The sequence below is a fragment of the Acidovorax sp. CCYZU-2555 genome, from assembly GCF_018413525.1.
Taxonomy (GTDB): Bacteria; Pseudomonadota; Gammaproteobacteria; order Burkholderiales; family Burkholderiaceae_C; genus Comamonas.
The window spans coordinates 1-56,008 of record NZ_JAHCDD010000017.1 but is presented as its reverse complement, the minus strand read 5'-3'; the positions used below and the strand labels follow the sequence as shown (position 1 = coordinate 56,008).

Annotated in this window: 48 protein-coding genes, 1 pseudogene and 2 riboswitches (1 of these 51 cut by a window edge); of the genes and pseudogenes, 24 read left to right on the top strand and 25 right to left on the bottom strand. The window is 66.8% G+C overall.

Features of this window, described 5'->3' with window-relative positions; all coding sequences use genetic code 11:
* A protein-coding gene (locus KHY18_RS08370) for a LysR family transcriptional regulator (RefSeq protein ID WP_213297902.1) crosses the window boundary here: on the top strand, positions 1–672 show its 3' portion. The gene continues 228 nt to the left of window position 1, outside the view; only the last 672 of its 900 coding nucleotides appear in the window; the start codon falls outside the window, past its left edge; the stop codon is at positions 670–672.
* A 7-nt stretch (positions 673–679) separates the two neighbouring features.
* On the opposite strand, the gene KHY18_RS08365 is transcribed toward KHY18_RS08370, so the two are convergent.
* The 5 genes from KHY18_RS08365 to KHY18_RS08345 all read right to left on the bottom strand — a co-directional run bounded on the left by KHY18_RS08365 (position 680) and on the right by KHY18_RS08345 (position 6,570).
* Positions 680–3,106: a TonB-dependent siderophore receptor gene (locus tag KHY18_RS08365; protein WP_213297899.1), complete on the bottom strand. Its 2,427-nt coding sequence runs from the start codon at positions 3,104–3,106 to the stop codon at positions 680–682.
* A 124-nt stretch (positions 3,107–3,230) separates the two neighbouring features.
* Positions 3,231–4,244 carry a FecR family protein gene (locus KHY18_RS08360; RefSeq protein WP_213297896.1) on the bottom strand — a complete coding sequence of 338 codons (1,014 nt, stop codon included), beginning with the start codon at positions 4,242–4,244 and terminating at the stop codon, positions 3,231–3,233.
* Positions 4,244–4,759 (bottom strand): sigma-70 family RNA polymerase sigma factor, encoded by a 516-nt coding sequence (locus KHY18_RS08355; RefSeq protein WP_349630262.1) that lies wholly within the window; start codon positions 4,757–4,759, stop codon positions 4,244–4,246. Before KHY18_RS08355 ends, KHY18_RS08360 begins: the two co-directional genes overlap by 1 nt.
* Positions 4,760–4,837: 78 nt before the next feature.
* Positions 4,838–5,575, bottom strand: a complete 738-nt coding sequence (locus KHY18_RS08350; RefSeq protein ID WP_213297893.1) for a dienelactone hydrolase family protein — start codon at positions 5,573–5,575, stop codon at positions 4,838–4,840.
* 59 nt (positions 5,576–5,634) lie between these two features.
* Positions 5,635–6,570, bottom strand: coding sequence for a LysR family transcriptional regulator (locus tag KHY18_RS08345; RefSeq protein WP_213297890.1), 936 nt, complete (start codon positions 6,568–6,570; stop codon positions 5,635–5,637).
* Between the two features lie 114 nt (positions 6,571–6,684).
* Here KHY18_RS08345 and KHY18_RS08340 point away from each other — a divergent pair, with 114 nt between their 5' ends.
* From KHY18_RS08340 to KHY18_RS08330, 3 genes are read left to right on the top strand one after another with little or no spacing between them, the layout of a single operon-like run.
* Positions 6,685–7,656 carry a Bug family tripartite tricarboxylate transporter substrate binding protein gene (locus KHY18_RS08340; RefSeq protein WP_213297888.1) on the top strand — a complete coding sequence of 324 codons (972 nt, stop codon included), beginning with the start codon at positions 6,685–6,687 and terminating at the stop codon, positions 7,654–7,656.
* Positions 7,657–7,677: 21 nt separating this feature from the next.
* A complete protein-coding gene (locus KHY18_RS08335; RefSeq protein ID WP_213297886.1) occupies positions 7,678–8,481 on the top strand; it encodes an alpha/beta fold hydrolase in 804 nt (267 codons plus the stop codon).
* A 24-nt stretch (positions 8,482–8,505) separates the two neighbouring features.
* Positions 8,506–9,321, top strand: a complete 816-nt coding sequence (locus tag KHY18_RS08330) for a GNAT family N-acetyltransferase (protein ID WP_213297884.1) — start codon at positions 8,506–8,508, stop codon at positions 9,319–9,321.
* 1 nt (position 9,322) lies between these two features.
* On the opposite strand, the gene KHY18_RS08325 is transcribed toward KHY18_RS08330, so the two are convergent.
* Positions 9,323–9,802, bottom strand: a complete 480-nt coding sequence (locus KHY18_RS08325) for a VOC family protein (RefSeq protein ID WP_213297882.1) — start codon at positions 9,800–9,802, stop codon at positions 9,323–9,325.
* 187 nt (positions 9,803–9,989) lie between these two features.
* Here KHY18_RS08325 and ada point away from each other — a divergent pair, with 187 nt between their 5' ends.
* The gene (ada, locus tag KHY18_RS08320) at positions 9,990–11,105 is read left to right on the top strand and encodes a bifunctional DNA-binding transcriptional regulator/O6-methylguanine-DNA methyltransferase Ada (protein ID WP_213297880.1); all 1,116 of its coding nucleotides are present in this window, start codon (positions 9,990–9,992) and stop codon (positions 11,103–11,105) included.
* A 13-nt stretch (positions 11,106–11,118) separates the two neighbouring features.
* Here ada and KHY18_RS08315 read toward each other — a convergent pair whose 3' ends face one another.
* The 6 genes from KHY18_RS08315 to KHY18_RS08290 all read right to left on the bottom strand — a co-directional run bounded on the left by KHY18_RS08315 (position 11,119) and on the right by KHY18_RS08290 (position 16,194).
* On the bottom strand, positions 11,119–11,406 hold the full coding sequence (locus tag KHY18_RS08315) for a type II toxin-antitoxin system RelB/DinJ family antitoxin (RefSeq protein WP_213297878.1): 288 nt from the start codon (positions 11,404–11,406) through the stop codon (positions 11,119–11,121).
* 121 nt (positions 11,407–11,527) lie between these two features.
* Complete coding sequence (locus KHY18_RS08310) at positions 11,528–12,859, bottom strand: OprD family outer membrane porin (protein WP_213297875.1); 1,332 nt, start codon at positions 12,857–12,859, stop codon at positions 11,528–11,530.
* Positions 12,860–12,864: 5 nt separating this feature from the next.
* Complete coding sequence (locus KHY18_RS08305) at positions 12,865–13,308, bottom strand: pseudoazurin (protein WP_213297873.1); 444 nt, start codon at positions 13,306–13,308, stop codon at positions 12,865–12,867.
* Positions 13,305–14,093: an ABC transporter ATP-binding protein gene (locus KHY18_RS08300; protein WP_213297870.1), complete on the bottom strand. Its 789-nt coding sequence runs from the start codon at positions 14,091–14,093 to the stop codon at positions 13,305–13,307. Before KHY18_RS08300 ends, KHY18_RS08305 begins: the two co-directional genes overlap by 4 nt.
* On the bottom strand, positions 14,090–15,127 hold the full coding sequence (locus tag KHY18_RS08295; protein ID WP_502768535.1) for a FecCD family ABC transporter permease: 1,038 nt from the start codon (positions 15,125–15,127) through the stop codon (positions 14,090–14,092). Before KHY18_RS08295 ends, KHY18_RS08300 begins: the two co-directional genes overlap by 4 nt.
* A gap of 32 nt (positions 15,128–15,159) precedes the next feature.
* Complete coding sequence (locus KHY18_RS08290; RefSeq protein WP_213297864.1) at positions 15,160–16,194, bottom strand: ABC transporter substrate-binding protein; 1,035 nt, start codon at positions 16,192–16,194, stop codon at positions 15,160–15,162.
* Between the two features lie 142 nt (positions 16,195–16,336).
* A riboswitch (cobalamin riboswitch) is annotated at positions 16,337–16,565 on the bottom strand.
* Positions 16,566–16,989: 424 nt separating this feature from the next.
* On the opposite strand from KHY18_RS08290, the gene KHY18_RS08285 reads away from it, so the two are divergent.
* From KHY18_RS08285 to KHY18_RS08245, 9 genes are all read left to right on the top strand, one after another.
* On the top strand, positions 16,990–17,490 hold the full coding sequence (locus KHY18_RS08285) for a GNAT family N-acetyltransferase (RefSeq protein WP_213297861.1): 501 nt from the start codon (positions 16,990–16,992) through the stop codon (positions 17,488–17,490).
* Positions 17,491–17,526: 36 nt separating this feature from the next.
* Positions 17,527–17,742, top strand: a riboswitch (cobalamin riboswitch).
* A gap of 78 nt (positions 17,743–17,820) precedes the next feature.
* Entirely contained in the window at positions 17,821–18,471 is a 651-nt protein-coding gene (gene cobO / locus KHY18_RS08280; protein ID WP_349630261.1) for a cob(I)yrinic acid a,c-diamide adenosyltransferase, read from the top strand.
* The gene (locus KHY18_RS08275) at positions 18,471–19,316 is read left to right on the top strand and encodes an ABC transporter substrate-binding protein (protein WP_213297858.1); all 846 of its coding nucleotides are present in this window, start codon (positions 18,471–18,473) and stop codon (positions 19,314–19,316) included. Before cobO ends, KHY18_RS08275 begins: the two co-directional genes overlap by 1 nt.
* The gene (locus tag KHY18_RS08270; protein ID WP_213297853.1) at positions 19,313–20,320 is read left to right on the top strand and encodes a FecCD family ABC transporter permease; all 1,008 of its coding nucleotides are present in this window, start codon (positions 19,313–19,315) and stop codon (positions 20,318–20,320) included. Before KHY18_RS08275 ends, KHY18_RS08270 begins: the two co-directional genes overlap by 4 nt.
* Positions 20,320–21,093, top strand: coding sequence for an ABC transporter ATP-binding protein (locus tag KHY18_RS08265; protein ID WP_213297850.1), 774 nt, complete (start codon positions 20,320–20,322; stop codon positions 21,091–21,093). The genes KHY18_RS08270 and KHY18_RS08265 overlap by 1 nt, the downstream gene beginning before the upstream one ends.
* 31 nt (positions 21,094–21,124) lie before the next feature.
* Entirely contained in the window at positions 21,125–22,201 is a 1,077-nt protein-coding gene (gene cobW / locus KHY18_RS08260; RefSeq protein WP_213297847.1) for a cobalamin biosynthesis protein CobW, read from the top strand.
* A complete protein-coding gene (gene cobN / locus KHY18_RS08255; protein WP_213297825.1) occupies positions 22,201–26,022 on the top strand; it encodes a cobaltochelatase subunit CobN in 3,822 nt (1,273 codons plus the stop codon). Before cobW ends, cobN begins: the two co-directional genes overlap by 1 nt.
* Positions 26,019–27,077: a magnesium chelatase ATPase subunit I gene (locus KHY18_RS08250; RefSeq protein WP_213297823.1), complete on the top strand. Its 1,059-nt coding sequence runs from the start codon at positions 26,019–26,021 to the stop codon at positions 27,075–27,077. The genes cobN and KHY18_RS08250 overlap by 4 nt, the downstream gene beginning before the upstream one ends.
* Positions 27,078–27,280: 203 nt before the next feature.
* Positions 27,281–27,736 carry a vWA domain-containing protein gene (locus KHY18_RS08245; RefSeq protein WP_213297821.1) on the top strand — a complete coding sequence of 152 codons (456 nt, stop codon included), beginning with the start codon at positions 27,281–27,283 and terminating at the stop codon, positions 27,734–27,736.
* Here the strand turns inward: KHY18_RS08245 and KHY18_RS08240 are convergent.
* Positions 27,723–28,736, bottom strand: a complete 1,014-nt coding sequence (locus KHY18_RS08240) for a Bug family tripartite tricarboxylate transporter substrate binding protein (protein ID WP_213297819.1) — start codon at positions 28,734–28,736, stop codon at positions 27,723–27,725. The two genes, KHY18_RS08245 and KHY18_RS08240, sit on opposite strands and share 14 nt — an antisense overlap.
* A 140-nt stretch (positions 28,737–28,876) precedes the next feature.
* Between KHY18_RS08240 and KHY18_RS08235 the strand changes: the two genes are divergently transcribed.
* Positions 28,877–29,854 (top strand): tripartite tricarboxylate transporter substrate binding protein, encoded by a 978-nt coding sequence (locus KHY18_RS08235; RefSeq protein WP_213297806.1) that lies wholly within the window; start codon positions 28,877–28,879, stop codon positions 29,852–29,854.
* Here the strand turns inward: KHY18_RS08235 and KHY18_RS08230 are convergent.
* Positions 29,823–31,256, bottom strand: coding sequence for a sensor histidine kinase (locus KHY18_RS08230; RefSeq protein WP_213297803.1), 1,434 nt, complete (start codon positions 31,254–31,256; stop codon positions 29,823–29,825). The two genes, KHY18_RS08235 and KHY18_RS08230, sit on opposite strands and share 32 nt — an antisense overlap.
* Positions 31,253–31,921, bottom strand: coding sequence for a response regulator (locus tag KHY18_RS08225; protein ID WP_213297798.1), 669 nt, complete (start codon positions 31,919–31,921; stop codon positions 31,253–31,255). Before KHY18_RS08225 ends, KHY18_RS08230 begins: the two co-directional genes overlap by 4 nt.
* Positions 31,922–32,323: 402 nt before the next feature.
* Here KHY18_RS08225 and KHY18_RS08220 point away from each other — a divergent pair, with 402 nt between their 5' ends.
* Entirely contained in the window at positions 32,324–34,495 is a 2,172-nt protein-coding gene (locus KHY18_RS08220; protein WP_213297795.1) for a TonB-dependent receptor, read from the top strand.
* Positions 34,496–34,550: 55 nt separating this feature from the next.
* On the opposite strand, the gene KHY18_RS08215 is transcribed toward KHY18_RS08220, so the two are convergent.
* The 3 genes and pseudogenes from KHY18_RS08215 to KHY18_RS08205 all read right to left on the bottom strand — a co-directional run.
* The gene (locus KHY18_RS08215) at positions 34,551–35,528 is read right to left on the bottom strand and encodes a Bug family tripartite tricarboxylate transporter substrate binding protein (protein WP_213297791.1); all 978 of its coding nucleotides are present in this window, start codon (positions 35,526–35,528) and stop codon (positions 34,551–34,553) included.
* A 168-nt stretch (positions 35,529–35,696) separates the two neighbouring features.
* Positions 35,697–36,851 carry a calcium:cation antiporter gene (locus tag KHY18_RS08210; RefSeq protein WP_213297788.1) on the bottom strand — a complete coding sequence of 385 codons (1,155 nt, stop codon included), beginning with the start codon at positions 36,849–36,851 and terminating at the stop codon, positions 35,697–35,699.
* Between the two features lie 290 nt (positions 36,852–37,141).
* Positions 37,142–37,371 (bottom strand): annotated as a pseudogene (locus tag KHY18_RS08205) (ABC transporter substrate-binding protein); the annotation flags it as partial.
* A gap of 249 nt (positions 37,372–37,620) precedes the next feature.
* On the opposite strand from KHY18_RS08205, the gene KHY18_RS08200 reads away from it, so the two are divergent.
* A complete protein-coding gene (locus KHY18_RS08200) occupies positions 37,621–39,012 on the top strand; it encodes an ankyrin repeat domain-containing protein (RefSeq protein ID WP_213297785.1) in 1,392 nt (463 codons plus the stop codon).
* 114 nt (positions 39,013–39,126) lie between these two features.
* Here the strand turns inward: KHY18_RS08200 and KHY18_RS08195 are convergent, their stop codons facing one another.
* The 3 genes from KHY18_RS08195 to acnA are packed head-to-tail and all read right to left on the bottom strand — an operon-like array spanning position 39,127 to position 43,437.
* Positions 39,127–39,864, bottom strand: coding sequence for an ABC transporter substrate-binding protein (locus tag KHY18_RS08195; RefSeq protein WP_213297782.1), 738 nt, complete (start codon positions 39,862–39,864; stop codon positions 39,127–39,129).
* Positions 39,861–40,775 (bottom strand): GntR family transcriptional regulator, encoded by a 915-nt coding sequence (locus KHY18_RS08190; protein ID WP_213297780.1) that lies wholly within the window; start codon positions 40,773–40,775, stop codon positions 39,861–39,863. Before KHY18_RS08190 ends, KHY18_RS08195 begins: the two co-directional genes overlap by 4 nt.
* Before the next feature lie 28 nt (positions 40,776–40,803).
* Entirely contained in the window at positions 40,804–43,437 is a 2,634-nt protein-coding gene (gene acnA, locus KHY18_RS08185; RefSeq protein WP_213297777.1) for an aconitate hydratase AcnA, read from the bottom strand.
* 84 nt (positions 43,438–43,521) lie between these two features.
* Here acnA and KHY18_RS08180 point away from each other — a divergent pair, with 84 nt between their 5' ends.
* From KHY18_RS08180 to KHY18_RS08160, 5 genes are read left to right on the top strand one after another with little or no spacing between them, the layout of a single operon-like run.
* Positions 43,522–44,574: a lactonase family protein gene (locus tag KHY18_RS08180; protein ID WP_213297774.1), complete on the top strand. Its 1,053-nt coding sequence runs from the start codon at positions 43,522–43,524 to the stop codon at positions 44,572–44,574.
* A gap of 37 nt (positions 44,575–44,611) precedes the next feature.
* Entirely contained in the window at positions 44,612–45,595 is a 984-nt protein-coding gene (locus KHY18_RS08175) for a Bug family tripartite tricarboxylate transporter substrate binding protein (RefSeq protein ID WP_213297771.1), read from the top strand.
* 23 nt (positions 45,596–45,618) lie between these two features.
* Positions 45,619–46,605 (top strand): Bug family tripartite tricarboxylate transporter substrate binding protein, encoded by a 987-nt coding sequence (locus KHY18_RS08170; protein ID WP_213297768.1) that lies wholly within the window; start codon positions 45,619–45,621, stop codon positions 46,603–46,605.
* On the top strand, positions 46,602–47,096 hold the full coding sequence (locus tag KHY18_RS08165; protein WP_213297765.1) for a tripartite tricarboxylate transporter TctB family protein: 495 nt from the start codon (positions 46,602–46,604) through the stop codon (positions 47,094–47,096). Before KHY18_RS08170 ends, KHY18_RS08165 begins: the two co-directional genes overlap by 4 nt.
* A 9-nt stretch (positions 47,097–47,105) precedes the next feature.
* The gene (locus KHY18_RS08160; RefSeq protein WP_213297762.1) at positions 47,106–48,605 is read left to right on the top strand and encodes a tripartite tricarboxylate transporter permease; all 1,500 of its coding nucleotides are present in this window, start codon (positions 47,106–47,108) and stop codon (positions 48,603–48,605) included.
* Between the two features lie 9 nt (positions 48,606–48,614).
* On the opposite strand, the gene KHY18_RS08155 is transcribed toward KHY18_RS08160, so the two are convergent.
* Positions 48,615–49,526, bottom strand: a complete 912-nt coding sequence (locus KHY18_RS08155; protein ID WP_213297759.1) for a LysR family transcriptional regulator — start codon at positions 49,524–49,526, stop codon at positions 48,615–48,617.
* A gap of 168 nt (positions 49,527–49,694) precedes the next feature.
* Between KHY18_RS08155 and KHY18_RS08150 the strand changes: the two genes are divergently transcribed.
* Together KHY18_RS08150 and KHY18_RS08145 are read left to right on the top strand one after the other, a co-directional pair.
* Entirely contained in the window at positions 49,695–50,714 is a 1,020-nt protein-coding gene (locus KHY18_RS08150; protein WP_213297756.1) for a zinc-binding alcohol dehydrogenase family protein, read from the top strand.
* A 66-nt stretch (positions 50,715–50,780) separates the two neighbouring features.
* Positions 50,781–51,854, top strand: a complete 1,074-nt coding sequence (locus tag KHY18_RS08145; RefSeq protein ID WP_213297753.1) for an NAD(P)H-dependent flavin oxidoreductase — start codon at positions 50,781–50,783, stop codon at positions 51,852–51,854.
* A 16-nt stretch (positions 51,855–51,870) separates the two neighbouring features.
* Here the strand turns inward: KHY18_RS08145 and KHY18_RS08140 are convergent, their stop codons facing one another.
* The 3 genes from KHY18_RS08140 to KHY18_RS08130 all read right to left on the bottom strand — a co-directional run.
* The gene (locus KHY18_RS08140; RefSeq protein WP_349630260.1) at positions 51,871–53,508 is read right to left on the bottom strand and encodes a methyl-accepting chemotaxis protein; all 1,638 of its coding nucleotides are present in this window, start codon (positions 53,506–53,508) and stop codon (positions 51,871–51,873) included.
* 563 nt (positions 53,509–54,071) lie between these two features.
* Positions 54,072–55,052, bottom strand: a complete 981-nt coding sequence (locus tag KHY18_RS08135; protein WP_213297747.1) for a Bug family tripartite tricarboxylate transporter substrate binding protein — start codon at positions 55,050–55,052, stop codon at positions 54,072–54,074.
* Between the two features lie 102 nt (positions 55,053–55,154).
* Positions 55,155–56,008 (bottom strand): electron transfer flavoprotein subunit alpha/FixB family protein (locus KHY18_RS08130; protein WP_213297744.1); only part of this gene is annotated, 854 nt, incomplete at its 5' end.

Sequence of the window (56,008 nt, the reverse complement as noted above, 5' to 3'; positions counted from 1 at the left end):
GAGATAGAAACCGAACTCGATGCGCTCACGGCGCTGCGCGACAAGCCCGCGGGCATGGTGCGCATCACCTGCGGCGAACAGGTGCTGCGCAGCATCCTGCTGCCCAAGCTGACGCCGCTGCTGCACGCCTACCCCGACATCCAGGTCGAGTTCGATGTCGACTACGGCCTGCGCAACATCGTTGCCGATCGCTTCGATGCGGGCGTGCGGCTGGGCAGCACCATAGACAAGGACATGATCGCGGTGGCGATCAGCCCGCCGTTTCGCATGGCCGTGGCCGGCGCGCCCGACTATTTCGAGAAACACCCGGTGCCCAAAACGCCGCGCGATCTGGTGGGCCACAACTGCATCAACCAGCGCATGCAGACCGCGGGCGGGCTGTTCGCCTGGGACTTCGCGCGCCGCGGCAAGCCGCTGAACGTGCGCGTTCAAGGGCAGATGATCTTCAACACGTCGCTGAGCATCGTCGACGCCGCCGTCGCGGGCCTGGGCCTGGCGCATCTGCCCGAGCAGGAATTCACGCCCCACCTGGAGCAGGGGCGCCTGCAGCGCGTGCTCGAAGACTGGTGCCCCGCCCTGCCCGGCTTCTATCTCTACTACCCCAGTCGCCGCCAGCCCTCGCCCGCGTTCTCGCTGGTGGTCGAGGCCTTGCGCGTGCGCCAGGGCGACTGAGCCGCCATCAATAGCGGTGTACCAGCGTCAGCAAAAGATTGCGCGGCGTGCCGTACGACTTGGTCTGGTAGAAGTTCAGCTGCGTCAGATAGCTCCTGTCGAACGCATTGTTCAGGTTGACCTGCAGCGAAGTCTGCGGCGTGAACTCATAGCGCGCCATCAGGTTCACCAGCGTGTAGCTGGCCTGCGCGCTGCGCCGCTGCACTACGCTGCCCGTGCTGTCCGCGCCCCAGGCCAGGCCCCAGATATCGCCCTGGTAGCGCAGGCCGCCGCCGACGACCAGCTTGCCGCCCGTGGCCGCGACGCGGTAGGTGGTGAACAGATCGAAGATGCTGCGCGGCAGCGTGGTGCTCAGGTCCTTGCCCTCCTGATCGCGGATGTTGTAGTGGGTATAGCCCATCTTGGCGTTCCAGCCGGGCAGCAGTTCGCCCGAGACTTCGAACTCGAAGCCCTTGCTGTTCGCGCCCTTGGCGCCGTAGTAGGCCTGCGTGAGGCCGTCGGGCGTCATCGCCTCGGTATCGGCCTGGGCCAGATTGTTCTGCAGGATGTTGAACACCGAGAACGACGCGTTGAGGCGGTTGTCGGCCGACGCGGCCTTCACGCCGACTTCGCGGCTCTTGCCGATGACGGGATCGAGGTAGCGGCCGTTGCGGTCCAGCGCGTCCTGCGGCTGGAAGATGTCGGTGTAGCTCGCATAGGCCGACAGGCCGTTGCCGAAGTCGTAGACCGCGCCCGCATAGGGTGACACATGGGTGAACTTGTCGAGTTCCTTGCGCTCCCAGCGGCTGTAGCGCGCGCCGACGATCAGCTTGAGCGGGTCGGCGAGCGACAGCCGCAGCGCGCCATACAGGCCGTTCTGGCGCGTCGCCATGTCGGACTCGACATAGGTTTCGCCCCAGGCCGGCATGGGCAGAGATCCGTTCCAGTCGAGCAGGCTGCCCGTGTAGCGCTGGATCTGCACCGAAGGCGCGCCGATGATCAACTGCTCTTGCCGCGACACACTGCCGCCGAACACCGCTTCGTGCTGGCGGCCGAACAGCTCGAACCCGCCTTCGGCCTTGGCGTCTATCGCATCCTGCTCGCGCTGGCCGCGATACCAGAAGCTGTAGGGCTGGCCATCGACGTTGTAGCTGCCGGGCGCCACCTTGCCCAGCGCCATCGCCAGCTGGGCGTCATAGCTTTGCTTGCTGTAGGTATAGCCGACATGGGTCTTCCAGCCGTTGTCCAGCGCATGCTCCAGCGAGACAAAGCCGGTCTTGGTGGTGGTGCTCCAGTGGTTCCAGCTCGGCGCCAGATTGGTCGAACGGTCCCAGTGGATCACTTCGCCATTGGTGAACCAGATGGGCACGCCGCCCCAGGACGAGCCCTTGGGCCGGTTGGCCTGGTAGTCGGCGCCCACGCGCAGCAAGGTGGCGGGCGTCAGATCGGCTTCCACGGTCCCGAACAGCAGGCTCTTGTTCTTCTCCTGGCGGTCCTGGAAGGTGTGGGCGCGCTGGCCCGCGGCGACCAGACGGCCGCGCACGCTGCCTTCGGCGTTGAGCGGCGCAGAGACATCGACATCGCTGCGGTAGTTGTCCCAGGAGCCGGCCGAGACCGACACTTCGCCGGTGAGCTGCTTGCTGGTCGCGCGCTTGCGCACCAGGTTGACCGAGCCGCCGGGATTGCCCGCACCGGTGAGCAGGCCGGTCGCGCCGCGGATGATTTCTATGCGGTCATAGATGGCGGCATCGAGTTCGTTCTCGCCGGCCGCATAGGGCGAACTGAACGTGGTCGCCACGCCGTCATAGAGGTAGTTGTCGACATTGAAGCCGCGGTAGGAGAACGACGAGCGCTCGCTGTCGTAGCTCGACTCGGCCACGCCCGTGGTGGTGCGCAGCACTTCCGACAGGCTGCGCACGGCCTGGTCTTCGATGCGCTGGCGCGTGACGACTTCGATCGACTGCGGCGTCTCGCGCGGCGCCAGCAGCAGGCCCGTGGCCGCGGAAGTCGCACGCGCGGTATAGCGGCCCGTGCCTTCGGTCGTGGCGCGCTCGCTTTCGGGCGCGGCCTTCACGGTGACCGTGGCCAGCGTCAGGCCGGCAGCGGTCGCCGCGCCGCCCGCGGCGTCGGCCGCGGGCGGCTGCGCCTTGCGCACCGTCAGAATGCCGCTGCCCGTGCGGTGCAGATCGAGCCCCGTGCCGGCCAGCGCCTGGCGCAGCGCGGCCTCGGGCGTGAGCTGGCCGCGCACCGCGGGCGCGGGCAGTCCGCGCACCAGATCGGCGTCCAGCGAAAGGGGCGTTGCGCCTTCGTCGGCGATGCGCAGCAGGCTGGCGCTCAGCGGCTGGGCGGGCACGTCATAGGATTGCGGCACGCCGCTCGCGGCCTGGGCGACTAGGGATGCGAGCAGGCAGGCGCTGGCCAGTAAGTGAAGCCGGAAAGAGGACTTGGAAGGCATGGTTGGGCGGTGCAAGAGAGGCTGTGGAACCAGAAAAATCTGGGCTTTCCTCTGTATGAGGGACGGGCGCGCAAAAGCGGCCATCCTTTTTCCAGATTTCGCCCACAATTTCTGGCGTTCGCTCTCAGGCCCGGCGTTCCACGCGCACCAGCCAGCCGCCCGAGTGGCGATGGATATCGATGGGCAGGGTCTCGGCCAGCGCCTGCAGCGCCGCGTCGCTGTCATCGAGCCCGAAGATGCCGGTCACGCGCAGGCGCGCGGCTTCGGGCGACACGCGGATATAGCCCAGGCGATAGGGCTTGAGCGCGGCCAGCACTTCATCGAGGCGCTGGTCTTCGGCATGCAGCAGGCCATGGGTCCAGGCGCTGGCCGCCGTGGTCAGGCCCGTGCCGGCCAGGCGCGTGATCTGCGCTCCGTCTATCCAGGCGCCCTGGCCCTGGGCCAGAATGTCGCTCTGCGCGGGCGTGGCCAGGCGCGTGCTGACTTCGAGGCCGTCGCGCAGCGCCACGGCCTGACTGCGTACCTCTTCCTGGCGCACCATGAACTGCGCCCCCAGCGCGCGGATATCGGCGTGTTCGGTGCGCACGACAAACGGCGCGGCGTCGGCGAAGACTTCGGCGCGCAACTGGCCCTGGCGCAGCTGCACCAGGCGAAGGCCGTCGCTGAAACGCACATCGACCGACGAGCGCGCATCGAGCTGCAGACGGCTGCCGTCGGCCAGCGTGAAAGTCTTGCGCTCGCCCGTGGCGGTATGCAGATCGGCGCGCCAGTCGGCCAGCAGGCCGCTGCTGCGCGCAATCCAGCTGCTGCCCAGGCCCAGGCCGGCGACGCCCAGCGCCGCGCGCAACACGCGGCGCCGGCGCGCGCTCAGCACCGAGGCCTGCTGTATCGCGTTGGCCACGGCATCGGTTCTGGCACCGCTGGCCAGGCCCTGGCCCGCGCTGGCCTGGCCGAAGGTCGCGTCCAGCGCACCGCCCAGGCTTTGCCAGGCGTGCAGATGGCGCGCATCGGCCGCGAGCCAGGCCGCAAACGCCGCGCGCTGGGCCTCGTCCACGGCGCCCGAACGCAGCTCGACCATCCAGTCGATGGCCTGCTCGGTGAGCGCATCGAGCGCTTCGACGGCGTGAGTGCGCGCCATCAGGATTGCAGCGCGCGCATGCAGCAGCGCAGGCCGTCGGCCATGTAGCGGCGCACCATGCGCTCAGACATATCGATGCGCTGCGCGATCTCGGCGTAGGTCAGGCCGTCGAGCTGGCTCAGCAGAAAAGCGGTGCGCGCCTTGGCGGGCAGGCTTTCCAGCGCGTTGGCGATGGCTTCTAGCGACTCGCGCAAGACCGCACGCTCTTCGGGCGAAGGCGCGAATTCTTCGGGCAGGGCCGCGAGCGCTTCCATCCAGGCGCGTTCCAGATCGCGCCGGCGCCAGGTCTCGGTGAGGATGTTCTTGGCGATGGTCGTGAGATAGGCGCGCGGCTCGTGCATGGCGTGCAGGCGCTTGTAGCCGATCACGCGCAGAAAAGTTTCGGAGCTCACGTCCTCGGCTTCGGCCGCGTCGCGCAGTCGCTTGCGCAGGCGGTCGAGCAGCCAGGGCTGGTGGGCGGTGAACAGGGCGGCGGCGGCAGCGGCATCCGCCGCCGGCATGGGAGTGCTGGACACGAAATGTATTGAATGAGAATGTTTCTCAATTATACAAGATCAGTTCAAAAAACAACGCCCTACCCGGGCGCGCCGGCCTCAGGCACCCAGCGTGCGCGCGAACAGCGCCCGCATGGCGTCCCAGCCGCGCTGGGCCTGCAGCGCGTCGTGCACCGGGAAGTCGGGCACCATCCAGCCGTGGGGCGCGGGATATTCCTCGCTTTGATAACGCACGCCGGCTTCGGTCAACGCGGCCTCGAAACGCCGGGCCATCGCGGGCGGATAGCTGTCGTCGTTCTCGGCGCTGGCGATATAGATTTCGGCCTGCAGCGTGGCCACCAACCAGTGCGGGCTCTGCGGCGCATCGGTCGCCAGGCGCCCGCCGTGGAAGCTCGCGACCGCGGCAAAACGCGTGGGATAAGTCGCGGCCGCGGCCACGGCGATGCCGCCGCCCATGCAAAAGCCCACGGCGCCTATGCGCGTGCCCGCGACATCGCCGCGCGTGTCCAGATACGAAAGCAACGCCCCGGTGTCGCGCGCGGCCTTGTCCGTGCCCGTGGTCGCGATCAGCGGGCCGAGAATCGCTGCCGGATTGCCGGCAAACACTTCGGCCGGCACCAGCGGCGCATAGGGACCGTAGCGATAGTAGAGATCGGGCAACAGCACCAGATGGCCCGCATCGGCCAGCCGCGCCGCCATGTCGCGCATCGCGGGCCGCATTCCGCCCGCGTCGCCATAGAAAATCACCGCCGGCCAGGGGCCTGGGCCCGCGGGCGTGAATACATCGGTGGGGCAAAGGCCGTCTTCGGTCTGGATCACTGCGTGTTCGGCGGGCATGGAACTCCTGGGGCGAGGCAAATGGCTATCCTAATGCCGCTTGGCGGCGGCGCTGCGCGTCAAGCGCTGAAATGCGCGCGCATGAAACCGCTGAGTTGCTGCGCCGCGGGTGCCAGCCGCTGCGCGGGCTGAAGAAGGCCCAGCGGCTCCATGGGCGCGGTGCCCGCGACGTCGAGCTCGACAATCTGGCCGGTGCGTATCAAGGGCATCAGCATGGTCAGCGGCAGCACCGTGAGCAGGTCATGGTTGAGCAGCAGCCACCACAGCATGGTCGAGGTGCGCGTCACCAGCGGGTGCATCTTCAAGGGCGCACGGCAGCGCGCCGAAATGCTGTCGAGCCGCTCACGCGCCGCCGAGCCCGAAGGCAAGGCCATCCAGACCGCGCTTTCGAGTTCGTCGCGATCGGCCGTGGCGCGCGCGGCCAAGGGGTGCTGGGCGCGGCAGACGATGGCAAAGCGATCGGCCAGCAGCGGATGGAACTCCCAGCCTTCGGGGTTGACGGGCGGGCGCCGGCAGGCGACGAGATCGACTTCGCCGCGCGCGATGGCCTGCAGCTGCTCGTCGTTCTCGGCTTCGCGCAGCTGTATCTGTATGCCGGGCCAGCGCGCATGGAAGGCCGACATGGTCTCTATCAGCAGCCCGTTGGTCGCGGAAATCGATGCCGCGAGCCGCACCTGGCCTTCGCCCTGGCGCTGGCGCGCTTCGACGGCCTGGGCGGTGTCGCGTATGCCCATCAGCATCTGGCGCGCCAGCGGCAGCAGGTCGAGACAGGCATCGGTGGGATGCACGCCCTTGGCGTGGCGCTGGAACAGCGGCGTCTCCAGCAGCGCTTCAAGGTAAGCCAGCGTCTGCGTGACCGACGACTGCGTGACGCCTATTGCGTCGGCCGTGCGCTGCACGCTGCCCAGCTCGGCGAGCTTGAGCAGGATCTGGATATGGCGGAACTTGCCGCGCGCCAGCAGGCGGTTGAGCAGCGTGGTAACGGTCAAGGGCATGGTATTAGTCAGTCTAATGCATGGAGCGCAAAAGTAATTTGGCGCGGCCGGCCGCGGCGCCGATGATGGCTTCATAGAAATGCACGACCACGTGCAACCAACAGGAGACAAACCATGAACCCCATCCGCCGTGCGTGCCTGGCCCTTGCCGGCCTGGCTCTGGCCGTGCCCAGCTTCGCCCAAGCCGACACCTGGCCCAGCCGCCCCATACGCGTGATCGTGCCGACCCCGCCCGGCGGCGCCTATGACGCGACCATGCGCCCGCTGGCCCAGGAGTTGTCGCAGCTGCTCAAGCAGCCCGTGGTGGTGGAGAACCGCCCCGGCGCGGGCAATATCATTGGCGCGCAGGTGGGCGCCGCGGCGCCAGCGGACGGCTATACGCTGACCATGACGGGCATGGTCAACACGATTGCAGCGGGCGTCTACGACAACCTGCCCTTCGATATCGCCAAGGATTTCAGCCATATCGGCGCCATCGGCGCGGCCGCGCAATGGCTGGTGGTGCGCAACGACGCGGGCTTTGGCTCCATGCGCGAGCTGATCGCCAAGGCCAAGGCCGAGCCCGGCAAGATCAACTACGCGAGTTCGGGCGCGGGCAGCACCGGCCATCTGCTGGTCGAGCTGCTGCAGCGCAGCGCCGATATCCAGCTGATGCATGTGCCCTACAAGGGCGGCGCGCCCGCGCTGCAGGACGTGCTGGGCGGCGTGGTCTCGGTGATCGTCGTGCCGCCGAACACCGCCATCCCGCATATCAAGGCCGGCAAGCTCAAGCTGCTCGCGGTGTCCACGGCCCAGCGCAACCCGGCCTACCCCGATGTGCCCACGTTCGAGGAACTGGGTTTTTCGCAGATGACCGTCAGTTCCTGGGTGGGCCTGTCGGCGCCCAAGGGCACGCCGCCGGCCATCGTGCAGAAGATCAACGCGGCCATGGAGGCCAGCCTGGCCAGGCCCGCGCTGCGCACCCGCCTGGAGAACGACGGCATGACGCCGATGACGATGAGCGCCGCGCAGTTCAGCGATCTGGTGCGCAGCGACGCCCAGCGCTGGATACAGCTCACCAAGAGCCTGAACATCAAAGCCAACTGATTCCAACCACCACTGACCGCCATGCCTTTTGTTGTTTCCCACGGCCGCAAGATCTATTACGAACGCCACGGCCAGGGCCCGGCCCTGCTGTTTTGCCATGGCGCGGGCTCGAACGCCGCGACCTGGTGGCAACAGCTGCCGCAGTTCGCGCGCGATTTCAGCTGCATCACCATGGACTTGCGCTGCTTCGGCCGCTCCGTCGCGCCGCTCGATGAGTTCGAATTTGCGCTGTTTGTCGCCGACGCAATCGCCGTGCTCGATGCCGAGACGGTCGAACGCGTGGCCGTGATCGGCCAGTCGCTGGGCGGCATGGTGGGCCTGCGCCTGGCGCTGCAGCATGCCGACCGGCTCTGGGCGTTTGCCGCCTGCGACACTTCGCTGACCATCAACCATCCCGCATTGCTCGACGCCATGGCCAAACGCGTGACCCGGGTGCAGGCGCTCACGGTGGAGCAGCGCTCGCTGGGCCGTTGGTTCATAGAGCAGCACCCCGACCGCGCCGCGCTTTATGCGCAGATCAACCATTTCAATCCCAGCGCCCATGCGTTCGACAGCGACGCCTGGGGCGCGGCGGTCACGGGACTGATGGCGCCGCGCAATCTGCTGCCCCTCGAAGCGCTGGCCGGCATTGCCTGCCCCACGCTGTTTGTCGTCGGCAGCGAAGACCCGCTGGTGCCGGTCGAAGTGATGCAGGCGTTTGCGCAGCAGGTGCCGGGCAGCGCACTGCATGTGGTGGAGCACGCCGGCCACTCGGCCTATTTCGAGAAGCCCGAGGAATTCAACGAGAATGTCCTGGCATTTTTGAAACGCCATTGCCCGGCCTGATCGCCGTGGCGCGGCCCCCTGCCCATGGACCACGCCTTCTCGCCCTACGCCCTTCCTGAAACCCGGCTGCCCTTGTGCAGCTCCCTGCCCCACGCGGGCGCGGCCAGCGTGCAGCAGCTCGAACAACGCAGCTTCAACGCCTGGCCCGCGCCGCGCAATGCCGTGGTCGGCGACTGGCTGCTGCGTAGCGCGGGCGGCTATACCAAGCGCGCCAACTCCGCGAATGCGCTGCAGCCCGGCGCCGCGCTCACGCCGCAATTGCTGGAACACGTCGAAGCCCACTATGCGCGCCAGCAGCTGCCCAGCATCTTTCGACTGAGCCCTCTGGCCGATGGCGGCGTCGATGCGCTGCTGCAGGCGCGCGGCTATCGCCTCGTCGACCCCTCGCAATTGATGCAGCGTGCGACGCAGGACTATGATCAGCCCGCCGCAAACGGCCATCTGCAGTTCGACTCACAGCTGGAGGCCGTCTGGCTCGAAAGCTATTGCGCGGCCAGCGTGCACCCGCCCGAACAGCAGCTGCCGCACCGAAGGATTCTGGAGTCCATAGGCATGCGCTGCGCGTATGCATCGCTGCAGCGCGACGGCCGGGCACTGGCCTGGGGCCTGGCGGTGCTCGAGCGCGACGCGGTGGGCCTGTATGAAGTGCTGGTCCACCCCGACCACCGCGGCCAGGGCCTGGGGCGGCAAATGGTGCAAGGCCTGCTGCAATGGGCCGCCCGACAGGGCGCGACGCATACCGACCTGCAGGTGGCCGCGGCCAATGCGCGCGCGCGCCAGCTGTATGAAAGCCTGGGCTTTGCGACGGTCTACGGCTACCACTACCGCGTGAAAGCCTAGGCTAGCCGCGGCGCGCGGCTTCTATCGCCGCGACATCGATCTTGCGCATGGTCATCATGGCCGCGAACGCGCGCTGGGCCACGGCCGGGTCGGGGTCGGCAATCGCCTCGGTCAGCACGCGCGGCGTGATCTGCCAGGACACGCCCCAGCGGTCCTTGCACCAGCCGCATTCGCTTTCCTGGCCGCCATTGCCGACGATGGCATTCCACAGCCTGTCGGTTTCCTCCTGGTCATCGGTCGCGATCTGGAACGAGAACGCTTCGCTGTGCTTGAATGCCGGGCCGCCATTGAGGCCCATGCAGGGAATGCCGGCGACGGTGAAATCCACCGTGAGCACATCGCCTTGCTTGCCCGACGGGTAGTCGCTGGGCGCGCGGTACACGCGCTGCACCGCGCTGTCGGGGAAGGTAGCGGCATAGAACTGCGCGGCTTCTTCGGCCGTACCGTCGTACCAGAGACAGATGGTGGTCTTGGGAATCATGGCGAGGCTCCTCATCAGTGGCATCGGAGCCTGCATTTTCAAGCGCTACCGTCCCCCATGTCACGCCGGGCCGTGGCCCCAGCAGGGAGATTGCCGCGACGCACAGAATTCCACCGCAAGATTCGGAGTGCTTGCGGTGGAATTCAGCGCTATCGTGCAGCCAGTCCCCGTTCTTCAAGGAATCCGTATGCATCCCACCCACCCCGACACCGCGCGCTATGCGAGCGAAGCCCAGCGCTGGCAGGCGGTGCAGGCACGCGATGCGCGGGCCGATGCGCATTTTGTCTATGCGGTGCAGACCACGGGCGTCTACTGCCGGCCCAGCGCCGCGACCCGGCTGCCGCGGCGCGAGAATGTGCGCTTCTTCGACAGCGCGCAGCAGGCCGAAGCCGCGGGGTTTCGTGCCAGCCGCCGCGCCCAGGGCGACCAGACGCTGGCCGCCGCGGCGCGCGCCGAGCTGGTGGCCGCGGCCTGCGCGTCCATGGACGCCGCCGATACCGCACCCACGCTGGAGCAATTGGCTGCCCAGGCGGGACTCAGCGCCTTCCATTTCCACCGCCTGTTCAAGGCCGAGACCGGGCTCACGCCCAAGGCCTATGCGCTGGCCGCGCGTGCGCGCCGGCTGCGCGCCCAGCTCGCCGCGCCCCAGGCCTCCGTGACCGACGCGATCTACGGCGCGGGCTTTCAGTCGAGCAGCCGCTTCTATGCGACGGCGGACCAGCGGCTGGGCATGGCGGCGCGCTCCTTTCGCGATGGCGGCGCGGGCGCCGAAATCCACTTTGCGCTGGGCCAATGTTCGCTGGGCGCCATCCTGGTCGCGCAAAGCGCGCGCGGCATCTGCGCCATCCTGCTGGGCGACGACCCCGAAGCGCTGCTGCACGATCTACAGGACCGTTTCCCCAAGGCCATTCTGATAGGTGCCGACGCGGGCTTCGAGCAGCAGGTGGCCCAGGTCGTGGGCTTGATCGAGGAACCGTCGCTGGGCCTGCAACTGCCGCTCGATGTGCGCGGCACGGCCTTTCAGGAGCGCGTGTGGCAGGCGCTGCGCGAGATTCCGCCGGGCAGCACCGTGAGCTATGCCGAACTCGCGGCGCGCATAGGCTCGCCCAAGGCGGTGCGCGCCGTGGGCAGCGCCTGCGGCGCCAACCCGCTCGCGGTGGCGATTCCCTGCCACCGCGTGCTGCGCAGCGACGGCAATCTGTCAGGCTACCGCTGGGGCCTGGAGCGCAAGCGCGCGCTGCTGCTGCGCGAGGCCCAGGGACCGTACGACTTCATGCTTGCCGCACCGAAACGCCCCGTCTAGTCAAAAAAATCAATCAAGCCGTTTGCTGGCGGCTGGCTTTTTCAAGTGCATCGTTCAATGTATCCGCGTTTTCGAAGCGCGCGCGACGGCTTCCGATGATCTCGCCGGCCTCTTGCATCGCAGCCTGAGTGGCGGCGTTAGGCACCTTGAGAGCAAAAGGCAGTTCCTGTTCTGCCACCACACGTGTCAGAAACAGGCGAACCGCATCGGAGACAGTAAGTCCCATGGCCGCCAGCGTCTCCGTCGCTTGTGCCCTAAGTGCTTCGTCCACGCGAAAGTGGACCATGCTGGTAGACGCCATACTGCCTCCTTGATATCTGCTGAAATACATGGTATCTCAGCCACCGATTGGAGTGCGGCGAGGCCCTCACGAGGGTAGATGCATTCTCGATCTTTCCCTGTGCTCAACAGAGCGCCTTCGATCAGAACAGCTGAACCGGCATTTCCGCCAGCAAACGGATCTGGTCGATATTGGCCTCGCCCTGAGCCTGGTTCACGCGGTGCACGCCATAGCGCAGTTGCAGCGCCAGGCCCTTGGCGGCGCCCTGTTGCACGGTGTAGCGCAGCAGCATGTCGCGCTCCCAATGCTTGCCCTGGGAGCCTGAATAGCCCAGGTAGTTGCGATAGACGCTGGTCAGGCGGCTGTAATCGACGCCCGAGCCGCGCGTATAGGCCACGCCCGCGCTCAGGCCCGGGGTCACCAGCGTCGCCAGATCGATGTCGTACTTCACTTGCCAAGAAGCTTCGTTCGCGCCGTTGAAGTCCGACAGCTGCATTGCATTCTCGAGCCAGATCGAGCCGCGGTTCACATAGTCGAACGGCGTGTCGCCATTGACTTTCTGGTAGCCCAGGCCGAACTTGTGCACGCCCGTCGCATAGGACGTCATCAGGCTGAACGTGGTGTTGTTGACCTGGCCGGCGCGCGCCGCGCCGGTGTCGCGGTTGCGGTACAGATTGAAGTTGAACGCCAGCGATTGCCGGGGCGCAAGCTCATGCTTGTAGAAGCTGCCCAGATACCAGGTGTTCCAGTGGTCTTCGTACTGGCCCATGTAGCTGCTCAGGCTCCAGTTCTTCACGGGCGTGGTCCAGGCCCCGCCCGCGAAGCTGAAGGCATCGGCGTTCGCGCCCGAGTAGTTCGCCAGCAGATCGCCGCCGTTCTTGCGGCTGTTGCGGTCGGCCCAGGCCGTGAAGCGCCCGGCCTGCAGCGCCAGCGTGGGGATGTCGGCGCTGGTGATCTGCCAGCCGCGATTGGTTTCGGGCAGCAGACGGGTGTCGGACGAATGGAAGATGGGATTGCGCGTGCGCATTTCGCCGATCTTCAACTCGGTCGATGACACGCGCAGCTTGAGCGCCGCGCCCGCGCGGCCAAAGCTGCTGGCAAGGTCCTGCCCGTCCTTGGCGACATAGCGCGGCGTGGCGCGTGCGGCATCGGCCTCGGTGCCCAGATTGATGCCGCCATAGGCATGGGCGTCGAGGCCCAGGCCGATCAGGCCTTGCGTGTAGCCCGACTGGTAGTTGAGCATCAAGCCATAGCCCGATTCGCGCACCTGGGTTTTGCCGCGCTCGCCATTGGTGGCGCGAAAGCTGCTGCCGTGGCGGTAATCGAGCTGCTCGAAGACATAGCGGTTTTGCAACTGCAGATGCGCGCCCGCGACAAAGCCCGTGGCCGTGTCCTGCGCGCCGGCCAGCGCCGGGCCGACAAAGCACAGCAGTGCGGCGCTGCTGGCGCCCAAAGACAATTTATTCAGTGTCATGGTGGTCAGCGCGCGGCGCGCGCGGCAATTTCCTGGAAACGTTTTTGCGCGCGCTCGGGCGCTTCGGCCGGAACCTTCAGCACGGACAGTGGCGCATCGCCGACCTGCACCAGCATCACCATGCCCATCGCGTAATGCGGCAGGCATTTGATGCCGTAGATGCCGGCTTCGGTGAATGTCACTTCGATCTCTTCGTTGATCTTGCCCTTGAAGGGCTTGGCCCCCGCAGGCGCCATGCCATCGATGGAGACCGCATCGTGGCCGCTGCTGCTGGCCAGGAACTTGAGTTTGTCGCCGGGTTGGAGCTGGATGAATTCGGGCTCGTAGACCATGGGGCCCGAGGCGCCGCGGTTGAGCATCTTGACTTCAAAGGTTTCGGCCCAGGCCGCGCCGGCGGCCGACAGGCTCAGGCAAACAGCGCCCAGACGGGCAAGCGTGAAAAGTTTCATGGGAAAGCGGAGTCCAGAGGTTTGAAACGCAGCACACGCGCGCCGTCCTGGGGATCGACCAGTTCGGAGACCTGTACCTTGAAAATGTCCTGCAGCAGCGCGGGCGTGAGAATCTCGCGCGGCGTGCCCTGGGCCACGAGCCGGCCGGCGCACATCACGGCCAGCCGGTCGCAGGCCAGCGCCTGATTGAGATCGTGCAGCGCCACCACCTTGGTGATGGGCAGGCCGCGCACCAGCTGCATCAGCGACAGCTGCTGGTGGATGTCGAGATGGTTGGTGGGCTCGTCGAGCAGCAGTACGCCGGGCTGCTGGGCCAGTGCACGCGCGATATGCACGCGCTGGCGTTCGCCGCCCGACAGCGTGCTCCAGGCGCTGCGCTGCTTGTGCTCCAGCCCCACGGCGGCCAGCGCCGCGCGCACGATGCGGCCGTCTTCGGCCGACAGCGGCTGCAGCGCCGACAACCAGGGCGTGCGCCCCAGTTCCACCGCATCCCAGACATCGATCGCATCTTGCGTATCGGCCATCTGCGAGACAAACGCCAGCTGGCGCGCCAGCGCCCGGCGCGGCAGGGCGCGCAGCGACTGGCCGTCGAGCAGCACTTCGCCGATGGTGGGCGCGAGAATGCCCGACAGCAATCGCAGAACCGTGGATTTGCCCGAACCGTTGGGCCCGATCAGCCCCAGCATCTCGCCGGGCTGCACTTCGAGGCTCACACGTTCGACAATTCGCGTGCCGCGTGTGCCCCAGCCGATGTCGCGCGCCTGCAATGCGGCCGGCGCGTTCATGCCCGCCCTCCACGGCCCTTGAGCAAAATGCCGGCAAACACCGGCGCCCCGACCAGCGCGGTGATCACGCCAATCGGCAGCACCTGGCCCGGGATCAGCGTGCGCGAGATCACATCGGCGGCGATCAAAAACACCGCGCCGATCAGCGCGCTCGCCGGAATCAGCCGGCGATGCCGCACCCCGACCATGAAGCGCGCCGCATGCGGAATCACCAGGCCGACAAAGCCGATCGCGCCCACGATGGAGACCATTACCGCCGTGATCAGCGCCGCCACCAGCAGCAGCACCAGTTGCACGCGGCGCACCGCCACCCCCAGCGCGGCCGCCGATTCGCTGCCGAACGTGAACGCATCGAGCGCGCGCGCATGCCACAGGCACACCGCAATGCCGGCAACGGCGATGCATGTGGTCAGCAGCGTGTCGCTCCAGCGCACGCCGCTCAGATTGCCCAGCATCCAGAACATGATGCCGCGCGCCTGCTCGGCGCTGCCCGACTTGGTGATGATCAGCGAGGTCAAGGCATTGAACAGCTGCGAGCCCGCAATGCCGGCCAGCACGATCTGCGCGCTGTTGCGCAGGCCGCCGCTGCCCGCGGCATGCGCGAGCAAGGCGACCAGCGCGAACGCGCAGACCGCGCCGAAGAACGCGCCCGTGGTCATGGAGATCGCGCCCGCGCCCAGGCCCGCGACCGACACCAGCACCGCGCCCGTCGAGGCGCCCGCCGAAATGCCCAGCAGATACGGCTCGGCCAGCGCATTGCGCAGCAGCGATTGCAGGATCACGCCCGAAATCGCCAGGCCCGCGCCGCAGCTCGCGGCCACGAGCGCGCGCGCCAGCCGGTAGTTCCAGACAATGCCCTGGTCTATGGGGTCGACCGGATACTGCGCACCCGCGAGCTGGTTGGCCAGCACCTGGTAGACGACGCTGGGCGACAGGCTGGTCTCGCCAATCGCCACCCCAAGCAGGATGGCGACGGCCAGAACGGCCAGCGCCGCGGTGGTCAGCAGGAACGGGCGCAGCAGGGAAACAGACACGGGCATGGAGAAAAAACGCGGCGCCAGTCGTATCAGCGCACCGCGCCTTGCAGTTTGAGCGCGGCCTGGGCGATCTGTTCGATGCCGTCGACCATGCGGATCGAGCCTTGCAGCGCGTCGGCGTCGACAATCACGATGCGGTTGTTCTTCACCGCGTCCATATGCTGGGTCACCGGGTCCTTCTTCAGAAACTCGAGCTTCTTCTGATAGTCATCGGCGGGGAAACGGCGGCGGTCCATGCGCGCGATGATCAGGATAGACGGATTGGCCTTGGCAATGGTTTCCCAGCCCACGGTGGGCCACTCTTCGGCCGAGGTCACGATATTGCGCAGGCCCAGCGTCTGCATCATGTAGCCGGCCACGCCCTTCTGGCCCGCCATGTAGGGATCGATGGCCAGATCGGCGCTGGAAAACCACAGCGCGGCCGAGACGTTCTGCAGCTTCGACGACTTGAGTTCGGCCACGGCCTTGGCCTGGCGCTGCGTCAAGTCATTGACCAGGGCCTTGCCGCGCGCTTCGACATCGAAAATCTGCGCCAGTTGCTGCACGCTCTTGTACAGCGCATTGACGTCATAGGCCGCGGTGCGCGTGCCGTCGGAGCCGCTGAGGTTGTTCTTGCCTTCGCAGTCCGAAGGCATGGCGTAGGTGGCGATGCGCAGGTCATGGAACTGCTCGCGCGTGCCGACCACGCCTTCCTTGCCGACCATCCATTCGAACTGCGACACGACCAGCGCCGGACGCTTGCCTATCACCGACTCGAAGCTCGGGTCGTTGTCGGCCAGGCGCGTCACCTTGTCGTTGACGGCCTTGAACTGCGGCAGCACGGCGTTGAACCACAGCGAGGTGCCCGCGACCTTGTCGCCCAGGCCCAGCGCGTAGAGCATTTCGGTGCCGGCCTGGCCTATGGTCACGGCCGATGCGGGCGCCTTGTCGAACTTGAGCGTATGGCCGCAGTTCTGCACCTGCAGCGGATATTCGCTGGCGCTGGCGCTGACGCTGAAGGACAGGGCGGCGCCGGCGAGCATGGCGGCACACAGCGTGGAGAAGGCAAGGCGGCGGATAGGCATAGAAACAGGTCTTTCCAGAATAGGCAGGCGATATTCTGGAAGAGAGCAAAACCGCGAAGCCAGGCTTACGCCGCGCAGGCAAAGGCGCGGCCCATCCGGATTTCCGAGAAATTGTTCACTTCCCGGACACCCCGCCGGCAATGATTGAAGTCGCTCTTCGGCAGGTTTCCTGACTGGCAAGTCATCGCGCGCGCGCCGCCTTCCCAAACTTGCGTTCAGTGGCGTATGGCACGCTCGCTCGTTGCCTACAGTTGCGGGGGCAGTTCCATTTCATCGGCGCGCGGGCCATACCGCCTGCGCGCCATTGGATTCCCTCATGCGCCGGCTGGCCGGGCGCATGTCCTTGCGGAACCGAAGGTGAGGTAATGTAGCCGATTTGGGTGGGGCACAAAGGCTGGCTGGGGCGCAGAACGCGCTTGTGTCTTTCTGTGATCGCTTGTGCTCGGCACGAATCACTGATGGCCGTTCGCCCTGAGCGGAGTAAGCGAGCCGAGGTCTCGCAAGACGTTCAAAAGAAACATCGGGCATTAAAAACCCGTTCGTCCTGAGCCTGTCGAAGGATGAACGGCCTGCGCTCAAAGCTGAGGACGGGGCGTTCATGGTGCGACGCGCCCGGCCAGGGAAGCTCACCACGAACGGTTCACAGTTTTGTCGCTGTTTGCCAAAATTGACTACCTTCTAAGTCATTGCTTTATTAAACAAAAAATTGCTGCTTCTAAGAGCCTGCCGAAGGGCTAACGGACTAGGAAGCCATTCGCCCCGCGATCCAATCCCCCAATGCTCCAGATTCTTGCCATGCCCCTCCCCGCCAAGCTGCGCATCGCCCCTGTGCTCTCCCTCCCTCCAGTCCTCGACTTCCTCCAGCAAGCCCGTGCCCAGATGTTCTCTGGCCGTGTCGACACCGCGGCGCTTGCGCCCGATCTGCTGAACTTCGAACAGGTCTATTGCCAAGACGGCCGCATGCTCGCAGCGCATGACCATGTCCATGGACTGGTGGGCACCATTGCCTGGCGCGCCTATGACGATCGCTTTGCCCAGCTCGATTTCACGGGCCGGCGCGTGGTCGAAGTGGTGCGGCTGTTTGTCGCGCCCGCATGCCGCAGACAAGGCATTGCCGACGCGCTGTTCGCGGCGCTCAAAGCGCAGGCCGTGGACCAGGACATAGACGTGCTTTATCTGCACACCCACCCGTTCCTGCCGGGCGCGGAACTGTTCTGGCAGCGCCATGGTTTTCAAGTGCTGTGCCGGGACGCCGACCCTGAATGGCAGACCATCCACATGGAATGTGGGCTCTGAGGCCGGGCGCGCCGGAGGATGGCCACGCGCTCCTATAATCGCCGCACCCGTACAGGAGTCCCGGGCCGCAGCCGCGGCCGGGGTGAAACGGGAAGACCGGTGACTTCGGGCCCCTTGCCCGCGCATTCCGGCGCAGCCCCCGCTGCTGTAAGCCTGACAGACACACTTCAATGCCACTGGGCCCCGGCCCGGGAAGGTGGTGTGCGCTGGACGACGGCGAGCCAGAATACCGACCTGTACGATTTCAGTCATAGCCACGGGGTGTGGGCCGTTTGCTGACCGTCCCGGGGCCACGCTGTCGCCTTGGGCGTTCGCACGCAGTCTTATCCCGTGGTCCCCTTGATCGCGGAGCGCATGGACGACCAGTTCCAACAGGCGCATGCCCAGCGCATGCAGCAGAAAAAAGCCCAGGTGGATGCCGCCGTCGAGCGTTCGCGCGCGCTGCAAGGCGTGGTCGTGCTGCTGACCGGCCATGGCAAGGGCAAGACCACCTCGGCGTTCGGCACGCTGTACCGCGCCCTGGGCCATGGCCAGCGCGCGGGCCTGGTGCAGTTCATCACCGGCACGCAATCGAATGGCGAAGTCACCTTCCTGCTGCAGCAAGGGCTGCTGGGCCAGGGCGCGTTCGCGCGCGTCGCCTACCATGCGATGGCCACGGGCTGCACCTGGAACAGCCAGGGCTGGGCCGCCGACAAGGCCGCGGCCGATATCGCCTGGCAGGCCGCCCAGCACATGCTGGCCGACGCCTCGCTGGGCCTGGTGCTGCTCGACGAGCTGACGTTCATGCTCGAATACGGCTATCTGGACGCGTCCGATGTGGCCGCGGCGATTCGCGCGCGCCCGCCCGCGCAGAACGTGGTGATCACCGGACGCAACGCGCCGCCGGTGCTGCTGGCACTGGCCGACACCGTGAGCGAGATTGCCGACACCCGCCACGCGTTTCGCGCGGGCATCAAGGCCCAGGCCGGCCTGGATTTCTAATGCGCCTTGCCCTCTGCGCCTGCACGTTGGCCTTGGCAGCCGCCCTGCCCCTGCTGACGACGGCCGCGCCGCTGCCGCGACTGATGTCCACGAACATCTGCGCCGATGTGCTCGCGCTGGGCCTTGCCGACCCCGCGCAAATCGTCTCGCTGTCGCGCCAGAGCCAGGACGCGCAGCGCTTCTCGCTGGCCGCCAGGGCGCGCCAGTTCCCGGCCAATGAGGCCACGGCCGAAGATGTGCTGCACCTCAAGCCCGATCTGGTGCTGGCCTCGCGGCGCTGGAATGCGCGCCACCAGCAGGCGCTGCTCAAGCGCCATGGCGTGCGCATCGTCACCGTGCCGTTTCCCACCGATTGGGAAGGCATAGACAGCAGCACCTTGCAGATGGGCCGCGCCATGGGCCGCGAAGCCGCGGCGCAGCAACTGCTGGCCGCGACCCAGGCCAGGCGCGCCCGGTTGCAGGCCACGCCGCGGCCGTTCAATGCGCTTTATCTGCGGCCCAACGGCGGCAGCGCGGGAACCAAGACCCATGTCGATGCCGTGCTCCAGGCCGCGGGCCTGCGCAACCATGCGACGGCGCTGGGGCTCGCGGGCTGGGGCCGCGTCGATCTGGAACGCATTCTGAACAATCCGCCCGACGTGTTCATCACGCCGGGCCTGGTCAATGACCTGGCCTATGCGCGCTCGGGGCTGTCGCGCCATCCACAGATGAAAGCCTTGCTGGAGCGCATTCCCGTGGTCGCGCTGCAGCAGAACGACTGGGGCTGCAGCAACTGGCAGCTGATAGAAGCCGCCGAAGCCGTGGCGCTGCAGATCGATGCGCTGCATCTGGAGCCGCGTCCATGAAGGCGCCACGCCTGTGGCTGCTCAATGCGGGCCTGCTGGCCGCGCTGCTGCTGCTGTGCGCGCTGTCGCTGGGCATTGGCTCGGTGCCGATTGGCGTTGCCGACTGGTGGCAGGCGCTGGGTGCACCTGACAGCGATCTCGCGCTGCGCCAGCGCGCCATCATCGAAGAGATTCGCCTGCCGCGCGTGGTGCTGGGCGTGCTGGTGGGCATGTCGCTGGGCGTGTGCGGCGCGGCGCTGCAGGGGCTGCTGCGCAATCCGCTGGCCGAGCCCGGCATTCTGGGCGTGAGTTCCAGCGCGGGTCTGGGCGCTGTGGTCTGCATCTATTTCGGGCTGTGGCACTGGAACCCCTGGCTGCTGCCCACGGTGGCCATGGCCAGCGCGGCCCTGGCGACTTTCGTTCTCTACCGCATCGCGCGCCGCGGCGCGAGCAATCTGACCTTGATCCTGGCGGGCGTCGCGATGTCGGCGCTCACGGGCGCGCTGACGTCGCTGGCGATCAATCTCGCGCCCACGCCCACCGACATGCAGGACATCGTGCTGTGGCTCATGGGCTCGCTGGCCGACCGCAGCTTTGACGAAGTGCGCCTGAGCGCGCCGTTCATCGCGCTGGGCCTGCTGATCCTGGCCGTCAGCGGCCGCCATCTCGACGCGCTGACGCTGGGCGAAGACGAAGCCGCGAGCATGGGCGTGAGCCTGCCGCGGCTGCGCGCGCAGATCATCGCCGGCACGGCGCTGTGCGTGGGCGCCAGCGTCGCCGTCACGGGCACGATAGGCTTTATCGGCCTGGTCGTGCCGCATCTGTTTCGCCGTGCCGTGGGCTACCGGCCTTCGGCACTGATACTGCCCAGCGCGCTGGGCGGCGCGGTGCTGCTGCTGGCCGCCGATATCGCCTTGCGCCTGCTCAGCGGCCGCGTGGAACTGATGCTGGGCGTGGTCACGGCGCTGATAGGCGCGCCCTTCTTCTTTTATCTCGTGCTGCGCGAGCGCTGGAGGAGCCGCTGATGCTGTCCATTGCCGCGCTGCAAGTCCCGTCCCGCGTCCATGCGCTGTCATTCGACGTGCGCGCCGGCGAGCTGTTTGCGCTGATAGGGCCCAACGGCGCGGGCAAGAGCTCGGCGCTCAAGGCCCTGGCCCAGCTGCTGCCGCACCAGGGCCAGGTCTTGCTGCAGGGCGAAGAGCTGGCCGCGATGGCGTCGCCGCAGCGCGCGCGCCGCCTGGCCTATCTGGCCCAGGGCGATACGGTCGCCTGGCCGTTGTCGGTGCGCGATTTCGTTGCGCTGGGCCGCATTCCACATCAGCGCCGCTGGGGGCCGCGCGTGCTCAGCGGCGCCGACAATGCCGCCATCGATTCGGCGCTGGCCGCCATGCACCTCACGGCAATGCAGCAGCGTTCGCTCGACCAGCTCTCGGGCGGCGAGCGTGCCCGCGCGCGGCTGGCGCGTGCGCTGGCCGTCGAGGCGCCGCTGCTGCTCGCCGATGAACCGGTGTCGGCGCTCGATCCCTTCCATCAGCTCAGCGTGATGGAGCTGCTGCGCGCGCAGTGCAATGCGGGCCGCGCCGTGGTCGTGGTGCTGCACGACCTCACGCTCGCCAGCCGCTTTTGCGACCGCGTGCTGCTGCTCAACCAGGGCCGGGCCGTGGCCTGCGGCGCGCCGCGCCAGGTGCTCACGCCCGCCCATCTGCAAAACGTCTACCAGGTGCAGGCCATGCATGGCGAGCATGAAAGTCAGGGCTATGTCGTGCCCTGGCGCTGCCAGCCGCCGGCATCCGTTTGAAATTTCGTTCCGTATCCCACAGGAGATTCCCATGAACACCACCGCCAAGATTCCCGCCACCATCGTCACAGGCTTTCTGGGCAGCGGCAAGACCACGCTGCTGCGCCATATCCTGGAGAACGCGAACGGCCGCCGCATCGCGGTGATCGTCAACGAGTTCGGCGAACTGGGCATCGATGGCGACATCCTGCGCAGCTGCGGCATTGGCTGCGACGAGAACGGCAATGAACAGGGCGCAGGGCAGGAGGGCCAGCTCTATGAACTCGCCAACGGCTGCATGTGCTGCACCGTGCAGGAAGAGTTCTACCCCGTGATGCGCGAGCTGATCGCGCGCCGCGCCGACATCGACCATATCCTGATCGAGACCAGCGGCCTGGCCCTGCCCAAGCCTCTGGTCCAGGCCTTCAACTGGCCCGAGATCAAGAACGCCTGCACGGTGGACGCCGTGATCACCGTGGTCGATGTGCCCGCCACGGCCGCCGGCCAGTTCGCGGCCAACCCCGCGGCTGTGGACGCCCAGCGCCGCCAGGACCCGAACCTGGACCACGAATCGCCGCTGCACGAGCTGTTCGAAGACCAGCTGATGTCGGCCGACCTGGTGGTGTTGACCAAGCTCGATCTGGCCAGCAGCGCAGACCGCGCCAAGGTCGAAGCCATCGTGCGCGAGGAAGTGCCGGCGCAGGTGAAGATCGTTGCCGCCGACCAGGGCAGGATCGACCTGGGCGTGGTGCTGGGCCTGTCCAGCGCCTCGGAAGAGACCATTGACCAGCGCCAGGGCCACCACGGCCATGGCGACGACCACGACGAACACGACCACGACGAGTTCGATTCCATCGTCGTCAAGCTGCCCGCGGTCGACCGCGATGCGCTGCTCGCGGCGCTGGCGCGCATCGTCTCCGAACACACGGTCTACCGCGTCAAGGGCTTTGTCGCCGTGCCGGCCAAACCCATGCGCCTGGTGGTGCATGGCGTGGGCACGCGCTTCGACAGCTACTTCGATCGCCGCTGGGCCGCGGGCGAAACGCCGCAGACCCATCTGGTGCTGATCGGACATGAGCTCGACGAAGCCGCGATCACGGCCGAACTCGACCAGCTGGGAGCGCGCTGATGCATTTGCTCGCTGTCCAGCCCGGTGGCTTTGTCGATGACGAGGCTTTCGTCGCCAGCATGGGCCAGACCCCGGCGCAGGTGGTATTTCTCAGCGCGGCCGACACCACGCTGGCCTTGCTCGCCGAAGTCTATGCCCAGCTGCGCGGCGGCCCGGACGGCGAGCAGTTGCCCACGGTGCGCCTGGCCAATCTGATGCACCTGCGCCAGCCGGCGTCGGTCGATCTCTATGTGGACGAAGTGCTGCAGCACGCGCGCGTGATCGTCATCGATCACCTGGGCGGCGAAAGCTACTGGCCCTATGGCACGGAACGCATTCGCGACATCTGCCGCATCAAGGGCATAGAGCTGGTGATGTTCTCGGGCGACACCAGCGAAGACCTGAACCTGCTGCAGAAAAGCACGGCGACGATGGAGCAGTGCCGCAGCATCTGGCGCTATCTGCGCGAAGGCGGCGCGGCCAACGCGCGCGAAATGTTCCGCTATCTGTGGCACGGCTTTCTGGGCGGCGAACAGCCGGCCTTGCCGCCGCGGCCCCTGCCGTCGGTCGCGGTCTACCACCCCACCAACGACGCCAGTGACGCCGCCGACATCGCCGCCTGGCAGCAGCCCGGGCCGCTGCAGTGGATAGACGGCGCACCCGTGGTGATGATCGTGTTCTACCGCGCGCATCTGCAGTCGGGCAACACGCAGGTGTTCAAGGCGCTGAGCGAGCAACTGCTGGCGCAGGGCATGAACCCGCTGCCGCTGGCCCTGCTGTCGCTCAAAGACGCGGCCTGCATGGCCATGCTGCACCAGCTGTGCGCCGACCACCAGGTGGCGCTGATTCTCAACACCACCTCGTTCTCGCAATCGTCGCTGGAAACCCCGGGCGACCATGCGCTGGCGGGCGACATTCCCGTGCTGCAGGTCATCATGTCGGGCGCCAACGAGCAAAGCTGGCTCGACGACGCCCATGGCCTGCAGCCGCGCGACATCGCCATGCATGTGGCCATGCCCGAAGTCGACGGCCGCATCATCACGCGCGCCATCAGCTTCAAGGGCCGCTCCCACCGCAGCGAGCTCACGCAGTCGGATGTGGTGCAGTACCAGCCGCATGCCGAACGCCTGGCCTTCGTGGTGGAACTCGCCCAGCGCTGGTGCCGGCTGCGCGGCAAAGCCAACGCCGACAAGCGCCTGGCGCTGATCATGGCCAACTACCCGACCAAGGAAGGCCGGCTGGGCAATGGCGTGGGGCTGGACACGCCGGCCTCGGTGATGCATATCCTGCGCGCGCTGGGCGAACAGGGCTACGGTCTGGAAGACCTGCCGCAGGGCAGCGATGCCTTGATGGTGCAGTTGCAGCAAGGCATCACCAACGACCCCGATTCCTGGGCGTTGCGCCCTGCGCAGCAAAGCCTGGAACTCGCGAGCTACCAGGCGTTCTTCGCCGGCCTGCCCGAAAGCAATCAGCAGGCCATCCTGGAACGCTGGGGCCCGCCCGAAGCCGACCCCATGCTGCGCGAAGGCCGCTTCATGATCGCCGGCCTGCGCTGCGGCCGCCTGTTCGTGGGCATTCAGCCCGCGCGCGGCTACCAGCTCGATCCCGCGGCCAGCTACCACGACCCCGATCTGGTGCCTCCGCACTACTACCTCGCGTTCTACCACTGGCTGCGCAGCGCCTGGAATGCCGATGCCATGGTGCACGTGGGCAAGCACGGCAACCTCGAATGGCTGCCGGGCAAGAGCGTGGCCCTGGCCAACACCTGCTGGCCCGATCTGGTGTTCGGGCCCATGCCCCACCTGTACCCGTTCATCGTCAACGACCCGGGCGAAGGCACGCAGGCCAAGCGCCGCGCCCAGGCGGTGATCGTCGACCACTTGATGCCGCCGCTCACGCGCGCCGAAAGCTATGGCGCGACGCGCGACCTCGAACGCATGGTCGACGAGTACTACGACGCGATCACCATGGACCGCCGGCGCGCCGAGCTATTGCGCAAGCAGATCCTCGACCATATCCTGGCCCACGATCTGCACCAGGATCTGGGCGTGGCCAAGCCGCGCAGCGCAGAAGAAGAGCAGTTGCTGCTCAACAAGACCGACGCCTATCTGTGCGAACTCAAGGAAAGCCAGATCCGCGACGGACTGCATATCTTCGGCCAGTCGCCCCAGGGGCGCCTGGCGCGCGACACGCTGCTGGCGCTGGCGCGCCACCCCGTGGGCAATGGCCAGGGCGCGAACAACAGCCTGATACGCGCGTTCGCGCTCGACTTCGAATTGGGCGCCGACTTCGACCCGCTGGACGCGGCCTGGGAAGCGCCCTGGACCGGCCCGCGCCCCGAACTGCTGGCCCAGATCGACCCCCAGCCCTGGCGCCACACCGGCGATACACGCGAACGCCTCGAATTGCTCGCGCTGGACTGGCTGGAGCGCCCCTTGGAGGAAGTCAGCGCCAGCGCGCCCGCCATGGCGCAGACGCTGGCCGTGCTGGCGCGCGTGCAGCAGGACCTGCGCGCGCGTCTCGAAGCCTGCGGCCCGCAGGAAATTCTGCAGCTCAGCCGCGGCCTCGAAGGCCGCTTCGTGCCCGCGGGCCCCAGCGGCGCGCCCACGCGCGGCCGGCCCGACGTGCTGCCCACGGGCCGCAACTTCTTTTCCATCGACACGCGCGCCGTGCCCACGCCCACCAGCTGGACCCTGGGCCTGCAATCGGCCAATCTGCTGATAGAGAAATACACGCAGGAGCATGGCGACTACCCGCGCACGCTGGGCCTGTCGGTCTGGGGCACCGCCACCATGCGCACCGGCGGCGACGACATCGCCCAGGCCTTCGCGCTGCTGGGCGTGCGCCCCAAGTGGGCCGACGGCAGCTGGCGCGTGGTCGATTTCGAAGTGCTGCCCATGTCGGTGCTGGGCCGGCCGCGCGTCGATGTGACGCTGCGCGTCTCGGGCTTTTTCCGCGATGCGTTCACCAATGTGATACGCCTGTTCGACGCCGCGGTGCAGAAGGTGGCAGATCTCGAAGACGAAGATGCGGACACCAATCCGATACGCGCACGCGTGCTGCAGGAAGCCGCCCAGCTGCAGGAACAAGGCATGGACGCCAAGGACGCGCGCCACCAGGCGGGCCTGCGCGTGTTCGGCGCCAAGCCCGGCAGCTATGGCGCGGGCCTGCAAGGCCTGATGGACGGCCAGAACTGGCAGACCGACGCCGATCTGGCGACGGCCTACCGCAACTGGGGCGCCTATGCCTACGGCCAGAACGACAACGGCACGCCGCTGCCCGAGACCTTTGTGCAGCGCCTGAGCGCCATGCAGCTGGTGGTGCACAACCAGGACAACCGCGAGCATGACCTGCTCGACTCCGACGACTACTACCAGTTCCAGGGCGGAATGGCCGCGGCCGTGCGCCATTACAGCGGGCAGCAGCCCGATCTCTACTTCGGCGACCACAGCAACCCGCAGGCCCCGCGCATGCGCACGCTGCAAGAAGAAATCAGCCGCGTCGTGCGTTCGCGCGTGACCAACCCCAAGTGGATAGACGGCATCAAGCGCCATGGCTACAAGGGCGCGGCCGAAGTCGCGGCCACCGTGGACTATCTGTTCGCCTTCGACGCCACGGCGCGCGTGGTGCGCGACGACCAATACGCGCGCGTGACCGACGCCTTTGTCGCCGATGCCGCGACGCGCGACTTCCTGCAGCAGCACAATCCCGCGGCCTTCCATGGCATCTGCGAGCGCCTGCTCGAAGCCATACAGCGCGGACTGTGGCAGGACAGCGGCGACTACCAGCCGCTGCTGGAACAACAACTGCTTGCAGCCGAACAGCTGCTGGAGAACCGATGACTTATCCCTTCACCGCCCTGCAAGGCCAGCAGCCGTTGCAGACCGCGCTGCTGCTGGTGGCTGTCGACCCGCTGCTGGGCGGCGTGCTGGTCGAAGGCCCGCGCGGCACGGCCAAATCGACCAGCGCGCGCGCGCTCGCGGCGCTGCTGCCCGCGGGCCGCTTCGTCAATCTGCCGCTGGGCGCGACCGAAGAGCAGCTTGTCGGCTCGCTCGATCTCGAAGCCGCGCTGCAGGACAGCCGCGTGCAGTTCCGCCCCGGCCTGCTGGCCCAGGCCCACCAGGGCATTCTCTATGTCGATGAAGTGAATCTGCTGGCCGACGGCCTGGTCGATCTGCTGCTCGACGTCAGCGCCAGCGGCGTCAACCGCGTGGAGCGCGACGGCGTCTCGCACCAGCACCCGGCGCGCATTGCGCTGATAGGCACGATGAACCCCGAGGAAGGCCAACTGCGCCCGCAGCTGCTCGACCGCTTCGGCCTGTTCGTGCAGCTGGCGAATGTGCCCGATGTCGCCACGCGCAAGGCGATTGTCAAGACGCGCATGGCCTATGACGCCGACCACGAGGCGTTTGCCGCGCGCTACGCCGACGCGCAGCAGGCGCTGGCCGCGCGCGTGGCGGCGGCGCGCGACAGCGTCACGGATCTCGAGTGGTCCGATGCCGTGCACGACCATGTGGCCGGACTGTGCCAGAGCGCAGGCGTCGAAGGCGTGCGCGCCGATCTGGTGATGCTGCGCGCCGCGCGCGCCCATGCAGCGCTTGCCGGCCGCGGCGAGGTGAGCCTGGCCGATGTCGATGCCGTGGCAGAACTGGCGCTGGCGCACCGGCGCAGCCATGACGCGGGCGCGGGCACGCCCCCGCCACCGGCGCCGTCACCGCCGCCCGACGCATCGAACGCGCCCCCCCCCGCCCCTTCACCCACACCGCAGGCCGGCGATGGCGCGCCCGGCGAAAGCCAGTCCGAGAGCTGGGGCGCCCTGCCCCCGCCCCAGGCCACGGGCCTGCAGGCGGTCAAGCCGCTCAAGGCCTTGGAGGGGTTCAAGCCAAAAAAAGCCTGACGCGCCCTGCGCTGGCCGGTCAGGCCAAGGCAGGGCGCGGGGCAAACACCGCAGGCAAGGGGCGGCTTGCCGGCGCGGCCAGCGCACGCCTTGACTGGGTTAAAACGCTGGGACGCAAAGGCAGTGGGACGCTGCAGCTGCGCGATCTGCGCTATCGGCCCCAGCCCCTGGGCAGCAACACGCTGCACTGCGTGCTGCTCGACATGTCGGCCTCTATGCTGCGCGGGGAGAAGCTCGCGCTGGCCAAGGGCTGTCTGCTGGCACTGACCGAGCGCTTTTATCGCCGGCGCGAACATTTGGCGGTGATAGGCTTTGGCGGCAACGAGGCGCGGCTGCTGCAGGCGCCGGGCAAGGTGGCCACCTTCAACGCCGTGTGGATCGCACCGCTGCGCGGCGGCGGCGCCACGCCCGTGGAGTCGGCCCTGCAGCTGGCGCAAACGCTGATGCAGCGCAGCCGCAAGGCATCCACGGTCCAGAACCTGTCGCTGTGGCTGCTGACCGACGGCCGTTTTGCGGCCCTGCCCGCTCGGCCGGCGCTGGCCGACAGCTGCCATATTGTCGACTTCGAGAACGAGGCCGTGGCGCTGCGCCGCTGCCAGCGGCTGGCGCGCGACTGGGATGCGCAGTGGATTGCCGCTGCCCAGCTCAATCGGGTTTGATCTTCGCGCGCGCAATCACCTTCTTCCAGCGTTCCTGCTCGGTGGCAATGAACTGGGCAAACTGCGCGGGCGTGTCGCCAATGACTTCGGCCGCATCGCCATGCAGGCGTTTGAGCGCATCGGGTGCCTTGACGGCCTTCATGGTTTCGGCCGACAGCTTGTCGACATGGGCCTGCGGCATGCTGGCCGGTGCCAGCATGCCGTACCACTGGGTCATCTCGAAGCCGGGAAAGCCCTGCTCGGCCACGGTGGGCACGTCGGGCAGCTGCGCCAGGCGCTGGGACGAGCCGGTTGCAATGCAGCGCACCTTGCCCGACTTGATGAAGGGCAGGATGGCCGCGGCGCCGATCGCCGAGGCATCGACCCGACCCGACAGCAGGTCGGTCAGCATCGGTCCCGTGCCGCGATACGGCACATGCAGCATGTACACATCGGCCGTCATCTTCAGGTATTCAAAGGCCAGCTGTCCGGCGCTGCCGTTGCCGGCCGAGCCATAGCTCAGGCGGCCGGGCTTGCTCTTGGCGTAGGCAATGAACTCACGCAGGTTCTTTGCCGGCACATCGGGGTGCACCACATACAGGCTGGGCACCTTGGCCAGCAGGCTGATGGGCTTGAAATCCTTGGGCGACCAGGGCAGCTTGTCGAAGATATAGGGGTTGACGGCCAGCGTGCCGATATGGCCCAGGATCAGCGTGTGCTGGTCATCGGCGCGCGCCACCTCAGACATGGCGATGTTGCCCGCCGCTCCCGGCTTGTTGTCGACAAACACGCTTTGGCCCAGCGTCTTGGACAGCTCGGCGGATGTGGAGCGGGCGACGATTTCCGAGCTGCCGCCGGGTGCGAACGGCACGACGAAGCGCACCGACTTCGACGGCCAGGCGCCTTGCGCCAGCGCCGCGCCGGGCAGCAGGCCCGTCAATGCCAGCGCACCGCCGGCGCTCAGCAGTTGGCGGCGCGTGGGGGCCGCGGAAAGATCCGATGCGTGGGCAAGGCGTGGCATGTTCTGTCTCCGAAATACTTGTGAAGCTGCCATGCTGCCTGCGGCCAGCTTTCAACAGGCTTTCAGCCGCAAGGTGTTTACCCTAGCTTCGCGCACCGGCCCGCGCGCCGCACCCCATGACCTGTATATGCTCTGCCCCCATGTCCCATCGATTCACCTTTGCCCTGCTGGCCTGCGCCCTGGCCCTGCCGGCCGCCGCCGCTGCGCTGGATCAGACCGAATGCATTGCACCCGCCAAACCGGGCGGCGGCTTTGATCTGAGCTGCAAGCTGGTGCAAAAGGGCCTGCTCGACGGCCGCTTCATCGCCACACCCATGCACCTGCGCTACCTGCCCGGTGGAATTGGCGCGGTGGCGTACAGCAGCGTCATAGCCCAGAGCCCGGCCCAGGCCAGCGCCATTGTCGCGTTCTCGGGCGGCTCGCTGCTCAATCTGGCCCAGGGCAAGTTCGGGCGCTATACCGAAAGCGATGTGCGCTGGCTGGCCGCCATCGGCACCGACTACGGCGCGGTGGTCGTCGCCCAGGACTCGCCCTACCAGACGCTGGCCGATGTCATGCGCGCGATGAAGGCCGAGCCGGCCAAGGTGGTGCTGGGCGCCGGCGGAACAATTGGCAGCCAGGACTGGATGAAGGCCGCGCTGCTGGCGCGCGCCGCGGGCGCCAATCCCAAGCTGATGCGCTTTGTCGCCTTTGAAGGCGGCGGTGAAGCGATTCGCGCGCTCGAAGGCGGGCACATTCATGTATTCACCGGCGATGCCGCCGAGACCGGCCAGCAGATACAGGCTGGCGCGCGGCTGCGCATCCTGGCCGTGATGTCAGACCAGCGCCTGCCCGGCGCGCTGTCCCAGGTGCCCACGGCGCGCGAAGCCGGCGCGGCGATTTCCTGGCCCATCGTGCGCGGCTTCTATCTGGGTCCGCGTGTCTCGGACGCCGACTACGCGCTCTGGAGCGAGACCTTCGCAAAGATGCTTGCCACACCCGGCTTTCAGCAGCTGCGCGCCGAACGCGGACTGTTTCCCATGGCCCTGGTGGGCAAGGACCTTGAGCGCTACGTTCACCAGCAGGTCGCGCACTACCGCGCGCTGGTCAAGGAGCTGGGTCTTCCGGCGGCAAAGTAGACTCCGGCGCCGCGCGCGGCAGCTGCATCTGCGCCCACAGGCCGCCTTCATTGGGCGCCTGGCGCAGCGCGAGGCTGCCCTGGTGGCGCCTGGCGATCGAGGCAACGATGGCCAGCCCCAGGCCCGAGCCCGCTCCCTGCGAATTGCTGGCACGAAAAAAGCGCTGCATTGCCTGCGGCAGGTCGTGGGGGGGAATGCCCGGGCCGCTGTCGCTGACGCTGAGGCAGGCGCAGCCCGGCTCCAACGCCACTTTGACCGTGATGCGCCCCTGCGCCGGCGTATAGCGCAAGGCGTTGTCCAGCAGATTGGCCAGCGCTTCTTCCAGCAGTTCACGCTGCACCCGCACCCATACCGCTTGCTCCGGCGTCTCCAGTCCCAGGTCGATGTGCTGGGCGCGCGCCTGCGGCCACCAGCGCCGGGTGACTTCGCGCGCGAGTTCGGCCAGATCGACCGACTCGCTTGCCAGGTCGCAGGTGTCGGCGCGCGCCAGCGCCAGCATCTGGTTGGTCTGGCGAATGGTGTGGCGCAGCTGTTCGCGCAGCGCCGCCAGCGCGGCCTGGACGCTGGGCAGGTCGGTGGCGCGCTGGGCAAACGACACCTGGGTCAGCAGCGTGCTCAACGGCGTGCGCAGCTGGTGCGAGGCGTCATCGACAAACCGGCGCTGGCTGTCCAGCAGTTCGCGCTGGCGAAAGATATGCTGGTTCATGGCTTCGACCAGCGGCAGCACGTCCTGGGGCACGCGGCTGGTGTCCATGGGCGACAGATCGTCGGGAGCGCGCGCCGCGACTTCCTGGCGCAGTTGCCGCAGCGGCCGCAATGCCCAGGCCACTGCCGCCGCCGCCACTGCCGCGGCCAGCGCGGCCAGCAGCGCGTCGCGCGCCACCGCCCCCAGAATGAAACGCCGGCTGAACTGGTCGCGCGAGGCAAACGGCTCGGCCACCTGGATCACCAGGCGGGTGTCGGTACTCGAACCCATAGGCTGCGCCAGCAGACGCTGGTAGCTTGCAATGCGCATCTGCTGGCCCGCGTACTCCACGGTCTCGAAATGCGGCTGGCGCTCGCGCAGCGGCTGCGCCGGCACAGGCAGATCGGGGCTGCCTATCTCCACCAGGCCATCCTGCGTCGCGACCCGGTAATACACCGGCCCATTGGCCGTGAGCTCGAAGAATTCAAACAGCACATAAGGCAGTTCCACCGCCAGCCCGCCGCTTTCGGTGGAGACATTGGCATCTATGGCCTTCACCGCGCCAAACAGCGAGCGGTCGAAGGCCGCATTCACCGCCGAGCGCGCCGTATGCCAGGTCAGCCAGACCTGAACCAGGCTGCCGATCATCACGCCTGCGAGCAGCAGCGCGATCAGCATGCGCCGCAGGCTCACGCGGTGCAAGGCGGACAGCTTCACGCCGCCGCTTCCAGCACATAGCCCAGGCCGCGCAGCGTGGCAATCTGCGTGCCCGTGCCCGCCAGGCGCTTGCGCAGCCGGTGTATCAGCACTTCCACGGCTTCGGGCGAGACTTCGCTGTCGCCGGCAAACACCCGGTCAAGCAGTTCGCGCCGGCCCAGCGGCGCGCCGGCCGCCTGGATCAGCGTTCGCAGCAGCGCATGTTCGCGCGCGGTCAAGCTGAACGGCTCGTGGCCCAGCGTGAAGCGCCGCGTGAGCGCGTCATAACTGAGCTGGCCGCAGCCAAAGCGCGTGACTTCGCGGCCCTTGGATCGGCGTATCAGCGCCTGCAGGCGCGCTTCGAGCTCCTCGACTTCAAACGGCTTGGCGAGGAAGTCGTCGGCGCCGGCCTTGAGCGTCGCCACGCGCTGGGCCAGCGTATCGCGCGCCGTGAGAATCAGGATGGGCAGTGGATTGTCTTCCTCGCGCAGGCTCAGCAGCACTTCCTCGCCCGCCAGCCCCGGCAGACCCAGGTCGAGAATCAAGGCGTCGTAGTGTGCAGCGCGCAGCGCGCGGCGCACCAGCCGGCCGTCGGCCACCCAGTCCACCACAAAGCCGCTTTGCTCGAGCGCGCGCACCAGCCAGTCGGCCAGCGCCGATTCGTCTTCCGCCAATAAGAGTCGCATGGTGTAGCCAAAGGTCCAGATCAATGCCGCCATTGTCGTGAGGCCAGGCCTGCGCTCGCAAGCCATGTCACCTGGGAATACCCGCGAGCGGGCTGCCCTCGCGCCGTTTTAGCCGCTAAAAATCAGCCCCAGCATGCTGTGGACGCAGGTCGCAGCAACTACCAGCCCGGCCAATGGCCAAGGGACGATGCCATTGCAAAATTGGAAACGCTCCTGCATGAAACTGCCCCTGCCGCAGCGTGCGGCGCGGCGCAGCGCGGCCTGCACCCTGTGCAGCGTGGCATCAATACATCGTTTGTGCTGAATTTTGAATGATAATACATCTCATTATTGTTACAATTACACGCTTTCAGACATGAGCCCTTTACCTGAGCGGCTCGACACCTTGGGGCGGATAGATTGATGACAAACAAGAATGAGGAAACGCGGGCAGTGCGTCCCATGCGCCTGCCTGCCATGGCGGCGTTGGCCGCGCTGGCGGGACTGGCCTGTGCGGCCGCAGGCGCGCAGCAGCAGCAGCAGCAGCAGGAGCCAGGCGCTGCGCAGTCCCTGCCTACCGTTGAGGTCAACTCCAGCCAGTACGATCCGGATGACGTGCGCCCCGAAGGCGTGACCACGGCCACCAAGACCTACATGGCGCCCAGGGACATTCCGCAGACCATTGATACGCTCGAAGTCAACAAGTACAAGAGCTACGGCATCAATGATCTCGCCACCATGCTGGACGGCGTGCCCGGCGTGAACACCAGCTACGACATGCGCGGCGAGGGCGTGATGATCCGCGGCTTCCAGGCCGATGCCGGCGACATCTACCGCGATGGCGTGCGCGAAAGCGGCCAGGTGCGCCGCAGCACCGCCAACGTCGAGCGCATCGAGATTCTCAAGGGCCCGGCCTCGGTGCTCTACGGGCGCAGCGCCGGCGGCGGCGTCGTCAACCTGGTGAGCAAGCAGGCGCGTTTCGACGCAAAAAGCAGCGTCACGCTGCGCGGCGGCTCCTGGGACAACGTCGGCGGCACCATCGACATCAACCGGGTGATCAACCCCTATGTCGCCGTGCGCCTGACAGCCGACCGCGAACAGGCGCACAGCTTTCGCAGCGGCATACGCAACCGCAACGAGATGATCTCGCCCAGCATCATGGTCGACAACCGCAAGGGCCTGCGCTGGACTGGCCAGTACACCTACGACAACGTCTGGCGCGTGCCCGATCGCAGCCCCGCATATGACCAGTTGCCGGCCGGGGTATCGATACGCCAGGGCTTTGCCCAGCCCGGCGACTATGTGGAAGACCGCCTGCGCGTGCTGCGCTCCGATCTGAGCTATGACTTCAACCCCGCCTGGAGCCTGCGCTGGGTGGCGAGCCGGCGCGAGGCCGCGCAGGACTTCGATCACTACTATCTGGGCACCTACTGCAACGCCCAGGGGCGCACCTCGGCCGGCGCGGCCTGCACCCACCGCGGCCAGGTGCGCCAGAGCTATGCCTGGCAGGAGACCGCCAACAAGACCACCTCCAACACCGTGGATCTGACGGGCCGCTTCGAGCTGGCCGGCATGCGCCACGACCTGCTGCTAGGCGCCGAGTACAGCCAGGAAGAGCGCGCGCCGCGCCTGTTCTCCACCACCGCCAGCAACGGCTTCGTCGACCCGTTCAACCCGGTGTTCAATGCCCAGCGTCCCGCGCAGGGCGCGCCCTCGCAGCACAACCTGCATGTGGGCAAGGGCCATGCGATCTACGTGCAGGACATGGTCCATCTCGCGCCGCAGTGGAAAGTGCTGCTGGGCGCGCGCTACGACAGCTATACGTTCGAGAGCACCAACCGCATCAATGGCTTTCAGCGCGACACCGGCGGCAACTCGGTCAGCCCGCGCGTGGGCGTGATCTGGCAGCCGCTGCCTGAGCACAGCATCTACAGCTCGTGGAACAAGAGCTTCTCGCCTTATGGCGGCCGCGGCACCCTGAGCGTGGATACCGCCGCCACCGCGGTGCTTGACGAGGAACCCCAGCATTCGCGCCAGTTCGAAGTCGGGGTCAAGAGCGACTGGCTCGACGGCAAGCTGTCGACCCAGCTCGCGGCCTATGAACTGGAGCACTACAACATCCGCTACCGGCCCGAGCCCGACATCGACCCCTACCGCTTTGCAGTGCGCGGCAAGGAGCGCTCGCGCGGCATCGAGTTCAGCGCCTCCGGCCGTATCGCTCCCGCATGGTATGTGCGCGGCGGCGTGGGCGTGATGAGCGCCAAGGTCGCGAGCGACCAGAGCGTGCCAGCGAACATGGGCAAGTACCTGCCCAATACCGCCAAGCGCAACGGCAGCCTGTTTCTGCGCTACGCCCCTGCAGGCGCATGGTATGGCGAGCTGGGTGTGACGCACACCAGCGAACGCTACACCAACGCCGCCAACACCGCGGCCGTTCCCGGCTACACGCGCTGGGACGGCCTGATCGGCTGGCGTGCCGCGCCGTGGACCGTGACCCTGGCGGTGTCGAATCTGCTGGACAAGGAATACTGGCGCTCCAATGCCATGCCCGGTGCGCCGCGCAGCTTCCTGGTCAGCGCGAACTACCAGTTCTAAGCGCGGGCCGCGGGCCATGCGCCGCGCGGCCCCGGGCCGCGCGCATGTTCTGCAACTACTCGACGATCTTGGCGTAGGCCGCCAGATCGGCGTACTTGTCCATGTCGGTGCGGATCAGCTGCGCCAGGTTCTCATCACCCTTGGCCGGAATCGCGCCCGAAGCCTCGAGGCGCTGGCGAATCACCGGGTCGGCCAGACCTGCGCGCAGCGCGGCCTGGAGCTTGGCAAGGATCTCGGGCGGCAGGTCCTTGGGCGCGGCAAACGCAAACCAGCCGGCCAGCGAATAGCCCTTGAGCGCGGGGTGCTCGCCCAGCGCGGGCACGTCCTTGAAGCCGGGCAGGCGCGTGGCCGTGGTCACGCCCAGCGCCTTCATGCGGCCGTTTTGCAGGAAAGGTCCGGCGGCGAGCGGCGAGATGATGGCGAAATCGACATTGCCGCCACCCAGGTCGGTGGTCATCGTCGCCGAGCCGCGGTAAGGCACATGGGTGATGTACAGGCCGGCAAGCTTCTTGATCAGTTCGGCCGAGAAATGCGGCGTCGAGCCGATTCCCGGGCTGCCGTAGCTGTACTTGCCGGGATTCTTCTTGACCAGGGCGACAAACTCGTCGAGGTTCTTCACCGGCACATGTGCGCCCGCAACCCACATGTTGGGCGCCAGTGCGGCCAGGCCGATGGGCGTCAGGTCCTTGGAGGGATCGTATTTCTGCGCGGTATTGACGGCCTTGGTGCCCGCCAGTTCATTGCTGGAGCCGGCCAGCAGCGTGTAGCCGTCGGGCTTGCTGCTGACCACGCGCTGGGCCGCGACCACGCCGGCGGCGCCGGCCTGGTTTTCCACCACCACCGTCGCATCGAGGTGCTTGGTGAGGATGTCGGCAATCACGCGCCCGACCATGTCGACCGAGCCGCCGGGCGCATAGCCAATCACCAGACGAATCGGCTTGGCGGGGTAAGAGGACTGGGCCCACAGCGGAGTGACGGCCACCGCGGCGGCCGCCGCCACAAGAGCGCGCCGGGAAAAAGAAGATGCAAGCATGGTGATCAGTAAGAAGTGATGGCAATGCCGATTGCAAGAACCGGGCCAAGGGGCTCGATGTTAGTGGCAATCCAGGCCGTCATGCACTGCAATTCATAGGTACTTGTACTAGGATCAGGCAATCATTGTTGAACAATGACTGCCATGCAGTGGTGCCGCGGGGCGGGTTCAAGGCTGGAAAAGCAGCATCGCGAATACGCCGAAAAGCATCAGATGCATCCAGCCTTGCACCGGCGAGGTCCGCTGGCCGTTGAAGCTCAGCAGCGCCAGCACCAGCGTCACCGCAAACAGCAGCGTTTGCGCTCCCGAAATGCCCATCACCACCGGCTTGCCCGTGAGCAGGCCTATGGCCAGCACCGCCGGCACGGTCAGGCCCACCGTGGACACAAAGGCGCCCAGGCACAGATTGATCGCGCGCTGCATTTCGTTGTTCATCGCGGCGCGCACGGCGGTGATCGATTCCGGCGTGAAGACGATGATGGCAATCAGCACTCCGCCGATCGCCGCAGGGGCGCCGGCCGCCGCGATGCCGTAATCGGTGACGATGGCCAGATAATGCGCCAGCAGCACGATGGGCAGCACCATGGCCAGCAACAATGCCGAGCGCACCAGCAGCGCCTTGCGATCCGGGGGCGCGCCCGCGGCAAGCGCTGGCAGGGGCGCAGGCGCGGCCGCTCGAGCTGCCATTTCACCTGCGGGTGGCTGTATGAAAAAGCGCTTGCAGCTGCGCATCTGCAGCCACAGAAAGGCGCCATAAAGCAAGGCCGTCAGGGCCGCCATGCCCATGGCCTGCAAGCGCGTGAACTCTCCTGCGCCACTGGTGTAGTTGGGCAGCACCAGCGCCGTGCCGGTCAGCAGCGCAATCATGGAAAGATAGGCGCCTGCGCCCTGGGCGTTGTATTCCTGGTCGCCATGCCTGGCCCAACCGGTGATCAGGCACAAACCCATGACCAGGTTGATGATGATCATCATTACCGCAAAGATCGAGTCCCGTCCTATGGTGGGGAAGTCGCCGGGCCCGAGCAGCACCGAAGCGATCAGTATCACTTCGATGGCGACGATGGACAGCGTGAGAATCAAGGTGCCGTAAGGCTCGCCCAGCTGATGGGCCAGATGATCGGCCTGCCTGACCACGCCAAACGACGCGGCAAGTATGGTGGCAAACAGCAGCGCGAACACGCCCGCGGCCCTGCCCGGGCCTAGGGGCGCGGCCAGCCATTGCTCGCCCAAAGCCAGGAACAAGGCGACCACCAGCCAGGCACAGACCAGCAAGACCCAGGTCGCGGGGGGAACAAGGCGCGTTGGCGTCGACATGTGGTTCATGCGGCGTCTCCCGGCTCGGCACCCGCCCCGGCAGGCGGACAGGAAAAACAAGCTTGCGCAGTTGCGCGCGAGACAGGCGGGTATACGGCCATGGCAGACTTCCTCGGAAGCACAGGGCCGTCCCCTTGTGTGATCAGCACCAAGGTCGTCCTTGGCCAGGCCGGCGCAACGCACGCAGGCCGCAAAATCATAGCACGCAGCCGCGCGTCAGGGCCGGCCCCGCCCGGGGCTCAGCGTGCCGCGTCGGGCCATGAAGCGCCCGGGCAGCAGTCGCAGATGGGCGCGGGCGCGTCGACGGCGAAAAAGCCGATGTCGGCCGGGCCGCTGCCCACGGCGTCCGCCGACTTGCCCGCGGCGTCAAACACCCCCAGCGCCAGTTCGACCGACACGCCGCCGGGTGCGCCGCTCTCGGCATCGGCATCGGCATCGGCATCGGCATCGGCGAGTATGGGATTGTCCAGGTTGATGGACGCGCGCAGCCCCCCCTGGGCGTGAAGGCCTGGATGGAATCCATGCGCATGGGGACGGGGTCTGCAAACGCAGGAGGATGTCGGCAATCACCCGCCCGACCATGCCGACCGAGCCGCCGGGCACGGAGCCAATCACCAGCCAGGATCGATAGTTGGAACCTATTGAAATTTCCTGACACCAAGCCAAAGCCAAAAACACAACCAGCGCGGCGCGTCGAAGCCCCCGAGGGATACATCCGACTTCACTTGCCATCTGAACCCAACCCGCGCACCCGCGCAGCCTTACAGGAGTCCATCCAATGGGACGAAGAAAATTCGCACAAATCAACAACCGGGGCAAGGAAAAACACCAATTCATTCAGCCCAACAAGATCCACGCAGCGATTCAGGCACGCCACCTCTCAGATCTCAGCGACCTGGCTCTTTCTCCCACGATGAAGAATACTGCGGAGAAAAATTTTGCGGGTTTCACGCCCTTGTCTGCCGCAGTGATGACGGGAAGCCTGGCGCTGGTTGAAGTGCTGCTGGAAACCCCGTGGGATCTGGCAGTCAATGAAAAATGCGGCCCATATGAAAAAACGGCATTGGGCCTGGCAATTGCCAATGGCGACCACGACATTGCAATGCTGCTGCTGCAGCGCGAAGATGTGGACCCGAATATAAAGGACAAACATCAGAGAAATGCCTTTCAAGATGCGCTTGAACTATCTTGGGGAAATTGCGCCAATACCGCAGACGAGAACTTGGCGATCGAAATAATCAACCACCGGAACACAGATCTCAACCAAGAGGTTGCCGACATGCCGGCATTCCTGACTTATCAATTTTCCCTTCCCCTGTCAGTGGAACGAGCATATATCAACAACCCCAACGCAAACCTTGTTTTCACCGGATACGGCCACCCGCAGTGCAGTGCACTTTCGGAGATATTTCGGACCGGCGGGGAATTATCCCGACTGGAAAACATTCTGGGGGCAACCCATCGCGACATCGGAATCAACTGGTATTCGCAAGGAGCCGGAACCGCGCTATCGGAGGCGATCACCGCCGACCGCGAGACAGCGGGGGATTTCTGGCACCATTTTCGCTCCATCAGTCTTGTGAAAATGGTACTCAAGCACCAGGGTCTGGACGTCAATGCGGCGCATGAGGACAAGCCCATGGTTGACGCCGTGATTTCCACTGCAATGGGATGGACGGATTTTTTTGACAAGCAAGCAAAAATACAATTCAAGCAATGTCAGAGCGAGCAGGCCAACAACAAAAGCATCCGCAATGCCGGGTTCGACACCCTCAAGAATTTCATCACCCACCCGATTCTGGATCTCGACGAATCAAAGGAAATTAAAATCCTTCAACATCTGATTGCACATTATTCCTGCGAACGCGACGACGACTGTGCAGATTCCATTGACGTCCTTATTGCCTCAAAAATGGAACGCCTTCTCGCCCAGGATCCGCCAGTGCAGGACCCAGAACCCAATTTGCCGTGTGAATACGACAAGATCGTCATTCCGCTGCGGCTGCCTGATGATTTCATCATGGGGGCAGTGCCCGCGTGGTACACGCCGCCCGACATCCATCGCCTGGCACCGCTCAGTCCCATCGAGCCGCATTTTCACGCGTTTGAAGCATTTTTTACCGGGAGGGCGAACATCGACCGTGCAGCAGACATGTTCTGGCTGGAATGATCGCCCGACAAGACGCCAGCGCGCTTTTCGTCGACAGGCACGCGCCACCGTCCCTCCAAGGCGTTGCGGCCTGCGATAGAACTTGGGCAGGCGCAACGCCCTGTGCCTCGCGCTTCAGCTACTGGCCGGCGCCACGCCCGCGCCCTGGATGCCGTGGCGCTGCAGCGCCCGGGCCACAAAGCCGCTGGCCTTCATTTCCTCGACAAAGCCGCTCAGCACCCGCGCCGCGTCTTCGCCACGCGACTTGGGGCAGCCCATGGCCTGCTGTATCACCATGAAGCGTCCGGGCAGCAGGCGCAGGCCCGCGTGCGCGCGGCTGTCGGCCTCGAGCTGCTGCTTGACGCCCGCGGCGACATCGGCGTTTTCCTCGAGGAAGGTCTGCACCACGCTGGGCGAGGTGGGCGCACGCAGTATCTGCGCGTTTTTCAGCGCGCGTGACAGATAGAGGTCATAGGCGCTGCCCTTGCCGACCACCACGCGCAGACCGCTGGCATCGACTTCATCGTTGTGCTGCAAGGCGCAATCCTCGCGCACCAGATAACTGCCTTCGATCAGCACATAGGGCGCGGTGAAAGCAATGTGCGCGCCGCGCAGCGGGTCGATGGCGAAAAAGCCGATGTCGGCCTGCTCGTGGCCCACGGCGTCCACCGACTTGCCCGCGGCGTCAAACACCACCAGTTCCAGCGCGACACCCAGGCGCTGGGCAAACGCCTGCGCCAGATCGACCGACACGCCCCCGGGCGCGCCGGTCACGGCATCGGCATGGGCCAGTATCGGATTGCCCAGATTGATGCAAGCGCGCAGAACGCCCTGGGGCGTGAAGGCCTGGATGACGGAGGGAGCAATGGTCATGGGGAGGGGTTCTCAGGAGTGAGGATGTTGCTGATCTTCTTGAGGTTGCGCAGCGTGCTCGACAAATGGGCGTGCATCGCCTGCGAGGCTTCTTGATTGCGGCCGCGTTCAAGCAGCTCGAGCAGATGCAGGTGCTGCTCGCAATGCTCCTTGTAGCGGCTGCGCTCCTGCATGGAGCGGTAGGACAGCAGGCGGCGCACGCGGTTGACGCGGCGGATGGTGTCGATGAAAAATGCATTGCCCGAGCCTTCGACCAGCGTTTCGTGAAAACGCACGCCGCGCTCGTGCAACTGGTCGGCGGTGTCGGTGCCAATGCCGCCGGCCAGCAAATGCTGCTCGGCGGCGCGGCAGCGCGCAATGGCTGCGGCGGACAGCTGATAACCCGGCTCCAGCAGCGCCGCGGGTTCGAGCGCCAGGCGCAGGCGATACGACTGCAGCAGGCTGTCGGCCGTGGTCAGCATCGACGAGAACTCCCAGCCGTAGCCGGGCTTTTTCTCGGCCCAGCCTTCGTTGGCGATGCGGCCCAGCACGGCGTTGAGCTGGGCCGGAGTCAATCCATAGCGCTGCTTGATCAAGGCCTCGGAGAACGCGTCGGGCAGCTGGCCGCGCAGCCTGTCGTCGGCGATCTGGAAATAGACGGCCGAGACCGCGTCCGAAGCTTCCAGGCCCAGCCGTGCGGCCAGGGCATCAATGCTTTCACCCGCAATCGCCTCGACCAGGAAATAGCCGCGGTTGGGCTGGCGCCGCAGCACGCCCTTGTCGGCAAGCAGCGACAGCGCGTCGTTGACCGGCGAGCGCGAGACGCGCAGCCGGTCGGCCAGCGACTGCGCGGGCAGATGGCTGCCCGCGGGCATGGCATCGGACTGCAGGAGTTGGAGGATCTGCGAAGGAAGGGATTGCTCTGGCCACATGGACAGGATTCTCACCTGCCCCGCGCCCTCATGCGGCATTTTTCTCGCGGGCGTGCATTGCCAGCATCTGCTGCAGGGTCGAGGGAATCACGCCGCCGGCGCGCAGCAGCGCGACTTCGAGCTGGGTTTCGACCGCGGCCGTCGCCTGCAGCGCTTCGCTGCGGCCGTCGGCGCGCCGCACCCGGACCGCGACGCGGCAGCGCGGCGCGATCGCCTGGGCGCGGGCATCGATCTCGATGCGGTCACCGGGCTGCAGCGCCAGCGTGAACGGCGTCACGCCCGCGGGCAGGCGCAGCGGCAGTATGCCCATGCCTATCAGGTTGGAGCGGTGTATGCGCTCGAAGCTGTTGGCCAGCACCGCGCGAATGCCCAGCAGCCGCTGGCCCTTGGCCGCCCAGTCGCGCGACGAGCCCGTGCCGTAGCGCTCGCCCGCGACCAGCACCACCGATTCTCCCGCGGCGCGGTAGCGCTCGGCGGCATCCCACAGCGGCAGGGTCTCGCCGCTGGGCACATGCAAGGTGTGGGCCACAGGCGCCTGCGGTGCAAACAGGTTCCTGAGCGTCTTGCTGTGAAACGCCGCGCGCACCATGACTTCCCAGTTGCCGCGGCGCGAGGCAAACACATTGAGGTCGTTTCTGTCGTCGCCGCGCGCGACCAGGAAGTCGGCAACCAGGCTGTCGGGCGGAATCGCGCTGGCCGGCGAAATATGGTCGGTGGTGATGTCGTCGCCCACCACCAGCAGCGGGTGCGCCGCGTAAGCGCCCAGCAGGCTGCCTTCGGACAGCTGCGCGAACGGCGGGCGGCGCAGCGCGGTCGATGCGGGATTCCAGGGATAGAGCGCCGAGTTGGGCGCTGCCAGCGCATGCCACAGCGGGTTGGCGGCGGCCAGCGCGAAACTGCGTCGGTAGTCGGCCGGGTCCTGCGAGCGCGTCAGCACGGCGTCGATTTCCTGCGGCGACGGCCAGAGGTCCTTGAGGAACACCGGCCGGCCGTCGGGCGCGGTCTGCAGCGCATCGACGCGCAGATCGCGTTCGGCGTCGCCCGCGAGCGCGAACGCCACGACCAGGGGCGGAGACATCAGAAAGCCCAGCTCGAGATCGGGGTGCACCCGGCCCGCAAAATTGCGGTTGCCCGACAGCGCAGCCACGGGAAATATCGTCTGGCGCGACATCGCATCCTGAATCTGCGCGGGCAGCTGGCCCGAGTTGCCTATGCAGGTGGTGCAGCCGTAACCAACGATATCGAAGCCCACGGCCGCAAGATCGTCGGTCAGCCCCGCGCGTTCCAGATAGGCCGCGGCCGCGGGCGAGCCCGGGCCCAGCGATGTCTTGACCCAGGCAGCGGCCTTGAGCCCCAGCGCGCGCGCCTTGCGCGCCACCAGGCCGGCGGCGATCAGCAGCCGCGGGTCCGAGGTGTTGGTGCAGCTGGTGATCGCGGCAATCGCCACCGGATGGCGCGGCATCTGCGCATCGGCGGCGGCCGGCTTGAAATTCAGCGCCGCCAGCGCGCTGCGCGTCTCGCCAAAGCCCAGCAGATCCTGCGGCCGGCGCGGCCCCGCGACCTGCATGCCGACCGTGGCCAGATCGATATCGATGCTGCGCGTATAGACGGGCTGGGCCGCGGGCTCGAACCACAGGCCCGTGGCCTGGGTGAAGGCCTCGACCTGGGCGATCTGCTCCTGCGAGCGCCCGGTTGCCGCGAGATAGTCCAGCGTCTGCTGGTCCACCGGGAAAAATCCCGTGGTCGCGCCGTATTCGGGCGCCATGTTGGCGACCACGCAGCGGTCGCCGGCCGTGAGCGTGGCCAGGCCCGGGCCGTAGAACTCGACAAACTCTCCCGACACGCCAATGGCGCGCAGGCGCTGGGTCACGCTCAGCGCCAGATCGGTGGCCAGCACGCCGGCGGCAAGCCGCCCCGTGAGCCGCACGCCAATGACATCGGGAATGCGCAGCATGGTCGGCATGCCGAACATCACGGTCTGCGCCTCGAGCCCGCCCACGCCCCAGCCCAGCACGCCCAGGCCGTTGACCATGGGCGTATGGCTGTCGGTGCCTATCATCATGTCGGGCACCAGCCAGGCCGCGCCCTCGCGCTCCTCGGTGGCAACCACGGTCGCGAGCTGTTCGAGGTTGATGGTGTGCATGATGCCCGTGCCCGGCGCATGGATGCGCACGCCGCGCAGCACCTGCGAGGCCCAGCGCAGGAAGGCATAGCGCTCGGCATTGCGCCGTATCTCGAAGGCCATGTTGCGCGCGGGCGCATCCGCTTGCGCAAACGCTTCGACGGCCAGCGAATGGTCTATGGACACATCGACCGGCAGGCGCGAATTGAGCACCGCGGGATCGACGCCGGCTTCGGCCAGCGTGCTGCGCATGGCCGCGAGATCGACCAGCGCGGGCGTGCTGGTCGTGTCGTGCATCAGCACGCGCCCGGGCTGAAAGGCGATTTCGGCGTCACTGGTCGCGCTCTCGGTCCAGGCCAGCAGCGCGGCGATCGCCGCAGCGCGCTCGGCGCCCGCCATATTGCGCGCGACGTTCTCCAGCAACAGGCGCAGCACCACGGGCAGCTGCGTCAATTTGTCCCCGCACAAGGCTTTCAGATCGACCGCGCAATAGCTGCGCTCGGCAAGGTGCATCAAGGGTGGCGTATCAGTGTTTTCCATAGGATTGATTTTGCATTTTGTGTTCATAAAATGCAATCAAGCGCAAACCCTTATGTCTGCGCTGCAGCCATTCAAGGACCTTCCATGTACGCCTACGTAGGCAGCCGAACCACCCGTGAACGCCAGGCGCGCGGCGACGGCATCAGCATTTTTGACGTCGATGCCGCCAGCGGCGCGCTGCGCCTGGTCGATGTGGTGAGCGGGCTGTTCAACCCCTCGTTCCTGGCCATGGGCCATGACGGCCGCAGCCTCTACACCGTGCATGGCGATGCCAGCGAAGTCAGCGCGTTTCGCGTCGACCGCGCCAGCGGCCGCCTCACGCTGCTCAATCGCCAGGACACGCAGGGACTGAACCCCGTGCACCTCGCGCTCGATCCTGCGGGCCGCCACCTCGTGGTCTCCAACCACTTCGGCGCCAGCGTCAGCGTGCTGGCTGTTGGCGCGGACGGCGCGCTCGGCGATGTTCTGCAGCGGGTGACGCTCGAAGGCCCGCCAGGCCCGCACCGCGTGGAGCAAAAGCAGGCCAAGCCGCATTGCAACCCGTTCGACCCCGGCGGGCGCTTTGTCGCCGTGCCCGACAAGGGGCTGGACCGCGTGTTCATGTTCCGCTTCGAACAAGGCCGATTGATCGCAGCGGACACGCCGTTCACCGCCGCGCGCGAAGCCTCGGGCCCGCGCCATCTGGTCTTCCACCCGCGCCAGGCCTGCGCCTATGTGGTCAATGAGCTTGACTCCACGCTCACGGCCTGCCGCTTCGACGCGGACACGGGCGCGCTCACGCCATTCCAGATCGTGCCGGCCCTGCCGCAGAGCTTTACCGGCAACAGCCGCGCGGCGGCGATACAGATCGACGCCAGCGGCCGCTATGTCTATGCGTCCAATCGCGGCGCCGACTGCATCGCGGTGTTTCGCGTCGATGACCACAGCGGTGCGCTGAGCGTTGTCGACTTCGTCTCCAGCCAGGGACGCACGCCGCGCTTTGTGACCACCAGCCCCGACGGCCGGCTGCTGTTCGCGCTCAACGAAGACAGCGACTCCATTGTCAGCTTCACCATCGATGGCACCAGCGGCCGCCTGCAGTCCACGGGCCAGAGCGTGCGCTGCGGCAGCCCGGTCTGCATGGTGTTCTCGCGCTGAATTCCCAAGCCATTGACCCCAACTTCAAAGACCCACCATGCACCCAACTTCCCGCCGCGCCCTTGTCTGCACCGCCCTGGCCCTGGCCGGCCTGCCCCTGGGCGCGCTCGCCCAGGACTACCCGGCGCGCGCCATCACCATCGTCGTGCCGTTCTCCGCGGGCGGCGGCGTCGACACCATGGCGCGGCTGCTGGCCGACCGGCTGCGCGTGTCGCTCAAGCAGTCGGTGGTCGTCGACAACAAGCCCGGCGCCAGCGGCATGCTGGGCGCGGGCGCGGTCGCCAAGGCCCCGCCCGACGGCTATACGCTGCTGCTGGGCTCGGCCGGCGAGACCGCGATCAATCCCTTGATCTACAAGGAAAAGATGCAGTACGTGCCGGCGCGCGATCTCGCGCCCATCACGGCCGTCACGCGCGTGCCCAACGTGCTGGTCACCCACCCGAACTTTCCCGCGAAGAGCGTCGCCGAACTCGTCGCCCACGCGCAGAAGAACCCCGGCAAACTGACCTATGCCACCAGCGGTGTGGGCAATCCCCAGCACCTCAACGGAGAACTGCTGCAGATGCTCACGGGCATCAAGATGCAGCATGTGCCTTACAAGGGTGCGGCCAACCAGCTGGTCGATGTCGCTGCGGGCAACGTAGACATCACCTTCGTGAGCCTGGCCGGCGCCACGCCGTTCATCAAGGGCGGGCGCGTCAAGGCCCTGGCCGTGACGTCGGCCAGGCGCGCGGGCTTTGCGCCCGAAATTCCGGCCATCGCCGAGTTCGCACCGGCCGCGGCCTATGACCTCGACAACTGGTTCGGCCTGTTCGCACCCGCGAAGACGCCGCCCGCGGTGCTCGACAAGCTCCACGCCGCCGTCACCGCCGCGCTGCGCGAGCCCGAGCTGATCAAGCGCCTGCGCGAACAAGGCGGCGAGCCCATGCCGCTGTCGCCCGCCGCGTTCCGCCAGTTCATGCAGACCGAGACCGCCAAGTACGCGCGCATCGTCGAGGCCGCGCACATCGTCAACGAATAACCATCACCCCCAAGGAGACAACGATGACCCATTCCTTCACCTCGCAGCGCCGCGGCCTACTGGCCAGCGCCGCCCTGGCGCTGACACTGGGCGCAAGCGCCCTGCCTTCGCTGGCGCAAGCGCCCCAGGACCTCAAGATCATCGCGCCCGCGGGCCCGGGCGGCGGCTGGGACAGCGCCGCGCGCTCGCTGCAGCAGGTGCTGACCGCGACCGGCTCGGCCAGGAACGTGCAGGTGGTCAATGTGCCGGGCGCGGGCGGCACCGTGGGCCTGGCGCAGTTCGCCAACAACGCCAAGGGCGACGGCAGCCAGCTGATGGTCATGGGCATCACCATGGTCGGCGCGGTGCTGACCAACAAGGCGCCCGTGGGCCTGGACGCGGTCACGCCCATAGCGCGCATGACCGGCGACCCGCTGGTCGTCGTCGTGCCCGCGAACTCGCCGCACAAGACGCTCAAGGACCTGGCCGCGGCCGTCAAGGCCGATACGTCGCGCGTGGTCTGGGCCGGCGGCTCGGCCGGCGGCGCCGACCATATCCTCGCCGGGCTGATCGCCAAGCAGGCGGGCGGCGACGCGGCCAAACTCAACTATGTGCCGTTCTCGGGCGGCGGCGAAGCGCTGGCCGAAATGCTGGGCGGGCGCGTGACGGCCGGCGTGTCGGGCTACAACGAGTTCGAAAGCATGATCAAGGCCGGCAAGCTGCGCGCGCTGGGCGTGTCCACCGCCCAGCGCATCGAAGGCGTGGCCGTGCCCACGCTCAAGGAGCAGGGCATGGACGTGGAACTCGTCAACTGGCGCGGCATTGTTGCCGGTCCGGGCATCAGCGCGGCGCAGAAAGCCGCGCTGGCCGCCACCGTGACCAAGGCGCTCAAGTCGCCCGAATGGGCCAAGATTGCCAAGGCGCGCGGCTGGGACGACGCCTACCTCGACGCCGACGCCTTCGCGGCCTTCCTCAAGGCCGACCAGCAGCGCGTCAAGGACGTGCTGACTTCGATCGGACTGGTGAAATGAGCGAGCCGACCCCCAACGGCCCGGGCCGCCAGGCGCTGGCCACCGTGGCCGCGCTGCTGTTCGGCCTGGCGGCCGTGATCGCCTGGGACATCACCAGCATGGCGCCGGCCCAGGCCGTGGGCGTGGGGCCCACGGCCGTGATGCGCATCGTCGTCGGCCTGCTGCTGGTGCTGGGCCTGGCGCATGCGATCGCGGCCGCGCGCGCCGCGCCAAAGGCCCAGGCCGAAACCGAGCCGGCCACCAACCGCGCGGCGCTGGGCTGGGTGCTGGGCGGCCTGATCGGAATGATCGCGGTGCTGCAGCTGGGCGCGGGCTTTGTCCTAGGCGCGACCTGGCTGTTCGCCGCCACCGCGCGCGCTTTCGGCCAGCCGCTGCGCAGCCGTTCCCCGGTCATAGGTCTGGTGCTCGCGGCCCTGGTCTATGCGTTTTTCACCCAGGCCTTGTCACTGTCACTGCCCGCCGGGCCGCTTGAGCGCCTGCTGCTGGGCTGAAAGAAGATCATGGAAGTCATTTCTCTGCTGGCCCAGGGCCTGCTGATCGCGCTGCAGCCGGGCAACCTGCTGTTCGCGGGCGTGGGCGTGCTGCTGGGCACGCTGGTGGGCATTCTGCCGGGCATCAGCCCGTCGCTGACCGTGGCGCTGCTGCTGCCGATCACGTTCAAGCTCGACCCCACGGGCTCGATCATCATGTTTGCCGGCATCTACTTTGGTGGCATGTACGGCAGCTCGACCACGGCCATTTTGCTCAACACGCCGGGCGAAGCCGCGTCCATCGCCACCGCGATCGAAGGCCACAAGATGGCCAAGGCCGGTCGCGGCGGGCCCGCGCTGGCCACGGCGGCCATAGGCTCGTTTGTCGCCGGGCTGATCGCCACCCTGGGCATTTCGCTGCTGGCCCCCTGGCTGGTCGAGCTTGCCGTGCAGTTCGGGCCCTGGGACTACTTTGCGCTGATGGTGCTGGCCTTCATCACCGTCTCGGCGACGTTTGGCGACTCGGTGCTGCGCGGCATCACCAGCCTGGCGCTGGGCCTGGTGCTGGGTCTGGTCGGCATAGACAAGCTGACCGGGCAGTCGCGCCTGGCGTTCGGCGTGCCTTCGCTGCTTGACGGCGTGTCGATCACGACGCTGGCCGTGGGACTGTTTGCCATGGGCGAGACGCTGTTCATCGCTTCGCGCTTCACCGGCGTGCAGGAAAAGATCGAGGCCGTGCGCGGCTCGCTGTGGATGACCAAGGAAGACTGGAAGCGCTCGTGGAAGCCCTGGCTGCGCGGCATAGGCCTGGGCTTTCCCATAGGCGCGCTGCCCGCGGGCGGGGCCGAAGTGCCCACGCTGCTGTCGTACACGCTGGAGCGCCGGCTGGCCGTCAAGCCCGAGGAGTTCGGCAAGGGCGCGATCGAAGGCGTGGCCGGCCCCGAAGCCGCGAACAATGCCGCGGCCACGGGAACGCTGGTGCCCTTGCTCGCCCTGGGCCTGCCCACATCGGCAACGGCGGCGATGATGCTCGCGGGCTTTCAGCAGTACGGGCTGGTGCCCGGGCCGCTGCTGTTCGTCACCAACGCCGATCTGGTCTGGGGGCTGATCGCGAGCTTCTTCGTCGGCAATCTGATGCTGCTGGTGCTGAACCTGCCGCTGGTGGGCCTGTGGGTGCGCCTGCTCAAGGTGCCCCAGCCCTGGCTTTATGCGGGCATTCTGGTGTTCGCCGTGATGGGCACGCTGGCCGCGAACCCGTCGACGGTGGAGCTGATCATGCTCGTGACCTTCGGCATCTGCGGCTATCTGATGCGCTGCTGGGACTACCCCGTCGCGCCGATGATCGTCGGCCTGATCCTGGGGCCCATGGCCGAAAGCCAGTTCCGGCGCGCGCTGCAGATCAGCCTGGGGGACGGCTGGGTGTTCTTCAAGCATGGCGGCTCGGCGACGCTGCTGGCGCTGGCGCTGCTGGCCCTGGTCGCGCCGCTGGTCTTCAAGGGACTCAAGCGCTTCAAGGGCGACGACGCCTGAGGCCGGCGTTTACGTCAGGCTGGAAAGCAGCTGCGCGCAGCGCTGCGCGATGAACGCGTGCAGGCGCCGCAGCAGCGGCGTGAGCTGGCGCCGGCCTGGAACGACCAGAAACAGCGGCACGGCTTCGGTCGTCCAGTCGGTGCACAGCGGCTGCAGCCGGCCTTGCGCCAGATCGTCGGCAACATCGAGCCCCGATTTGTAGGCAATGCCCTTGCCCAGCAGCGCCCAGCGCCGCACGGCGTCGCCATCGTTGGCGACATTGGCGCTGCTGACGCGCACGTTGATCGCGGGCGCGCCGGCCTGGGCAAAGCGCCAGCGGTCATTGACTTCGTCGCCCAGCATGAAGCACAGGCAGGCATGGGCGCCCAGCGCCTGCGGCGTCGCGGGCGCGCCGTGGCGCGCGAGATAGGCGGGCGCAGCACACAGCACGCGCCGGTTCTCCAATGCCAGCGGCAAGGCAACGAGGCTGGAATCGGGCGGCTTGCCATAGCGAAACGCCGCGTCCACGGGATCGCTGTAGACATTGGCCATGCGGTCCGACAGCTGCAGCCGCAGCTCGACTTCGGGGTAGGCATTCTGGAATTCATCGAGCCAGGGCAGCAGCACGTTGCGGCCCAGATCCGACGGCGCCGACAGCTTGAGAACGCCTTTCAAGGCCTGCTCGCCCGCGGCCAGCTGCGCGCCGGCCTGCTGCAGCGTTTCGAGCGCGGGGCGGCATTGCGCGAGAAAGCGCTCGCCATGCGGCGTGAGCCGCAGGCTGCGCGTGGAGCGCAGGAACAAGGGCACGCCCAGCTCGGCCTCGAGGCGCTTGAGCGCGGCGCTCGCCGCCGCGGGCGTGAGATCGAGCGCGCGCGCCGTCGCCGACAGGCTGCCGTTGTCGGCGGTGCGCACAAAGATATCGAGATCGTTCAGCGCTTTCATGGGCACATTTCAAAAAAATCTTGAACCTTGATACGGAATCAAAGCGTGGCAACGGGTTTGATTTTCAATGATTTTTTGAAAGTTGCTTAAAGGCCGGGCGGGTTTTTCCGCACGAGCAAAGGCCGCAAGATAGGGCTTGCAACGCATTTCATCATCCAAGGAACGACCATGAAAGCCATTGGCTACCGCACTCCCCAGGCCATCACCCAATCCGACGCCCTGCTCGACATCACGCTGCCCGCCCCCGTGGCCGCGGGCCGCGATCTGCTGGTCGAAGTGAAAGCCGTCTCGGTCAATCCCGTCGATGCCAAGGTGCGCAAGAGCGCCACGCCGGCCGAAGGCCAGGAGTACAAGGTGCTGGGCTGGGACGCGAGCGGCATCGTCAAGGCGGTAGGCCCCGAAGTCACGCTGTTCCAGCCCGGCGACCGCGTCTGGTACGCGGGCTCGATCGCGCGGCCCGGCAGCAACAGCGAGCTGCATCTGGTCGACGAGCGCATCGTGGGCCATGCGCCCGAGTCGCTCGATTTCGCCCAGGCCGCAGCGCTGCCGCTGACCGCGATCACCGCCTGGGAGATGCTGTTCGACCGCCTGGGCGTCGCACCGGGCAAGCAGCCCGGCGGCAAGACGCTGCTGGTCATAGGCGCGGCCGGCGGCGTGGGCTCCATCCTCGTTCAGCTCGCGGCGCGGCTGACCAATCTCACGGTCATAGGCACGGCCTCGCGCCCCGAGACCCAGGCCTGGGTCAAGGAACTGGGCGCCCACCATGTGATAGACCACAGCCGGCCTATCGCCGAAGAACTGCGGCGCGCAGGCTTTGCCGCCGTGGACTACATCGTGGGCCTCACGCAGACCGATGCGCATCTCGCGCAGATCATCGAAGCCATCGCGCCCCAAGGCAAGTTCGGCCTGATCGACGACCCGGCGGCGCTCGACATCACGCCGTTCAAGCGCAAGTCGGTGTCGGTGCACTGGGAGCTGATGTTCACGCGCTCGCTGTTCGGCACCGACGACATGACAGGCCAGCACCGGCTGCTCAACGAGGTCGCGGCGCTGGTCGATGCCGGCCTGATTCGCAGCACGCTGGCCGAGCGCTTCGGCAGCATCAACGCCGAAAACCTGCGCCGCGCGCATGCGCTGATCGAGTCGGGCAAGTCGCGCGGCAAGGTGGTGCTGGAAAACTGGGGCTGAGCCATAAGGTTTGCCAGCCGCGCAAAACGCGGCATCATCAGGGCTTCACTCCTGATAGAGCACACCATGTCCTCCTGGCCCGATGCCCGCTTTCTCGATCTGTTCGGTATCCAACTGCCCATTTTGCAGGCGCCCATGGCCGGACCCGGCCTGCATGAAATGGCGATCGCCGTGGGCCAGGCCGGCGGCCTCGCGGCGCTGCCCTGCGCCATGCTGAGCGCGGCCCAGGTGCGCAGCGAAGTCGCGCTGATACGCGCGCAGACCGCCGCGCCGCTGAACCTCAACTTCTTCTGCCATACGCCGGCCGCGCCCGACGAAGCGCGCGAAGCCGCGTGGCGCGCGCGCCTGCGCCCCTACTACCTCGAACTGGGGCTGGACCCCGAAATGCCGGTGCCGGTCTCCAGCCGCAATCCTTTCGACGCCGCGATGTGCGAACTGGTCGAGGAACTGCGGCCCGCGGTGGTGAGCTTTCACTTCGGCCTGCCGGCCGCCGACCTGCTGACACGCGTCAAGGCCACGGGCGCCAAGGTGTTGTCGTCGGCCACCACGGTCGCCGAAGCGCGCTGGCTCGAAGCCCATGGCGTCGATGCCATCATCGCCCAGGGCGCGGAAGCCGGCGGCCACCGCGGCGTGTTCCTGCAGGAAGAGGTCTACAGCCAGTTGGGCACCTTCGCCCTCGTGCCCCAGGTCGTCGATGCGGTGAAGCTGCCGGTGATCGCCGCCGGCGGCATCATGGACGCGCGCGGCATCGCGGCGGCCTTCATGCTCGGCGCTTCGGCCGTTCAGTTGGGCACGGCCTATCTGTTCACGCCCGAAGCCAAGGTCGCGCCCGCCCACCGCGCGGCCTTGCGCAGCCCGGCCGCCGAAACCACGGCGCTCACCAACCTGTTCACGGGCCGGCCCGCGCGCGGCATCGTCAACCGGCTGATGCGCGAAGTCGGGCCGCTCGCAGATATCGCGCCCGCGTTTCCGCTGGCCGGCGGCGCGCTCACGCCGCTGCGCGCCGCGGCCGAAGCACAAGGGTCGGGAGATTTCATGTCGCTGTGGGCCGGCCAGGCCGCGCCGCTGGGCCGCGAGCGCGGCGCGGGAGCGCTCACGCGCGAACTCGCCGAACAGACCTTGGCGCTGCTGGCGCGCTGAAGCGCCAGGCCCGGTTTCAGAACGATTCCCAGTTTCCGTCGGAGGCCGTGCGCGCCACCAGCGGCGAAGGCATGCGCGCAGGCTGAGGCCGGCGCGCCACCGGCCGCGCCGCGCCAGGGCGAGACACGCCAGGCCGCGACACCAGCGCTTGGTCGGCCACCACGATGGCGTTGTGCTGTGTGGACGCATCGGCGGCCGACAGCTTGAAGATGCTGACCGAACGCACCAGGTCCTGGGCCTGGGCCTTGAGGCTGCTCGCGGCGGCCGACATCTGCTCGACCAGCGCCGCATTCTGTTGCGTGGCGTGATCGATATTGGTCACGGCTTCACCGACCTGGCCCACGCCCGCGCTCTGCTCGGAGCTGGCCGCGCTGATCTCGCCGACGATGTCGGTCACGCGCCGGATGCTGCCGACCACATCGCCCATGGTGCTGCCCGCACGATCGGCGAGCTGCGAGCCCGCGGCCACGCGCTGCACGCTTTCCTCGATCAGCTGCTTGATTTCCTTGGCCGCCTCGGCGCTGCGCCCGGCAAGCGAGCGCACTTCACTGGCCACCACGGCAAAGCCCCGGCCCTGCTCACCGGCGCGCGCGGCTTCGACGGCGGCGTTCAAGGCGAGGATATTAGTCTGGAACGCAATGCCGTCGATCACGGTGATGATCTCGGCAATGCGCTTGCTCGAATCGCTGATGCCGCGCATGGTCTCCACCACCTGCTCCACCACCTGACCGCCCTGCTGCGCGACGCCGCTGGCGTTCTGAGCGAGTTGGTTGGCCTGGCTTGCGTTGTCGGCGTTCTGGCGCACGGTCGTGCCCAGTTCCTCCATCGACGAAGCGGTCTCTTCCAACGCGCTGGCCTGGCTTTCGGTGCGCGCCGACAAGTCCATATTGCCCTGGGCGATCTCGGCGCTGGCCGTGGACACGCCTTCGGCGCCCTGGCGTACCGAAGACACCAAGGTCACCAGGCTTTGCTGCATGGTGGCCAGGGCCAGCAGCAGGCGGCCGAACTCGTCCTTGGTGTCGACCGTGATCTCGCGGCTGATGTCGCCCTGGGCGATTTCATTGATCAATTCCACGGCCTGGTTCAGCGGCCGTACGATGGCGCGAACGATCAGCAACGCGGCCCAGCAGGCCAGCGCCGTGACCAGCACGCCGCCCACGATCAACACCAGTTGCCGCTGCTGGGTGGCCGCTTCGGCCTGCTGGATCATCACTTGCGAGCGCGCGGCGGTGAAGGCGCTGTATTCGCTGGTGGCGCGCATCAGCGCGGCCAGCAGCGGACGGCATTCGGCGTTCATTTTCGCCACCGCGGCTTCGCGCTGGTTGCCCAGCACCATGCCCACGATCGCCATCGCCACCGGCTCATATTCGTTTTCGATGCGGGAGATATTGTCGACCTTGGCGCGCACTTCGGGGTCCACGCCGGGCTGGGCCGACAGCGCCTGGAGTTCGCCCAGATACTTGCGCACATCGGCCACGGCGCGCTCGACCGCGGCTTTTTCCTGGGCCACATCCTGCGGCGATGTCACCAGCGCGAGATTGCGCGCGGCCACGGCGCGCTCGTCGACCGCAAGCCTCACCTTGTTCGCTGTATCGGCGCGGGCTTGAATGCCCTGGACATAGTTATTGAATGCCGCGCTATCATCCTTCATCATCTGAATGGAGTACACGGTAATACCTATGATCAGGGCAATCAGCAGCCCAAATGTGCCAACGAGCTTGGCTTTGACGGACAGGTTTCTCCAGGACTGCATGGCTTCTTCCCCTGCCATTGGTATGGCGTTGTAAGTGAAAAGATCGAATACGCCACTGAAAAGTCTCAGGTCGGATAATCTTCCCCGGACTCCAAGAAAACTCACGCACAGTCGAATCCATCAATGGACTGGATCTGTTCGTACGTGCCTTGTCTGTGCCCGGACGAAAGAATCTGTCCCGCGGAAAAACCCTGCGTACGTCAAAAATTACAATTTAGTAATCCTGATGCATTCTGTAGCATTAAACCGCGCGCCTGGCGATTTAGCACCTGTTGCCAGATAGATTTTTTCTTTATCGAAAACTTAATGGATAGATATCTCAGCATCTTTTTTGACGATGAAGCGGCATCTTCACTCAAGGGGAAATAACTTAATAAGTACTTACCCCTAATTCAAGCCAAGAAAAAGGGGCATAAATTGCCCCATAACGGCGGATCGCCGCAAAGCCGCCGCCGTCGCGGATATCAAAGCGTGACTTTGGCGTCGCGAATCACGCGTCCCCATTTCTTGGTCTCGGCGGCAATGAATCGGTCGCATTCTTCGGGCGTGGAGCCTTCGGCGACCGTACCCATGGCTTCAAGGCGTGCCTGGCCTTCGGCGCTGTAGAGAATCTTGCGCACTTCGGCCGACATGCGCTGCAATATCTCGCGCGGCACGCCAGCAGGCGCGACCATCGCCGCCCAGGTGCTGCCCACCAGGCCGTCGATTCCCTGTTCGATGAACGTGGGCACATCGGGCATGGAAGGAATGCGTTTTTCGCTGGCCACGCCTATCAGGCGAATGCGACCGGCCTTGGCGGGCTGGATCAGATTGGGCGGCGGGTCGAGGAACAGCGGCACCTGTCCGCCCATCAGGTCGACCAGGGCCGGCGAAGCGCCCTTGTAGGGCACATGCACCATGTCGGTCTTGGTCAGCAGTTTCAGCAGTTCGGTCGTCAGATGGGCGCTGGAGCCGCTGCCCGAGGACGCGAAACTCACCTTGCCCGGATTGGCACGCGCATAGGCGACGAGTTCCTGGGCGTTCTTGAACGGCGCATTGAGGGACACGGCGGCGACCAGCGGCGACACGCCCATCAGCGACACGCCCACGATGTCCTTGGTCGGGTGGTAAGGCAGCTTGTCGTAGAGCGTGGTATTGCCCGCGAACGCGGCGATCACCACGCCGAAGGTCAGTCCGTCGGGCGCCGACTTGGCGACCTGGTCGACGCCGATGATGCTGTTGGCACCGGGCTTGTTCTCGATGACGATGGGCTGGCCCAGCGCCTTTTGCAGGCCCACCTGCAGCATGCGCGCCATCTGGTCGGTAAAGCCGCCTGCGGTGTACGGCACGATGATGCGCACCGGCTTGGCGGGCCAGGGCGTCTGGGCCCAGGTAGGAGCCGAAGCCACGGCCGCGCCCGCGGCGGCGGTATGAAGGAAGGAACGGCGTGAAGTCGATGGCGACATGATTTTTCTCTTTCTGCTCGATTGCCGTAAAAAAGCGCGCCGCCGTTGTCTCCGGCAGGCCGGCAGCGGCGCGTGCCCGGCGCAGGGCGCCAGGCGCAGGGTTCAGACCGCCGCGGCCAGTTCGGGTACGGCGTTGAACAGATCGGCTTCGAGGCCGTAGTCGGCGACCGAGAAGATCGGCGCTTCGGGGTCCTTGTTGATCGCGACGATCACCTTGGAGTCCTTCATGCCGGCCAGATGCTGGATGGCACCCGAGATGCCGGCCGCGATGTACAGCTGCGGCGCGACGATCTTGCCGGTCTGGCCGACCTGCAGATCGTTGGCGGCATAGCCGGCGTCAACCGCAGCGCGCGATGCGCCAATGGCCGCGCCCAGCTTGTCGGCCAGGGGCGTGATCACTTCATTGAACTTCTCGGCCGAGCCCAGCGCGCGGCCGCCCGAGACGATGATCTTTGCGGCCGTCAGTTCAGGGCGGTCGTTCTTGGCGATCTCGCTGCCCACAAAGCTGCTCTTGCCGTTGTCGGCTGCTGCGGCAATGGTTTCGACGGCAGCCGAGCCACCCGTGGCAGCGGCGGCGTCAAAGCCCGTGGTGCGCACGGTGATGACCTTGGTCGCGTCGCTGGACTGCACGGTGGCAATGGCGTTACCGGCATAGATGGGGCGCTCGAACGTGTCGGCGCTCACCACCTTGGTGATATCGCTGATCTGCGCCACATCGAGCGTGGCCGCGACGCGCGGCGCGACGTTCTTGCCGCCGGCCGTGGCGGGGAACAGGATGTGGCTGTAGCCAGGGGCCAGCGCCAGCACTTGCGCTGCGACGTTCTCGGCCAGGCCGTTTTTGAGCGATGCGCCATCGGCGTGAATGACTTTGGAAACGCCGGCGATCTGCGCCGCGGCCGCAGCGGCAGCGGCAGCGCCTTCACCGGCAACCAGCACATGCACGTCACCACCGCAGG

What these genes read in the sequence shown, in the direction of transcription:
- KHY18_RS08340 (WP_213297888.1), top strand. Translation starts at nt 6,685, where the DNA reads ATGAACCCCATCCGCCGTGCGTGCCTGGCCCTTGCCGGCCTGGCTCTG.
- KHY18_RS08290 (WP_213297864.1), bottom strand. Translation starts at nt 16,194, where the DNA reads ATGCCTATCCGCCGCCTTGCCTTCTCCACGCTGTGTGCCGCCATGCTC.
- KHY18_RS08180 (WP_213297774.1), top strand. Translation starts at nt 43,522, where the DNA reads ATGTACGCCTACGTAGGCAGCCGAACCACCCGTGAACGCCAGGCGCGC.
- KHY18_RS08160 (WP_213297762.1), top strand. Translation starts at nt 47,106, where the DNA reads ATGGAAGTCATTTCTCTGCTGGCCCAGGGCCTGCTGATCGCGCTGCAG.
- KHY18_RS08305 (WP_213297873.1), bottom strand. Translation starts at nt 13,308, where the DNA reads ATGAAACTTTTCACGCTTGCCCGTCTGGGCGCTGTTTGCCTGAGCCTG.
- KHY18_RS08150 (WP_213297756.1), top strand. Translation starts at nt 49,695, where the DNA reads ATGAAAGCCATTGGCTACCGCACTCCCCAGGCCATCACCCAATCCGAC.
- KHY18_RS08175 (WP_213297771.1), top strand. Translation starts at nt 44,612, where the DNA reads ATGCACCCAACTTCCCGCCGCGCCCTTGTCTGCACCGCCCTGGCCCTG.
- KHY18_RS08235 (WP_213297806.1), top strand. Translation starts at nt 28,877, where the DNA reads ATGTCCCATCGATTCACCTTTGCCCTGCTGGCCTGCGCCCTGGCCCTG.
- KHY18_RS08195 (WP_213297782.1), bottom strand. Translation starts at nt 39,864, where the DNA reads ATGACCATTGCTCCCTCCGTCATCCAGGCCTTCACGCCCCAGGGCGTT.
- KHY18_RS08360 (WP_213297896.1), bottom strand. Translation starts at nt 4,244, where the DNA reads ATGGCGCGCACTCACGCCGTCGAAGCGCTCGATGCGCTCACCGAGCAG.
- KHY18_RS08250 (WP_213297823.1), top strand. Translation starts at nt 26,019, where the DNA reads ATGACTTATCCCTTCACCGCCCTGCAAGGCCAGCAGCCGTTGCAGACC.
- KHY18_RS08345 (WP_213297890.1), bottom strand. Translation starts at nt 6,570, where the DNA reads ATGCCCTTGACCGTTACCACGCTGCTCAACCGCCTGCTGGCGCGCGGC.
- KHY18_RS08215 (WP_213297791.1), bottom strand. Translation starts at nt 35,528, where the DNA reads ATGCTTGCATCTTCTTTTTCCCGGCGCGCTCTTGTGGCGGCGGCCGCC.
- KHY18_RS08265 (WP_213297850.1), top strand. Translation starts at nt 20,320, where the DNA reads ATGCTGTCCATTGCCGCGCTGCAAGTCCCGTCCCGCGTCCATGCGCTG.
- KHY18_RS08350 (WP_213297893.1), bottom strand. Translation starts at nt 5,575, where the DNA reads ATGCCCGCCGAACACGCAGTGATCCAGACCGAAGACGGCCTTTGCCCC.
- KHY18_RS08335 (WP_213297886.1), top strand. Translation starts at nt 7,678, where the DNA reads ATGCCTTTTGTTGTTTCCCACGGCCGCAAGATCTATTACGAACGCCAC.
- KHY18_RS08315 (WP_213297878.1), bottom strand. Translation starts at nt 11,406, where the DNA reads ATGGCGTCTACCAGCATGGTCCACTTTCGCGTGGACGAAGCACTTAGG.
- KHY18_RS08135 (WP_213297747.1), bottom strand. Translation starts at nt 55,052, where the DNA reads ATGTCGCCATCGACTTCACGCCGTTCCTTCCTTCATACCGCCGCCGCG.
- KHY18_RS08155 (WP_213297759.1), bottom strand. Translation starts at nt 49,526, where the DNA reads ATGAAAGCGCTGAACGATCTCGATATCTTTGTGCGCACCGCCGACAAC.
- KHY18_RS08240 (WP_213297819.1), bottom strand. Translation starts at nt 28,736, where the DNA reads ATGCCACGCCTTGCCCACGCATCGGATCTTTCCGCGGCCCCCACGCGC.
- cobN (WP_213297825.1), top strand. Translation starts at nt 22,201, where the DNA reads ATGCATTTGCTCGCTGTCCAGCCCGGTGGCTTTGTCGATGACGAGGCT.
- KHY18_RS08285 (WP_213297861.1), top strand. Translation starts at nt 16,990, where the DNA reads ATGCCCCTCCCCGCCAAGCTGCGCATCGCCCCTGTGCTCTCCCTCCCT.
- ada (WP_213297880.1), top strand. Translation starts at nt 9,990, where the DNA reads ATGCATCCCACCCACCCCGACACCGCGCGCTATGCGAGCGAAGCCCAG.
- KHY18_RS08270 (WP_213297853.1), top strand. Translation starts at nt 19,313, where the DNA reads ATGAAGGCGCCACGCCTGTGGCTGCTCAATGCGGGCCTGCTGGCCGCG.
- KHY18_RS08275 (WP_213297858.1), top strand. Translation starts at nt 18,471, where the DNA reads ATGCGCCTTGCCCTCTGCGCCTGCACGTTGGCCTTGGCAGCCGCCCTG.
- KHY18_RS08140 (WP_349630260.1), bottom strand. Translation starts at nt 53,508, where the DNA reads ATGATGAAGGATGATAGCGCGGCATTCAATAACTATGTCCAGGGCATT.
- KHY18_RS08165 (WP_213297765.1), top strand. Translation starts at nt 46,602, where the DNA reads ATGAGCGAGCCGACCCCCAACGGCCCGGGCCGCCAGGCGCTGGCCACC.
- cobW (WP_213297847.1), top strand. Translation starts at nt 21,125, where the DNA reads ATGAACACCACCGCCAAGATTCCCGCCACCATCGTCACAGGCTTTCTG.
- KHY18_RS08325 (WP_213297882.1), bottom strand. Translation starts at nt 9,802, where the DNA reads ATGATTCCCAAGACCACCATCTGTCTCTGGTACGACGGTACGGCCGAA.
- KHY18_RS08200 (WP_213297785.1), top strand. Translation starts at nt 37,621, where the DNA reads ATGGGACGAAGAAAATTCGCACAAATCAACAACCGGGGCAAGGAAAAA.
- KHY18_RS08300 (WP_213297870.1), bottom strand. Translation starts at nt 14,093, where the DNA reads ATGAACGCGCCGGCCGCATTGCAGGCGCGCGACATCGGCTGGGGCACA.
- KHY18_RS08310 (WP_213297875.1), bottom strand. Translation starts at nt 12,859, where the DNA reads ATGACACTGAATAAATTGTCTTTGGGCGCCAGCAGCGCCGCACTGCTG.
- KHY18_RS08210 (WP_213297788.1), bottom strand. Translation starts at nt 36,851, where the DNA reads ATGAACCACATGTCGACGCCAACGCGCCTTGTTCCCCCCGCGACCTGG.
- KHY18_RS08225 (WP_213297798.1), bottom strand. Translation starts at nt 31,921, where the DNA reads ATGCGACTCTTATTGGCGGAAGACGAATCGGCGCTGGCCGACTGGCTG.
- KHY18_RS08330 (WP_213297884.1), top strand. Translation starts at nt 8,506, where the DNA reads ATGGACCACGCCTTCTCGCCCTACGCCCTTCCTGAAACCCGGCTGCCC.
- KHY18_RS08365 (WP_213297899.1), bottom strand. Translation starts at nt 3,106, where the DNA reads ATGCCTTCCAAGTCCTCTTTCCGGCTTCACTTACTGGCCAGCGCCTGC.
- KHY18_RS08220 (WP_213297795.1), top strand. Translation starts at nt 32,324, where the DNA reads ATGACAAACAAGAATGAGGAAACGCGGGCAGTGCGTCCCATGCGCCTG.
- KHY18_RS08245 (WP_213297821.1), top strand. Translation starts at nt 27,281, where the DNA reads ATGTCGGCCTCTATGCTGCGCGGGGAGAAGCTCGCGCTGGCCAAGGGC.
- KHY18_RS08145 (WP_213297753.1), top strand. Translation starts at nt 50,781, where the DNA reads ATGTCCTCCTGGCCCGATGCCCGCTTTCTCGATCTGTTCGGTATCCAA.
- acnA (WP_213297777.1), bottom strand. Translation starts at nt 43,437, where the DNA reads ATGGAAAACACTGATACGCCACCCTTGATGCACCTTGCCGAGCGCAGC.
- KHY18_RS08170 (WP_213297768.1), top strand. Translation starts at nt 45,619, where the DNA reads ATGACCCATTCCTTCACCTCGCAGCGCCGCGGCCTACTGGCCAGCGCC.
- KHY18_RS08190 (WP_213297780.1), bottom strand. Translation starts at nt 40,775, where the DNA reads ATGTGGCCAGAGCAATCCCTTCCTTCGCAGATCCTCCAACTCCTGCAG.